Genomic DNA, 54,895 nt, shown 5'->3' with positions numbered 1-54,895 from the left:
GCGTGTTGGCGGTGTTCGTGCTGGGCCTGTTGCTCCGCCGCGCGCCGCGCGTTTGCGGCGTGGTCGGCTTGGTGCTGAACGTGATCGTGTACGGCGGGCTTTGGTGGATCAGCGAGACGACCCAGCTCTTCCAGGGGATCGGCTTCTTGAACAACTTCCTCAACTGGATGGCGATCTCGTTCGCGGTGTGCGTGGCCGTGATCGTCGCGCTGGCGAAGCTCGCGCCGCTGCCCGAGCCGATCGACTTCCACGCCGAAACCAGCCTCGACCTGACCGGCTCGCGCGGCGCGTGGATCGCTGGCCTCGTCGCCATCGGGCTGACGATCGCGCTGTACGCCACGTTCAGCCCGCTCGGCGTGGCGGGCATGTGACACCGCGGCGGCGCCAACACGCTGGGGGTTTCAGCCGAACGCGCTAGCGTCGGGCCAACGGAGCGGAGGGCGTCGCGCTTCGATTGCCCGAGGCTAGCGCCTTCGGCTCAAGAGGGGTACTGGGCCATTGGCGGTGTCTGTCGGCGGGCTACTCACTCGCCTCGTACACGCGGACCCAGTCGAACGCGTTGAGGTCGTCGAACGAGCCGACGCCCACGCGGCCCTCGCCGAAGGTCGTGTCGACAGCTTGCATCAGCAATTCGCCGTCGAAGTACACCGCGATGCGCCCGCTCTGGGTGTCGCGCTCCAGGCGGACGGTGTGCCATTGGTCGTCCCAGGGGGCGCCGTTCTGGTTGTCGGTGATCTTCGCGCGGTCGGCGCCGTCGACGATCTGGATCTGGCCGCTGTGCCGGTCGGGCTTCGCGCCCACGTGCGCGTAGTAGAAGTGGGCCGGGTCTTGCCAGCCGAAGAACACGCAGCAATCGCGGTGGCCGCCGGTGTCTTTGGTGCTCTTCACCCGCAGCTCGATCGCGCCGTCGGCGAGCGTGAGGCCCTGGACGAGCGCGACGTGCTTCGGGCTGCGGTGGGGCGGCTTGTAGTCGCTGTCGCGCGCGGTGATCTCGACGGTGCCGTCGTCGTTGACCCGCCAGGTCTCCGGGTCGAGGACCTCCCAGTGGGCGAAGCCGCGCTCGAACGAGTCGGAGAAGACCGGCTCGCCGTCGGTCTGCGCGGCGGCGGTCAATGGCGTGGCGGCGACGGCGCAAAAGAGAGCGAATCGGAGCGATTGCCGGTTCATGCTGCCACTGGTGTTTCAGAGGAGTAGAAGAGTAAAGAGAGAAGCAATCGGGTCTGGCCCGTAACTCAAAGGGGCCGACGCCGCTGGGCTCCTCTCGGAGTATCCTTGCTAGCAAGTCGCCGCGGCTCAACCCTCAGCGGCTGGCTTCAGGCTTCAGGCTTCAGGCTTCAGGCTTCAGGCTTCAGGCTTCAGGCGTCAGGCGTCAGGCGTCAGGCCTCAGGCCTCACCCCTCACCCCTCACCCCTCACCCCTCACCCCTCACCCCTCACCCCTCACTCCCGCTCCTGCGGGATCGCTTGTCCGTGAGGGTCGGTCGGCGACTCGGAGGTTTCGCTGTCGAGCTGCCGCCGCATAGCCAGGTCGGTCACGTGCTCGAGCCGCTCGGCCTGCGGGTGGATCCGGTCGGGCGTCATGCCGGCGCGCTCGACCAGGTAGTGCTCCCACAACCGGTGGGAGCGGATCAGCTGCGCGGCGAGTGCGACGCCGGTCTCGGTTAACTTCACGCCGCGATCGGTCGGGCGGACAACGCCGCGGCTTTGCAGCCGGAGCAGGACCAGCCGGAGCGGCATTCGGCGGCAGAGCAGGCGCTCGCGGAGCTCTTCGACGGCGAGCGGCGTGTCGTGGCTCTCGTCGGCCCGGTAGAGCGCGCCGAGCACGTCCTCGCCGAGCTCGCGGAGCGACAGGCGCACGCGACGCACCGTGCGGCTGACGACGCCTTGCTCCGGCGCGAAGAGCATCGCCAGCGTGAAGCCCGCGCCGGTCGCCAGGGCCATCATGCCGGCGGTGGTCGTGCTGCGGTAGCCGAACCAGGCGGGCACGCTGACAGCCGCCACGTGGCCGGCCGCGGCGCTCGCCGCGGCGATCGCCACGCTGAGCAGGACCATCACGCCGAGCCGGTGGGTGAGCAGGCGGGCGGTCGCGGGCGGCGCGACGAGCATCGCGACCACGAGGATGTTGCCGACCGCCTCGAAGCTCGCCACGGCGGTCACCGCGACGAGCGTCATCAGCGAGTAGTGCATCCAGCCGGCGCCAAACCCGCTGGCGGTGGCGAGCTGCGGGTCGAACGACGCGATCCGCAGCTCTTTGAACAACAGCGCCACGTACAGCGCGTTGACCAGCAGCACCGCGGCGAGCACCACGACCACGCGCGGCGCTTCCAAGCCGAACACCCGCCAGGTGTCGAGCGGCGTGAGCTCGATCGCGCCGTAGAGCACGCAGCCCGGGTCGAGGTCGACGTGGTCCGCCGCGCGCACGATCATCACCAGGCCGATCGCAAACAGCGACGTGAACACCACGCCCATCGACGCGCCTTCGTCGACCTGTCCCACGCGGTGCACCCACTCGGTGAAGAAGGCCGTGAGCACGCCCACGGCGACCGCGCCGAGGAACATCGGCAGGCTGCTGCGTTGGTCGGTCAGCAGGTACGCGGCGGCCAGGCCGGGCAGGACGGCGTGGCTGATGGCGTCGCCCAGGAGGCTCATCCGCCGCAGCACAAGGAAGTTGCCCAGCAGGGCCGAAGCGACCGCGCACAGCGCGCCCGCGGCGATGATCCAGCCGTCGAGCTCCCAGCTCCAAGCCACGGGGGGCGGCGTCATCGGGGCGCCTCCTCCGGGGCCGGGTCGATCGCGTGCGGGCTCTCGGGGGGCAGGCCCAGGCGGCGTTGGTCGAGCAGCCGTTCGAGCTCGTCGATCGTCTCGGGGTCGAGCACGTGCTCGATCGCGTCGGCGCCGCGGTCCACGCGCGACGGCGCCACGTCGGCGTGGGTGATGAGGTACATCTCCCACAGGCGGTGCTGGCGGGTGAGCCGCTGCGCTTCCAGCAAGCCCCGGCTGGTCAGCCGGACCTCCGCGGCCGGGCCGCGCTGAACGAGCTCCTTGTGGCGGGCTCGGCGGATCAGCTGGCGCAGCTCGGCGGCGCCCCAGCTGCGCATCTCGAGCAGCCGGGCGAACGTCGCGCTGTCGGCCGATTCGGTCGCCTCGTAGACGGCGCGGAGCAGGTGCTCGCGTGCGATCCGTTGGAGGAATCGCCGCCGGCGTCGGTAGCGTACGATCAGCCCACGCCGGCTGCCCAACAGAGCGCTAAACAAGAAAAGCGAGGCCGCGCAGAGGACGATCATCGCCCCGGAGGGGAGCTTCGGCGCGGCCGCGCTGGCCACCGCGCCCGCGAAGGCGCTCGCCGCGCCGATCGCGCCGGCGAGCAGCGTCATCGCGAGGAGGCGGTCGGTCCAGAAGCGCGCGGCCGCGGGGGGGATGACCAGCAGCGCGATCATCAGCACGAGGCCGACGGCTTGCAGCCCGATGATCGTGACCAGCACGACCATGCCCATCAGCAGCGTGTCGAGCCAACCGGCGCTGAATCCCCGGGCGGAGGCGAAGCCGGCGTCGAAACAGAGCAGCATCAGCTCTTTGAAGCAGAGCGCCGACAAAGCCAAGCAAGCGACGGCCGCGCCGGCGATGAGCCACGCGTCGCTCGAGAGCATGGCGGCCGTCTTGCCGTAGATGAACGACTCGAGGCCGGCCGCGTGGCCGGTGGGGGTCTGTTGCACCACGCCGAGCAGCGCCGCGCCCGCGCCGAAGAACACGCTGAGCACGATTCCCAGCGCGGCGTCCTCCTTCAGGCGGGTGAAGCGGCGGATCGCGAGGATCGCGCCCACGCCGAGCACGCCGGTCGCGGCGGCGCCGGCCAGCAGCAGCGGCAGAGACTTGCCGTCGGCCCCAAGGGCCGACGCGGCGAGGAACGCGATCGCGATGCCCGGCAGCGTGGCGTGGGCGAGCGCGTCGCCCAGCAGCGCGCGCTTGCGTAGCAGGGTAAAGCTGCCGACCACGCCCGCGGTGAGCCCCAGGAGCGTCGCGCCGAGCACGACGACGCGTGTGTTGTAGTCGCGCAACAACAGCAGGTCCGCCGCGCCTCGCCAGTCGGACCAATCCCCGAAAGCGGCGGCGATCACAGGGCGCGCTCCCGGCGGCGGATGGCCTCGGTCGCCTCGTCGAGCAGGGTCAGCCGGCCGCCGTAGGTCTTCTGGAGGTTCTCTTGTGTGAACACCTCGTCGACCGCTCCGTGAGCGACGACCCGCATGTTGAGCAGCACCACGCTGTCGAAGTAGTCGGCGACGGTTTGCAAGTCGTGGTGCACGACGAGCGCCGTCTTGCCGGCCTCGCGCATGTCGCGCAGCAGCTCGACGATGGCCGCCTCGGTGGCCGCGTCGACCGCGGCGAACGGCTCGTCCATGAAGTAGAGGTCGGCGTCTTGCACGAGGGCGCGGGCGAGGAAGGTCCGCTGCTGCTGGCCGCCGGAGAGCTGGCTGATCTGCCGCCCCGCGAGGTCCGCGATGCCGACCCGATCGAGCGCCTCCATCGCTCGGCGGCGGTGCGACTTGCCGACCGGGCGGAACCAGCCGATCTCTCGGTAGAGGCCCATCGCGACCACGTCGAGCGCGTCGATCGGGAAGTCCCAGTCGACGCTCTCGCGCTGCGGCACGTAGCCCACGCGGTGGCGGTTCGTGCGGTAGGGCTCGCCGAACACCCGCACGCGGCCGGAGGCCTTCGGCACGAGGTCCATCACGGCCTTCAGCAGCGTGCTCTTGCCCGCGCCGTTCGGCCCGACCACGCCGACGAGCTGGCCCGGGCCGATGTCAAAACCGACGTCCCAGATGACCGGCTTGCGGTGGTACGCGACGGTCAGGTCGTGCACCGACAACGGCAGCAGCGCTTCCTCGGAGGTCGGTGAGATCACCGCGCGGCCTCCTCCTCGGCGCCGGCGAGCGCGCCGCTCATGCCGCCAGGGGGGGCGTCGCCGCCGAGGGCGCGGGCGACGGTCGTGGCGTTGTGGTCGATCATGCCCACGTAGGTCCCCTCGTACGTGCCGGCCGCGCCCATCGCGTCGGAAAACAGCTCGCCGCCGATCTTGACCGCGTGCCCACGCGACGCGGCGCCGTCTACTAGCGCTTGGATGTTCTTCGGCGACACGCTGCTCTCGACGAAAACGGCGGGCGCCTCGCGTGTGACCAGCAGCGAGACCAACTCGTTTACGCGGCGGAGGCCGGCCTCCGACTCGGTCGACAGGCCCTGCACGCCAAGGACCTCGATCTCGTACGCGCGGCCGAAGTAGTTGAACGCGTCGTGCGAGGTGACCAGCACGCGCCGCTCGGCGGGGACCGACGCGACCACGCGCCGCACGTACTGATCGAGCTCCGCCAGCCGCGCCGCGTAGGCGTCCGCTCGCTTCGCGAAGGCCTCTGCGCGGTCGGGGCGGAGTTCGGAGAGGGCTTCGGCGACCGCGTCGACGCACGCCGACCACGCGCCGACGTCCATCCACACGTGGGGGTCGGGGTGACCGGCCGCGTCGTCGGGCTCGAGCAGCTTCGACTCGTCGATCAGTTCGGTCACCGCGTACACCGGCCGCGAGCGGCCCACCTTCACGAGCGTGTCGGCCATCTTCCCTTCGAGCATCAAGCCCGAGTAGAAGACCGCGTCGGCGTCGAGGATGGTCTGAACGTCGTCGCGGGTAGCCTTGTAGAGGTGCGGGTCGACCCCCGCGCCCATGATCTGGGTGACCTCGACCGCGTCGCCGCCGACTTCGCGGACCAAGTCGGCGACCATGCCCGTGGTGGCGACCACCCCGAGCGGCCCGTCGGCCGTCGCGGCGACCGATTCTCCTGGTTGCCTCGCGCACCCGGCGGCGAGCAACGCGGCGGGCAGCATCAGGAGCAGCGAGGCGGCGGGCGTCGGTCGCACAGCGGGTCTTCCTTGGTATCGAACGAGATCGGTCCGGCCATTGTATCCTAGGCTAAATTGCCAAGCCTGACTAGGCGGCGCCGCCCAGCGGCTGGCGGCGGCCAGCGCTATCGGCCATCCTGGATTCTGGCGGCCGGGGCGCCGCCGTGTCCGCACCGATCGATCCCCGTGCGAGCCGATGCCCGACTCGACGCCCGAAACGCAGTCCGCACCGCCCGTCAGCGCGTCCAGGCCGTTCCGCCGCACGCGGAGCGACCACGCGAGCGAAACCGCCGAGGACTACGTCGAGGCGATCTCGCAAGCGATCCAGTCCAACGGCGTGTGCCGCAATGCGGACCTCGCGCGGCTGTTCGCGGTTAGCCACGTAACCGTCAACAAGACGATCGGCCGCTTGCAGAAAGAGGGCCTCGTCGACACCGAGCCGTACGGCCCAGTCAAGCTGACCGAAGCAGGCGAGAAGCTCGCCGAGGAGTCGCGCCGGCGGCACGAGTTGGTGCTGCGATTCTTGCTCTCCCTCGGAATCAGCCGGCCGGTCGCCGAGGTCGATTCCGAGGGGATCGAACACCACGTGAGCGCCGAAACGCTGAGCGCATTCCAGCGTCACATCGAGCGGATGCGCGAGGGAGAGTGAATCCCCTCATGAATCGTCGTGGGGCGAAAGCTCTACCTACGGCGGTTTTTTGTTGATCCGCGTTCGCCGGCAGTTAAAGTCCACCCGCGTTTCGTTGGCCTCGAGCCGACCGACTCCAACACGCCGGGGGGACGGATGCGTTTGGGAATGTTGGCTGCAGTGGCGGCTGCCGCTGCGCTCCCCACCGGGGCGTTTGCTCAGCTATTGGTCACCGAGGTGATGTACGACCCGGCGTCCGACGAGGGCCGCTGGGAGTGGATCGAGGATTCCAAAATCGGCTGAATAGCCGAGAGAAACGGGTTTCCGGCGTTTGCCGGTGCAAAATCCGGGGCAAGTGCTGGTCAGTCGGTCGGTTGCAAGTCGCGGTTGTCTGACTCAGCCTCTCCCGCCCTGCGCCACCTTAGGGCGATCGACGACGCAAGAGCCGCGGCTGCCGCGAGCAGCGTTGCTAGGCCGCCAGGCTCGTACCCTGCTTCGAGCAAATAGAAACCGATTCCGACGAGGGCGAGGATGAACAGCGATGCCAGCAGTTGAGAAGTGAGAGCAGTCCCGGCTTCCCAACGGATGGCAGTCTTCGCAAGGGCGGCCTCGAGACAATCAATTTCGTGGCGGTGGGCCTGTTCCCTCTCAGCCATAGCGAATAGCCGGTCAGGGTAGGCCGGATTTATCGCGGCGAACTCGCGAAGCGACTCGGGCGATGCAACGGGCCCCGTCCATTCCGTGTACTGATACCGCTCCGACGACTCGTAGAAGATGCCGCCGCCCGGCGACTCTGCGACTTCCGCTTGCAGGTGGTCGCCGAGAGAAGACGACTCCGCCGTAACGATCCGCTGGGAAGTCGAGCCGGGGTCACGGTCCGACGGCTGGCGCTGTTCGTCGGTCACTTGCTGCCGGCAAAAAACTGTGAGACCGCCTTCCGCGAGTCGGCTGCCAGGTTCGCCCGATCTTGGACGAAGCCCGCCCCGCCCGTGAGTAAGAACTCGGACACGCGGATCCGCCGGGGGCCAGGATCAGCTACGGCAGCGAGACCGCGGCGAAGCCCACGGGACGTGGCCTTCTTGACGACTAGACGGCGGAATTTCTTGCGATCGTTTTGCATATTTAGATCCTATGCCAAATCCGTCGGCTTTCAACTAGCCCGGCTTGAGCCAGACTGCAGGAGGCAAGCTGGCTTTGCGAAACCGGCCCTCTGTGCGGCCGTCTCGCGGCCTCCGGCGGGTCGGGTCGATGCCTGGGACGCCTCGCCGTGCGACGCGTTAGGGGGCCGCTACGGGGCTCGGCGGCGTTTGGGCGTGATTTTGCCCGACGCAGCGACTACCCTGCGACGCATCAAACCGCCGTGGGGTCCGAGAAGATGAGCGAGCCGATCCGGGTCGTGTGCGACGGCTGCGGAAAGACTATCCGGGCGCCGGCCCATTACCTCGGCCAGACGGCGCCGTGCCCCGGTTGTTCGACCCCCGTGCGGATCGAACGCCAATTCCGAGCGCTCGGCCGGGGCGGTGACATCCTCCCGGAACCCGAGCCGCCTCCCGCCACGTCGCCGCTCGACACCAAACCCTGCCCGTACTGCGCCGAGACAATCAAAACGGCGGCCAAGAAGTGCCGCTTCTGCGGCGAGCTGCTCGACCACGGCCTGCGGCTAGATCGACTTGAGGCCCGCGGAGGCCGCGGGGTCAGTGGCTCCGGTCTCGCCATGGTGCTCAGTTTCGTGGTCCCCGGTCTGGGCCAAGTCTACAACGGCAAGGTGCTCGTCGGCATCCTGTGGCTGCTGCTGGTCGTGATTGGGTATAGTGCTTTCGTCCTGCCCGGCCTGCTGCTGCATATCTGTTGCGTTATCCACGCGGGCGGCGGCAGCGTGGTCTCGGCCGTAAAGAATCTCTGAGAAATGTTCCCGCGGGGAACCATTCTCACGCCGCGTCCGCCAGCTCCCCAATCGCTACGACCGCGATCTCGACCGGCGGCGGCTCGACCACCTGGCGATTCGCCCGCGTCTCGGCGTCCGATCCGGATTCCGTGTCCGCCGGCCCTCGGGTCAGGACTTTGAACGCTCCCCGATCATCTACTGGACACCTCCGAAACCGCAATGGAGCCTCCTTCTAGGCGCTCCAGCTCAGCAGCGAACTGCTGCAGCAAGCGATAGCTCTGCTGCATAGCCGCGAGCCTCTGTTGCTCTCCGGGCAGCGAAGCGCTCAGGCGGTTGACCGCAGTCTTGGCCTGGTTCTTCTGCACGATCGGCTTTGCTCCGTCGGCGGCGAGATAGGCTTGGGCGGCGGCCAACTGTGACTCCATCGACGCCACCGCAGCCTGCTGCCGGCTCCCCTGTCGCTCGAGTTTGCCAAGCAGCGACATCACGATCGGCGTCGACACCGGCGCCGACTTGCCAGGGACGCGTTCCCAGCGACAGCTCAGCTTCAGGAGCAGATCGTCGGCGGACTTCGTCGGCGGGGTAGTGCACTCGATCTCGAGCCACGCCTTCGGCTTGGAAGAAAGTTCGACCTCGAGTTTCTCGCCCTCCCCGATCACGCCATCGGCGGGCGCCATCTTCGTTCCGCTCACCCCCTCGATCGAGAACCGAAGTTTCGCGTCAGCGGGTACTGCTATCGGCAACCCAGTGCTGGGATCGTCGAAGCTGATCGGCACAACGGCCACCTGCGTGGGCTCTTCCTGTTCGGCCAGGTCGACCACGCCAAGTGGGGCCTCCGTCGTGGCGGGCACTTGTTGCGATTCGGTCTGAGCGGGCTCCGGTCTGATCTCGGGAGCAGTGGGCCGCGGCGCCGGCGGGACGGCTACTGGCGTCGCCGTGCTCCGAGTAGTGCTCGGAGGATCGGGCTCGGGCCTCCTGTCGACCGCTGGGGCTTGTCGCTGCGCTGAGTCGCGGACCGCTGCAAGTAGTCCGGGTAGATCGACGGCTTCCGGATTCATCATCGCGTACAGCGCGGCTATCGCGAACGCGAGCAGCGACAGACCGCCAACGAGCCGGACCAGCAGAAGCATCGGCGACGATCGCCGGCGAACTACTCGCCGGGGTGCCGGGTACTGACGGCTCGGCGGAACTTGCTGGGCGGGACGTCGACTGCCCCGGCTCAGATCGCCTGCCGGCACCGGCGAAACGGCCGGGGCTTTCGACGGTGGAGGGCCGCCTTTAGCGATCGCCTGAGGCAGCCTCACGACCTGGCTGAAGTCCCCTAGTCTGGCGCGAAGCCCACAGCGGGGACACTCGGCAAGCTTCCCTGCTGCTTTCTCGTCGACCGAGAGGACTGCCTTGCAATTCCCGCACCTGACTCTGATCGCCATGCCGCGCCGGGCCAATGTTGGCCCGCTCTGTCGGGTGGTAAGACGGTTGGCTTGCCGCATATCGCCTGGCGGCAGTCTAGACCAACTGATTGCTAAAATCTGCCTTACCGCTGCCCCGCTATCTGCACCGTCGCGGCTTCGCTAAGCCCTCACCCGGTGCGCCGCACGTTCCACAGGCCGCGGGTATGGCGCCGGTACAGCTTGGCAACCCTCTCGTCGCTGCTGACGGTCCGCTGGATCGCTTCGCTCTCGTCGACCGCCGTGGCGAGCCAGGGGCCGTAGGTCTCACCGCCCACGGCAAAGGTCAGTTCCCACGGGTAGCGCTTCACCGGCGGCCGCTCGCCCTGGATCTCGCGGGCCTCCGCGTCGGTCGCCGTGCCGAGCACGTCACGCGCGGCGGCGGCCTCGGCCTGGTCCTCGGCGCGGGTCTCTCCGTCGATCGCTAGTAGGGTCTCGCTGCTCATTGCTCGCATCCTTCTCGCTTGAGGTTCAAAACGGCTCGGCCGTAGCGGCCGGCGTGAATTGTACACGGCCGGGCGTGCTGCTCGGGGCGTGAGTTCACACGTTCGGCGAGGATCTCTTGCCCCGAATTGTGCGCCGGTTTTTCGCGTGGCGCGCGTAAGGGCCGGGACGTGTGGCGCAGTTGGGTTCCGGTGGGGATTCGGACCCCGGCCGAGAGCGTGTTCTCCACCGATCGCGAAGGATCGGTTACAATCGCGGCGCCGGCGGGTGGCCACCCGTCAGTTCAACTGGGCCAGCGGATTGATCCCCGCGTCGGCCTGCCGCTGTGACCCTCCCTCCCGGTGGTCCAGCGGCGGGCCGGGCTCTTCAAAAGCCGGGAGGGCGTGAGCGTGACGAACGGACAGCTGACGGCGGCCGAGAACGATCTCGAGCAGTGGGTCGAGTCGTGGCGCGAGCTGCGGGGGCGTTGGGACGATTTCGACTACAAGCACGGCGAGGTGCGCCTAATTCGCGACCGATGGCCGGCGGCCGAAGGCGAGCCGCTTTTCTTGATGCGGCCAGTAGAGTACGGCGAGGTCGACGATCGCCCCATTCGCGTGCATGAGGCGTTCGGCTGCCTCGCGTTCCAGCGGCTACCTGCGGCCGCGATTCGATACTGGGCTCTCGCCCACCGTCGCGTCGCTCGCTTGGCCGGCAATTGGGTTTCTGACTCGTGGGCGAGGGAACTCCACGCCGCACAATCGGCCGAAGATGATGCGGTCACTCTCTGCCTTCAATCGGCTGAGCACATGCTGCGGTCCCCCGTCGACCTATGCGAGGCGGGCTGGCACACTCCCGCCGACGAGGTGGGCCGCGCCGGGTTATGGGCCGCCATCTTGTTCGAACACGCGGCTGCGACCTTTGGCTCTGAGTTCGACCGTATCGGGCCGCCGTGGCCCGGCCTGGAGTGCGACGAGCCTTCCCGCGTGGAACACATCCCAGCGCGAATCGCCCGGGTGAGCCGTGTCGCGATCGATCGCCTAATCGAGATCGCATCGACCGCCTGTGCGGCAGGCTCAGAGCCGTTTGTCGATAGCGAGAAACCGCCGGCCGGCGGAGCGGCCAACGAGGCGCCGTCACCCCCTGAAAAGGGCCGGCCTAACGTTCACCCCGAGGAAGAGTCGACCATCCCGCTAGAGTGGCGAACGGACAAGATGTCGCTCAATGAGCTTGCGAGGATTCATAAGGGCAGAAAGACGAATGCGAGCACCTACTTCGGCGCGCAGTGCCGGCAAGAGAAGTTCGTCTTCTACGGTAGCGGCCGGCTATATCACACCGACGTTCACAACTTCCCTCGCGAGAAGTGGCCCCAGCTCGTCGGCGATGCCCGGGCAGAACAGCTCGCCGCGAGCTTGCGAACGATAGAAGTTCGATAGGAACGATAGAAGTTCGATAGATCCAAACGACTCGCGCCCCGAGCAGGCGCGGTGACCCATTACTCTTCGATCCATGCAGCCGCTTGCCGCGGCAGTCAGTCATGGTCCCGAGGAGACGATCACCGTGCCCGCAACCCTTTCCCGCCCGACGGCGGACGATCTCACCGCCGTCCCCCGCCGCTATCTCTCGTACCGAGAGGCGTCCCTCTACACCGGCTACAGCGTCCGGACTCTGACCCGGGCCATCGGCGATGGCGAACTCGACTGTGTCGAGCATGGCGCCCGCCGGACTATCGATCGGTTCGATATCGACGCGTGGCTTGCGGGCAAGAAAAGCCGCCGGCAGGCCGCGTCGGCCTGAGTGCAACCTCGCGGGCCCCGCCCGCTGCACACGGCCGAGCGGCTCCTCCGCCGTGGAAGTCTTCACCCGAGCCATTAGGAGACCGGGAGACATGGCAATGACCAAACAAGTGGCGGAGGACTACTTCGCCGAAAGCGTTCCTGAGTACGCCCACGCTTTAGGAGTGGCGTGCGACGTGCCCAGCGTGCGGGAGCAGCTGCTCACCGTCGCCGCGGAGATCGAGAGCGGCGAACAAACAGACCGTGAGGTGCGATCTCAGCTCACGTTCTGGCTGCTCGACCTGATCGACGCGATCGAGGAGCACGTCATCGACGACCACGTCCGCGACTTCGGAGTGGCCCTGCTCGAGTCGATCAACGCGTCGGGAGCACCTGACGCGATCGAAGCCCTAGCTCGCCGAACCGCCTGACCCCAAAAACACAGCCACCCCGCGTCCGGAGATCGTCGCAAACGACCGGGCGCAGGGCGGCGTGTTTGGTGGCTCAATTCCCCATGCCTAAGGAACAAGCCTCAGCGAGCAAAAGCATGATACCAAGTTGTCGAGCAACTGAACAACTCCGCTGCCCGTCCTGCCGCCGGCAATCGGCCAAGGTCGATCAGCTAGAGCGGGTCATCGATCGCCTGGCCGTTCGGCTGGTGGAACTCGCCCGCGTTGTCGCCCGTCGTGAGATCGACGACGAGCACGCCCGCTGGGTCTCTGAGACCGGGGGGGCGGGCTGATGGTCATAACCACGGCGAACGGACATGCCGGCGAACGCTTCGAGGTGGGGAGCCACCGAAAGCTATACCCGTCGCACGTCGACCAACTCCTCGAGCGTGGCATCACGCTCGAGACGGCCGAAGGGGCCGGGCTCTACAGCGAGAGCGACCGCAACCGGCTCGCCAAGATCGTCGGCTGGAAAGGCTACCCGGCAAAGTACGGGGCCGCCGTTGTGTTCCCGTACCGCGACGGGGGCCGCGAGATCCTCTCACGCATCAAGCCGGACAACCCGCCGTTTCGCAACGGCAAGCGGCTGAAGTACCTGCAGCCCAAAGGCGTCGGCGGGAGCTGCTACTTTCCGCCAGGTGTTCGCGAACTGGTCAACGCCGGCCGGGCCCGCATCCTCATCACCGAGGGCGAGTTCAAGGCTCTGAAGGCGACGCAGGAAGGGTTCGCCACGATCGGCCTGCCCGGCGTCAGCATGTGGAACCGGCCCAAGAGCGTCTCGCTGTGTAACGACCTGGCGTCGATCGACTGGAAGGGCCGCACGGTCTACATCGCATTCGATAGCGACGCGGTCGAAAAGGCCGAGGTGGCTCTCGAGGAGTCCAAGCTTGCGGCGGCCCTAACCGCCGAGGGCGCCGCGGTTCGCGTTGTCCGGCTGCCGGCCGGGCCGCCCGACGCGGCTGGCGAACCAACGAAGCTGGGGCTCGACGACTTCCTTGTCCACTACGGTCCGGGCGCGCTCGAAAAGCTAATCGAGCAGGCCCAACCGGCCGACGAGATCGACCCGGGATCGCTCAAGTGCGAGGCCAAACAGGCCGACCCGGCCGACACGGCGAAACACTTCCTCGCCGAGACCGCGATCGATGGTGAGTCGCGGATTCGGTTCTACCAAGGGGCGTTCTGGTACTACTCCGGATCGTCCTATCGGGAGCTGGCCGAGGGAGACCTTCGCGCCAAGGCGGTCGAGTTCCTCTCCGATCGCTTTGTCATGGTCAAGGGCGAGCACGCGTCCAACCTGCTCGAGCACGTACGCGCAAAAACGCTGGTCCCCGCTCACCTGTTCCAGCCTATTTGGCTGCCGCCACGCTCCGGCGACGAGCCGCCGGCGGTGGAGTGCGTCTCGTTCCGCAACGGCATCGTGCACCTGCCCGCGGTCGCCAGGGGTGAGGCCAAGCTGCTGCCGTCGACCCCGCGATTCTTCACCACCTGCGGGCCCGACTTCGCGTTCGACCCGAGCCCGCCGAAGCCGGAGCGGTTTCTGCGGTTCCTCGGCGAGACGTTCGGCGACGACTGGCAATCTGTGGAGCTGCTGCAGGACTGGTTCGGCTACTGCCTCACGGCCGACACGCGGCAGCAAAAGTGTTTGCTGATCGTCGGGCCGAAGCGATCGGGCAAGGGGACGATGGCCCGCGTGCTGACCGCGATGCTCGGCAAGGGGAACGTGGCGGCGCCGACGCTCGCGGGGCTCGGCGAGAACTTCGGGCTGCAGTCCCTGCTAGGCAAGCCGCTCGCGATCATCCACGACGCGCGGCTCTCCGGCCGCACCGATCAGGCCAAGGTGGTCGAGAGGCTGCTGTCGATCACCGGCGAGGATCACCAAACGGTCGACCGGAAGTACCGCGACCCGATCACCGTGAAGCTGCCGACCCGCTTCATGGTCATGAGCAACGAACTGCCGAGGCTGTCGGATTCGTCCGGAGCGTTGGTCGGCCGGATGCTGCTGCTCGAGACGCCGAACTCAGTCTACGGCCGCGAGGATCACCACCTGACCGACGCGCTCCTCGAGGAGCTGCCCGGGATCTTCGCATGGGCCGTGGAGGGGTGGGTTCGGCTACAGCAACGCGGCCGGTTCGTCCAACCCGATGCGGCCCTCGAGCGGCTCGAGGATCTTGCCGAACTGTCGTCGCCCGTGAAGGCGTTCCTCGGCGAGCGGTGCGTCGTCGACCCCGGCCAGCAGACCGCGAAGAAGCACGTCTACGCGTCCTGGCGTTCGTGGTGCGAGAGCCACGGGCTCCGACCGACCGGCGAATCGACGTTCGCGAGGGACCTCCTGGCGGCTGCTCCGGCCGTCCGATCGAGCCGCGTGCGGCTGGACGGCTCGCGGGAGCGTGTCTTCAACGGTTTGGGGCTCATGGCCCCCTCTGAGTGGGGGGAATACGCATGAGGTGTCCCGGGGTGTCCCGGGGTCTGTCCCGGGGTCCGATCGACCCTAAGTCCTTACTACCAAAGGCCTGTCCCTACTGTCCCGGGACAAACGCCCACTCAGGTGGGGTGAAATCGTGAGAGAGCAAAAAACACCCTCGCAGGGAAACACAGAAAAGGGTTTCCGTGTTCAACCCCGGGACACCCGGGACACCCCTATTTCTATAGGGGCAAACGGGCCCAATTTGGCCACCCGACCCCGGGACACGTCCCGGGACAGCGACGAGAGCCGCGTGCTCGCGTGCCCGCCCGCGTCCCCGAATCTCCCCGGCGAAAAACCCGCCCACGCCCCCGGCTGCCCGTGCGGCAACCCGGCCCACCTGAGCGTCGACAACCCGTTCGGGGAGGACCTCGCTCGCCACGCGGCCGCCCTCGACAGCTGGCAGCTCCGCGACACGCTCGCCGAGGTCGAAACCCAGCTCGGCGACCTCAGCCAGTTCGGCGGCCAGCACGCGGCGCCCGCGACCGACCGCCAGTCGCCGCGGCAAGAGCAACGCGTCGACCACGCCCGCGAGACCGCCGAGGCCCTCAGCGAGGAGGCCCCGCCGTTCTGAGAGCCCCACCCGTTTTTGACGCAAAAACGGCCGACCGACCTCCGGCTCGCTTGACCACGCCCGACCAACCCCGCCTGCCCCGGACTCTGCACGATTTTCACGGACAGCAGCCGCCAACAGCGGCAAAACCAGACCCGGTGCGAATCCCCAAGCGATTCGGACCCCTCCCCGAAAGGAACCCAGACGATGCCCACTGCCACCCTTAAGCGACCCGCGATCACCAAGCAGCGGCTCAGCGAGCGGACCCTCGCTGCGCCCGGCAGCGTCGACCGGACGGCCAAGGTCATCCGCGGCGTGAAGATCATCGGCACCGTGAGCCGCAACGGCCGGCGGTACACCGAGGAGTGCCTCCGCGACGCGGCCGGCCTGTACGAAGGGGCGAAGGTCTACCTGGACCACCGGAAACCGGGCGGCTCGCAAAGCGTCTCGGCGCACTTCGGCACGCTCCGCAACGTGCGGTGGGTTCCCGAGCGCAAGGCCGTCGTCGGCGACTTGCACTACCTGGCGAGCCACCCCTCGGCGGGCCCGATCCTGGAGGCGGCCGAATCGCAGCCCTCGGCGTTCGGACTGTCGCATGACGCCGATGGCGACGTGCAACGCCAGCGTGGCGAGTCGGTCGTCACCAAGATCCGCAAGGTGTTCAGCGTCGACCTCGTAGCCGACCCGGCGACGACGGCGGGCCTGTTCGAGAGCGCCGATCCGGGCTTGCCGGTTCGCGACGACGACGAGGCGCGGAGCCATTGCTTGCTCGCCCAAACGCCGCTGGCGAAGAAGGCTATCGAGATCCTGAAGAAGCACGGCCGCGGCGGCGCCGGGCTGTTCGACGAACTCCGCGACCTGTTCGAAGGCGTCGTCGCGGGCGAGCCGGTCCGGGAGAGCGCCTACCCCAGCTCGCAGACGGCCTTCCTACGCGAGATCCGGCGGCCGCGTGACCTACGCGACCTGGAGGAGTCGCGACGCAACAGCGGGCGTGTCCGGGGCCGTAGCGCCGCCCTGACGGCCTACCCCGGCTCGCAATCGGACTTCCTCGCAGCCCTCCGCGGCTGACGCGAGAACGCCAGCGATCAACCTGGAATTTTCCAAGTTCACACGAACCACCCGACCCCCCATAGGACAGCATGACCGCAACAGTAGACATTGCCGCCGCTCTCGCCCCCACCGAAGCAACGCAGGACGCGTACCGCGACTGGGTTCTCTGGATCGCCGAGACGGGCCGAGCGTCAGACGATCCAAACGACCTGGACGAACTCCGCGCTCTGCTCGCGGCCCTCGGCTACCCGCCGCAGCGCCTGCAGTACGACGTCGACCGCTGCGGCTACCGCCAACAGTGGGCGGCCGATCTAGAGCGGTGCGACGCGTGGCAGCACGAGATAGACGCTATGCACGAGGCGTGGAACGCCGCGTCGACCGCGTGGTGCGAGGCCCCTATGTCGGAGCGTACGGCCAAGCGCGAGGCGATGGATCGCATCTACGGCGACCGCAAGCAGCTCGTCGACGTGCGGCAAAGCCTGCTCTTGTCGAGCGAGGGCCACCTGTGGGCGACCGCCCGCGTGGACCCCGAAACCAACGTGCCAGTGGGCGACTGGTCCGACTGGCGCAACGTGCGGCTCGCCAGCGAGGAGGAGTGGAACCACCAGCGCGAGTGCCTGGCGAGCGGCGGCCTGCCGCTGTTGTACATCAAGCCGAAGCGCAAGCCATCCAAAGCAAACAGCGAGGCCGCCCATGCCGGTTCAATCCGATAGCGAAAGTGAGGCCCCGATGGTCACCGGTATCGCCCATAGCACGACCGACGCGGAGCACGTGGAAGAGATCGAAGCCAAGCTCGGCGACGACTGGCCCGACCTCACGCCGCTGCAACGGAACTTCCTGGCGGCCTTCGCCCTCGCCGGTTCGGTCCGGCGCGCCGAGAAGGCCGCCCGGGCGTCGCGCCGGTCGCACTCGCGCTGGATGGCGACCGACCCGGACTACGCCGAGGCGTTCGAACAGACCCGCCGCGTCGCGTCGGACATGCTTGAGGAGGAGGCCCGGCGCCGCGCCGTGGAAGGGTGGGAAGAGCCGATCTTCCAGAACGGCAAGCAGGTTGGCGTCAAACGCCGCTACAGCGACACGCTGCTGATCTTCCTGCTGAAGGGCAACAACCCGGCCAAGTTCGGCGACCGGGTCGAGCAAACGCACCGGGGCAACTCGCCGGTGGCCCTGTTCGAACTGCCGAAGAACGGCCGCGAGATCGACGTTCAGCTGGTGGACGATTGGTACGGCCCGCAGCGGCGGCCCGCCGAGATCGACGCCGAAAGCGGCGACGATGCGTCGGATTCTGCCCCGGATTCTGGCGGGGCGGCCCTAAAAGCCTACGGGGCGGGATGAGTTGGGTTCCGGCGAGGATTCCGAGCCTGCCTCTCTGCGATCTTTGACAATTCGGGCGGATATGGCCCCGGGGCGGTTGGCGAGCCGCTCCGGGGCGCCAGTGCAGCGGACTCGCAGTTGTCGAGCGGCAGGGCCGGGTTGATCGGGCTCGGGTAGTTGCTCGGCGTGACGTGGAGGTCGAGGGCCATACCGGCAGCGTGACCGCTACCCGTTGCAGATACCGCACGGCTCGCCCTCTTCAGGCCCACAGTACCGGCCCTGCTTGGTGTTCCCGAAGTTTCGGCAGCTGCGGTTGTGCCGCTTGTTGCTCTTGGTGTTCAGCCAGTGTGTCTGCTGGGCTTCGTCAAATGGGCCGGACGCTGCCGCCGGAGATCCCCGAGCCGGGGCCGGACCGGCGACGATCTCGTCAGCCGGCGCCGGAGCGGTGAACAGCGGCCTCGGCGCCCGCCCATCGGGAAGCCTGCCCGCCAGCATCGCAGCGATTCGGTAGCCGGCCTCAGCCGCGCGGCGGTGCGACACCGCGCCCGCCTGCTTGTAGTAGGCGGTGTCGAGCTGGACCGGATCAAGCAGCACGGCGCCCTCGGCCTGATAGACGGCTTCGCGAACCGACGCGGTGTAGACCGCCGACCCGGCGAGCCGCCAGCTTTCGCGGAGCCAATCCTTCGGGGCGAGTTCGTCGGCCGCCGCTTCGCCCGCCTCGGCGTGCTCCTGAGAGAACTGCACCGCCCGGACCCGGACCCGCGAGAAGTCGGTCCGCCGCGGCAACAGCGCCTGATCCCAAAACGCGTGGAGGTTACCACCCGGCCCGCTGATCGGAATTGCGTTGCCGCCCTTATCGCCCTCGGGGAATCGCCCGGCCGAATAAAGCGCCGACGAGTGGCAGGGCTGGTGCGAGTCGGCCGCCAAGTGGAGGAACCAACAAAGGGCGACGGCCCGGTCGGCACGGGGGGCGCTGTCGTCGCCTAGCACGCGCAGTGCGCTGCCGATCGCCTGCACCACGTTCTGCCCGCTGGCGTCCGGGTCTGCCGGCGGCTCGGTGTCCCGGTTGCCCGGCAGCTGCTTGCCGAGCGCTTCGCGATCGTCCGGCGTCAGGAACACCGGCAGATTGACGTAGTGCCAGGTGGGCCGATTGAACCGCGACACGTCCTCACGGCTGACGGCGCCGCGCGAGCTGCGGACCTGATCGGGCCACGTTCCGGCATGGGCGAAGGCCCACACCCGCTTCTCGCCCTCAGAGCCGCGCCACACGTCGCTAGGGACGCTCTCGGCGAAGTGCTGGGCAAAACGCGGGTGGTCCGCCAGAAGGGCGACGGCCCGCTCCTGATCGGCCTCGCTGAGCTGGCCCCACGCGATCACGTCGATGCACTGGTGGCCGGGGGAGTTCCACGCGAGGGACGCCACGGGGGCGGCGAGGGCGATTGCGAGGATTGCGACGAGTCGAGCGAGCATAGCGGCATGGTAACCAGCCGATTCTGCCAGGTTTAGCGCCGCCCGAGGTGGAAGAGGCCGGGGCCAGCGAACACACTGCCCGGATGGCCGCAACAAACTGGCGATCCATCGCCTTGATCGCCGCTCTCGCTTTTGCTGCTGGCCTCTACGCTGTCCCGGCTGCCCGATTCCTGATTCGGGCGGGCGATGCTCCGGCGGTAGTCGTGGGCGACGACACCCGCGACCGGGGATGGGGTGAAAAGTTCGCCGAGGTCTGGATCTCCAGCTCGCAGGACGCGACAGAGCAGCCAGCCTATGTCTACTGGTCCGCTGCGAGCGACCCGGCGCCGCTGGTAGTCAGCCTGCACTCGTGGTCCGGCGACTACAAGCAGCACGACCCGCTGGCCGAGTTGTGCGCGGCCGCTGAGTGGAACTACATCCACCCGGACTTCCGCAGCGCCAACAACCGCCCGGAGGCCTGCGCCAGCCGGGCGGCTCTAGCGGACATCGACGACGCGATCAGCTACGCGATCGACAACGGCACGGTCGACGAGTCGTTCGTCTATCTCGTCGGCGGCAGCGGGGGCGGGCACGCGTGCTGCGCGGCTTCGCTTACGTCGAAGCACGACATCCGGGCGTCTTACGCGTGGGTACCGATCACCGACATCGCCGCCTGGTATCACCAAACGGCCGACCGCGACTTGAGGTACGCGGCCGACATCGAAGCCGTGCTCGCCGGCGTCGACGACTTCTACGAAGCGGCCCGCGAGCGGTCGCCGCTATACATGCCGCTGCCGCTGCGGACCGGGGCTCTTCACGTGTTCGCCGGGGTCCGGGACGGGTACGACGGCAGCGTGCCGATCAGCCATTCGCTGGGCCTGTTCAACCGGCTGTGCAGAGAGCTGGGCGAGCCCGACGCCGCGGTGGACGAGGGGGAGTTGATCGCCTTGCTGACACGCGACCTGCGCGAGCCGGTCGGGAAGCTCGGCGACCGCGCGGTGTGGCTCCGGCGCGACACCGGCTTCGGCAGCCTCACGATCTTCGACGGCGCGCACGAATTGCTGCACGAGGTCTGCTTCGACCTGATCGTCGACGACTACCGGTCGGGCTCGAATTGAGCTGAGCCCCGTAGCGGCCCCCTAACGCGTCGCACGCGATCACGGCCTAGATATCGGGCCGACCGATTCGGGGCCGCGAGGCGGCCGGTTGTGCCTTCGCTCAAGAAGTCGACCTTCGCGCTCCCGTCGCAGTCTGGGCAGCGATCGTGATCCAGACGATGAGCACCGACGCCGGCTCCGGAACCGTGGCCGCCGTGATCGGCGCGATATCTCCGAAGTACGAATCCCGCCAGAGGGTGTAGTCCGCCGCGTCGACAACCGAGTCGCCGTTAAGGTCGCCCTGAGCCCTGGTGGCATCGAGAGCGCCGTAGTTCGCCCGCCAGAGCATGTGGTCGGACAGACCCACGAAGCCGTCACCATCCGCATCCCCTGGAAGTCTTTCGACAGGATCGGCGTAAATTTGGAAGGCATAGGCTGTCTCGTAGCTAGCCTGATCGACTCCGCTGAGCGTAAGGGCGCCGTCGACAATGGAGCCATTTGCGTAGCCCGGGTACAGCTCACCTCCGACACACGATCCGTGTCGGGGGGTCTTCCAGTTGAACGAATTGCAAGGGGAGGTAGTCGCTCCGAATTCGCCCTCAACTTCGTGACTCATGATGTAGCTGGGGAAGCGGAACGCCGGAGGGGTAATCACGTTCCCTTCAAATGCATAGGTGTGGTCCGAAGCCTGGACAGGCGACACCCCGCGAGGTTTAACCCACACGACGGGGAAGATGTACCCCTCGTTGGCTTCCGAGTAGTGAAGGAAGCCGCTTATGGTGAGGACTTCCTCAGGAGGCGGATCGGACACGTTAGTCCAGCGGTAGACAACGCGGCTCCGGTCAGAATCGATTTTAAAGAATTGTTCGTTCTCCGCTTGAGCCCAGTTCGGCGTCGGGAGCAGGAGGCATCCGAGCAGTGAGAGTCGACGGCAGGTCATCGGGCGTTTCCCGGCGGCAGCGGACGCTGAAAATTCCGGTGCCTAGCCTAGGTGCTGATCCGCCGCGCTGCAAACGTGTCGTCGATCCGCTCGTGGCGCCGCAACTCCACCAGCCGGGTAGGCGCCGCCGTCTGTTCGTAGCGCCCCATGCCGCGTCGGTCCGCCACGCGACCGAGATATCGACCAAGCCCGCCGGAGGCCGCGAGACGGCGGCACAGAAGGCCGCTCTTCGCCAACGCTTGCATCCGACCGCCGAAACCGCGAAGCTAGCTCCGTCAAAGCTACCCGGCCCCTCGGCTGTCACCGGCGGGTCGATCTTCGGGCTTCTGGGCCTGAGCAAATCAGATGTCGAACTTTAATCAGAAAACAGAGCGCGTCGCCGTGGGTATCGGTCCGCCGTAAGGCCTCCGGGGCGGTTCTGATTCCGCCTGACAGTGCCTACGGCGACGCGCTTTCTTTCGGGTCATTCTCGTGACTCACGCGGCCATATGCAGCGGCGCTAGCTGCTGCGCTGATTCTTCCCAGGCGGCGGCCGACCCGGTCGAGCGTCGGGGGCTGCTGTCGCGGCTGTTCAAGGGCTGATCGATCAACGCCCGGCCGCTCCGCGTGGGGCGGCCGGGCTCTTTCTTAACCGGGGGGAACCGATGGCGACGCTTTCTAAAGAGCCCGACGCCAAGAGCAAGCGGACGGGCAAGGTCCTCAGGGGCGGCTACCGCATCCAAGTGATGATCGACGGCCAGCGGCGGAGCATCCGGCTCGGCAAAATGCCGAAGGCGCAGGCCGACAACGCGAGGCGTCACGTAGAGGCCCTGGCGTCCGCCAGGATCGACGGCAGCGCGCCGCCGGAGCCAACGGCCGCGTGGGTTGGCGGGCTCTCTGACACGCTCAGGGGGCGGCTAGAACGGGCCGGGCTGGTTCGGCCGCGGGACGCGCGTAGCGGCATGACCGTTGGGGAGCTGGTCGACAAGTTCCGGGCCAGCAAGTTCCCCAACTACAAGCCGAGGTCAAAGGCGACGGTCGATATGGGGCTCAAGGCCGTGCTCCGCATCATGGGGAGCGAGACACTGGTTCGGGACGTGACCCCGGGCGACTGCGAAGACTACAGCAACCAGCTCAAGAGCGAGGGCCTGTCCAAGGCGACCGTGCACAAGCGGTGCAGCATCGCGACGAGCCTGTTTCGCTACGCCATGAAGCACCGGATCATCGATCGCGAGCCGTTCGCCGATTCGGACGTCAAGCGGTCGACCGTCGCGACGACGCGGCGGGCGATCATCAGCGAGGCCGACGCGAAGCTAGTGCTCGACAAGCTGCCGGACGCCGAGTGGCGGCTGCTGTTCGTGCTGAGCCGGTGGGGTGGTCTCCGCGTGGGGAGCGAACCGAGGACGCTCAAGTGGTCGGACGTCGACTGGCAGCGTATGCGTATCCGCGTCCGCAGCCCTAAGACCGAACACCACGAGGGCCACGCGAGCCGCGAGGTCCCGATCTTCCCGGAGATCGAAGCGGAGCTGCGCGACGTGTGGGAAGCGGCCGAGCCGGGCGAGGAGTGGGTTCTGCCGTTCCTCCGCAGCCGGACCGACTCGGCGCTCCGCAAGCCGCTCAAGGCAGCGATCAAGCGGGCCGGCCTCGAGGTCTGGCCGCGATTGTTCCACAACATGCGGGCCACGCGGCAGACGGAACTAGAACAGAGGTTCCCCTCGCACGTGGTCTGCAAATGGCTGGGCAACAGCGTTCAGATTGCGAACAAGCATTACCTGAGCGTGACCGACGACGACTTCGCGAGGGCGACCGAAAAAACGGTGCAAAATCCGGGGCAGACAGCCGACGACACGGGCGGACAGGCCGCGACAACGCAGAACCCCGACGCGAGCGAGCCGACAGAAAGTCCCGAGGAGTCTAGCCCTGTCACCCCGTGTCCAACCGGCCGGGCAACACCGTCGATAGGATCGAGGTCTTCAACCCGGGGGCGGCCGCGGTCGATCTGGACGGCTGGTTCGTCGACCGCGTGGGTGACTCGGCCCTCGCCGACGACGCCGCGCCGCAGGTCCGATCGCTCGTAGAGGTCGGCCAGTCGCTACGCAGCAACCCCACCACCATCCCCGCCGGCGGCGTGGCCGTGCTCTACGACGGCGCGGGCCTCGGCTACGACCCGACGCGGTTCCGCGCCGCCTGGCCGCAGACGCCCGGCGCCGCGGTGCTGATCGGGGTCGACGGGTGGAGCGACAACGTGCTGAACAACTCGCCCGCGCCGAGCGACTACGCGCCAGCCCTGCCGGGCCGGACGGTCGGGTTCTGGCCGAGCGACTCGGCGTACCGCTCCGACACGCTCCAGACGGCCGAACAGGGTGTGCGGGTGGTGGGCGTGCAGAGCGCCGCCTTGTCGTTCAGCTACGACGACGCCGACGACTGGCCGCGTAGCAACAACGAGGCGTCGGTCTTCTTCACCACCGGTTCGCCGAGCAGCGGCGCGTCGTGGCTGCGGAGCACCGCGGGCGAGGCCGGCGCGTACCAGAGCACCGCTACGGTGCTCGCTGGCGAGCGGCTCAACGGCGCCGACTTCGGCAGCCCGGGCGTCGCGCCGCCCGGTTCGGCGAGTGGGCTGGTGATCTCCGAGATCATGTACAACCCGGCGTCGATCAACGGCCCGACCGAGTGGGAATGGATCGAATTGGTCAACGGCGGTCCGGCGATCGATTTCGCCGCGACGCCGCACTTCCTCGACGACGACGACGGCTCGCCGCTGGCGGAGCCGAACGTCGTCGCGGGCCAGTTGCCCCGCGGCGGCGTGGCCGTGCTGTACAACGCCGACGCGGCCTCGCCCACGGAGTTCGCGGCCGCCTGGTCGGCAGGCGCGGGGTCGGCCTTGTTCTTGCCGATCGACAACTGGCCGGCGCTAGCCAACGGCGGCGACCTCGTGGGGCTCTGGAGTAGCGCCGGCGCGTACGAGGCGGCTGTCGCCGCCGACAGCCTGGCCGGCTCGGTGGCGGGCGTCGTGTACGACGACTCGGGCGACTGGCCCAGCAGCAACAACGCCGATTCGATCAGCCTCGCCGCGCTGGGGCTCGACCCTTCGCAGCCGACGAGCTGGGTCCGCGCGTCGGGCGACCCGGGCGACCCGGCCGCGCGCGAGGCCGCGCCGGTCGTGACGAGCGTTGTGGACAACTCGGGGCTCGACGTCGGAAGCCCGGGCCTGGTCGAAGGCGTCGTCGTCGACCCGCTGGCCGGCGACTACAACGGCGACGGCCTAGTCAACGCGGCCGACTACACCGTGTGGCGCGACGGCGGCCCGCTGCAGAACGAAACGGCGAGCCTCGGCGCGATCGACGGGGCCGACTACACCGCGTGGGTCGCCGCCTACGGCGGCGCGGGAGCGGTGGGCGTGCCGGAACCGGCTGGGGGTGTGACAGCGATCGTGGTAATGATGCTCGCGGGCAGCGGGGTATGTGGGAGGACAACTAGCAGGAACCGGGTTCCAGCGGACCAAGGGCGGTCAGGTTGTCCGGGGTGGGCGGGCTAGGACCAAATCGCGTGAGCGTGAATCGCTCATGTAGCGAGCTTGCCGTCTGCACTCACTCCCAATCGTCCTCGTCGGCGACTCCAGCTGCGTACTGGATCTCCTCGACAAGCGCAAAGTCGTCGTCAGACATTTGAATCGATTCCCGATACTCCAACGCTTCTGGCTCGGCAACGTAGTCGACTTCCCCGTGGTGTTCAACGACGATCTCTCGGATGCTCTCAAGGTTCGTTCGAAAGTATTCCTTCCGGAGGTTAACTCGGTTCACCCTGCTGCCATGCAAGGCGCGGTGAAGGGCGTTCTCAAGCTTGGGCGCGTCATCGCATGAGATCATCATGTGAACATCGAAGGGGAATGGCACCGACGCGTCACCGAGCTCCTTAACCCGGTCAAGTGGCTCAAGACGTCGAGTCATTCCAACTTTGAAGACACTCTCGCCAAACGAGCCTACATTGGAGATCACGTAGATGTGTCCGGCGCGAGTCTGCTGGGCCATTGACAGCGCGCGCTGCGAGCGCGCCTCCGCTTCCGTGAGCTTTGCCTGAAGCGCTTCGACCTCGGCTGTATGCTCGCCAGCAGCTTTCGCGAGCGCTTCGGCGAGGGCCGCCTCGATCGCTTGCCGTTCAGCGGCCACGCGTCGCATCTCACGCTCTAGTTCCCGCTCCGCCTTCTGCTCTTCGCGGATTTTGGCCTTGATCCTCGCTTGCTCCGCTTTCGCGTGCTCCCGCCGTAGCACAGCCTCATACTCCCGCTTTAGATCACTCAATAGTTCCGCTTCGGTGTCGGCGGGCACCTCGTATTCGTTCTTCCGGCAGAATTCAATCGCCTTAATTAGCCGGTCCTTTTGCGTCGAGAAGTTCTGCCCAGTGAGCTTTGAACCGACCCATTTTGTAGTGTCGTTGAGAAAGCGTCTTCCAAGATTGTCGATAGTCTTTTCGCGGTTGTTGGCGAAATCTACCATCCTTTCGGCTTCACTTCGTTTCTCGTGCACCTCCTTCTGGAGTTTAGCGCGTTCATCGGCGATTATGCGATCGAGATCAGAATGAAATTGACGCCACTTCGTGACAGCCTGACCATTCTGCTCGAGGAGTCGTTCGATCAACTCCCTTGCCTCGGCACGCTCCCTCCGAGCCCGCATGTAATCGGCGTGGGTGATCGCGTAAGCGGTGATTGGGAACGTGCCAAGAAACAAAACGAGGAATGCAAGGAAGCTGCCGCTTCCTTCGGCGCCGCTGACAAACGCACCAATCGCTCCGACTGCGGCGAGGATACCGGCGGCGATCGAAACGTAGGCCGCGTAGTCGAAAAGCCCCTTGGTGCTCTCTGGCACAAACGGCTCCGCTGGCTTTGGCGGCGACTCGTGTACGTCAACGAACTTGACCGTCTCGTGGCATCGCGGACACCGTTGTGGCTTCTCGAATGCGGCCGCCGACGCTGACACGCGCGCCTGACACTTTGGGCAGAAGCGAGAGACTTTTTCGCCGTTTTGCACTGCTCGGCCTCAGCCGTTAAAGTCGGACTGGATTGAGCATACTGTGGCCAAATTGACGCAAGCGATCAAGCGAGTTAGAGCGAAGACAAGCGCCAGTAGGCATGCTGAGCGTCTAACGTCATGCGAGCATCCGTGAAGACTGACGCCGCGGCTGCTCTGCCTGTCGTCGGAGAGAGCGCGGCACGCCTGGATGTGAGATTGGCCGAATGGACTTAACGCAACGCTATCGTGTTGCTCGCCGACGCGAGCGGGCCTTTATGCATTATCTGAATCCGAGCCGAGTCTTGAGTGGCGCCATGGGAGAACGCAGTCTGTCAGGAGCGCTTGTCGGTTCGCTCGCAACAGCCGCGTTTGTAGCCACGATCCCGCCGCTCGCCCACGCCGGCGAGGCGATCGTCGACCTCACGCACCCGTTCGACGGCGACACGATCTACTGGCCGACGGAGACCGGCTTCGTCCTCCAGCGGGGCACGGCCGGGTTTACCGAGCGGGGATACTTCTACGCGGCCAACCGCTTTTCCGCGCCGGAGCACGGCGGCACGCACCTCGACGCGCCGTTCCACTTCGCCCAAGAGGGCCAGACCGTCGAACAGACTCCGCTCGAGCGGCTCGTCGGGCCGGGCGCGTGCGTGGACGTGTCGGGCAGGTGCGCGGCGGACCGCGACTACCAAGTGACGGTCGAGGACCTGCTCGCTTGGGAGCGAGAGAACGACGCTTCGCTCGAGGGCAAGATTGTCTTATTGCGAACCGGTTACGCGAGCCATTGGCCCGACCGCGAGAAGTATCTCGGCACAAGCCAGACCGGCCGTGCGGCGGTCGACCTGCTGCGCTTTCCGGGCCTGCACCCGAGCGCCGCCGATTGGCTCGCAACGAAGCGGCAGATCGAGGCCGTGGGCATCGACACCGCAAGCATCGACTACGGCCGGTCGGCCGACTTCCAGAGCCACGTGAACCTGTTCAAGCGGAACGTGCCGGCGCTAGAGAACGTGGCGTCGCTCGCGGGCTTGCCGCCGGCCGGCTTCCGGGTGGTCGCGTTGCCGATGAAGATCGCCGGCGGCTCCGGCGCGCCGTGCCGGATCATCGCGATTCTTGAAGAGTGACGCGGCCGCCGCGCTCGAAAGTCGCCTCCCACCGCCATGGCTGTCGCGCCAGGCGGCGCTTCACGAGCTCGACGCGGCCGGCTTGTGGGCCGACAGCTCGTAGCGGCGGATCTTGCGGTCGAGCGTGGAGCGTTCGATGCCGAGGATGCCGGCCGAGCGGCTCTTGTTCCAGCCGGTGCTCTTGAGCGTCGCGAGGATGTGCCGGCGCTCGATCTCCGCGAGGGGCACCGGCTCGTAGGAGCCGCCGCGGCCGGCGGGGAGCTCGGCCTCCGTGTCGCCGCTGGTCTTCAGCGTGGAGAGGACCAGGTCGTCCACGTCGATCACCTCGCCGCGCGCGAGCACCACGGCGCGCTCCACCACGTTCTTCATCTCCCGCACGTTGCCCGGCCAGCGGTAGCTGAGCATCGCCTCGGTGGCGCGGGGCGTGTAGCCGGTCAGACGGCGGCCGGTCTCGGCGTTGAAGCGCTCGAGGAAGAACCCGGCTAGCACCGGGATGTCCTCGGGCCGCTTGCGGAGCGGCGGCACGACGATCTCTAGCACGTGCAGCCGGAAGTAGAGGTCGCGCCGGAACTGGCCCTCGGCGACCTGCTGCTCGAGGTCGCGGTTCGTGGCCGCGATCACACGCACGTCGACCTTGATCGCCTTGTTGCCGCCGACCCGTTCGAACGCGTGGCCCTCGAGCACGCGGAGGAACTTGGCCTGGATCGACGGGCTCATCTCGCCGATCTCGTCGAGCATCAGCGTGCCGGTGTGGGCGGCCTCGAACTTGCCGACCTTGCGGTCGGTTGCGCCGGTGAACGCGCCCTTCTCGTGGCCGAACAGCTCGCTCTCGAGCAGCGACTCGGACAACGCCGCACAGTTGAGGCACACGAACGGCCCCTTACGGCGCGGGCTGCTGAAGTGGACCGCCCGCGCGACCAGCTCCTTGCCCACGCCCGACTCGCCGCGGATCAGCACGGTGGCGCGGCTCGGTGCGGCGCGGGCGATCTCGCCGGTGACGCGTTCGATGGCCTCGCTGCGGCCGACGATCTCGCTCTCGACGCCGAGCCGCTCGCGGAGCTGGCTGTTCTCGTGCTTGATCTTGTCGAGGTTCTCGGCCAGCGCGTCGCGACGCGCCAGGTTCCGCAGCGCGACGGCGACCGTGTCGGCCACCGCGAGTGTGAACTCCAGGTCGTCCGGGTCGAGCGCGCGGCCCGAGTCGGTCGAGTACAGGTGCACCAGGCCGAGCGGCCCGGACTCTTGCCGGATCGGTGCGCACAGCACGCTGGTCGCGAGGATGTCGCCGCTAGAGTCGCGAGCGCCGAGCTGCGAGTCGTCCATGATGTTGCGGGCGAGCACGCCCTGGCCGTCGCGCAAGACGGTGCCGGCGAGGAAGTCAGACACCTTGTGGTAGCGGTGCGGCGAGTCGCTCCGCGCGGCGGTCTGGCGGAGGGCCTCGGGGCCGGGGGCGCCGGGCTCGCGGCTGTCGAGTAGGAGGACCGCGCCGGCGTCCGCCTGGGTCGCGTCGAGTAGGCCGTCGAGCGCGCGCTTGGCCAGCGACGGCACGTCGGGCTCTTTCGCGAGTTCGAACGCCAGTCGGCAGAGCATCGTGGCCGCGCGGCCGACTTTGGGTTGCGCGTCGGCGACCGAGAGGATCTCGGGGTCGGTGCCCGGGTCGAAGTCGGGCTCCAGGTAGCGGCTCTGCAGCCGCCGGTGCGTGATGTGGGTCGGTTCGAGCGCGAGCGGCTCGAGGACGCTCTCGGCGTCCTCCAAGCGGTCGGGCTCGAACTCGGCCGAAGACCCGCCGTCGCCGTTGGCGTCGCCCGTGGCCGGCTCGAGGTCGCCGAGGCTCGTGGAGCCGGCCAGCGGCTTGCTCGCGCGGAGCACGCTCCCCGAGTCGGGGAACGCCTGCGACAGGTTATCGACGAAGGCGAGCCAGGTCGAACCGATCTGGATGATGTCGCCGGGCGAGAGCGTGTGGTCGCTGGTGATCCGCGCGCCGTTGACGGTCGTGCCGTTGCGGCTCTCCAAGTCCCGCAACACCCACTCGCCCGCCGAGGGGAACACCTCGGCGTGGCTGCGGCTGCAGCGTTCGTCCTTGACGACGATGCGATTGGTCGGCGCGCGGCCGATCGTGACGTTCTCGCCTGGCAACAGGCGGAAAACGTCGGTCCACTTGGACCCCTCGCGGATCACCAGGTAGTCGGTCGTTTCTGTCGTGTGCGACATCGACGGCGGGTGGACAGACCGCAGGGAGCTGGGGAATCGGCAACGAGGGTTGGAGCGAACCGCTGGCGCCGGGCAAATCGTGGCCGGTTTCCGCCAAGCGGGGGCAGCCCGGCCGAAAGCCAAGAGAGCCAACGGTTTACAGCTGCACTGTACGATATTGCAACAATGCCGTTTTGAACAGCGAAACCCGGCCGAGTCGCGGGCAATTACGGCCCGCCGGCTTCGCTGGTTCGACCCGCCGAAACCGTTTGCTGCGACACGACTTACCAACTATTCTCAAACCGGTGCGCCTGATGCCTGCTCGCTAGTTGTTGGCCGACCTGGCTCGGTTAGGACGGCTCGTTGTCCCGCCGCGAGAGAAGGCCAGGCAAGCGGCGCGGTTTGGGCGAATTGGTCGCTTCGGCGCGTCGGAGAATTCGGTAACAGAGACCAACACGGCCCGTCGCGTCGGCGGCGCGAACCCTCAGTGTGCGGAGACCCCCTGCGATGCGACGACCGTATGCCCACCACGTGACGACCCCCGCCGTAGCCGCCGCGGTGGCGGCCGTGCTTGCGGCGTCCTCGGCGTTGGCTGGCGGGTTGATCCGCGCCCCGGCCGTGGGCGGCGTGTATATCGACGCGGAGGGCGTCGTGACGGCGCCGCCAGCGGAAGGGAGCGAACAGCTCCGCGCCGCGTGGCAAGCGGGCCTCGAGCCCGCGCCGGCCGACTTGCAGCCGCTAGTGGATCAGCGGTTCGTTTCGCTCCGCGGGCTGAACGAAAAGCTGGCCGAGGTCCGCAAAGCGGGCCTGCCCGTGCCGGACGAAGTCCGATACCTGGCCGGCTTGCTGCGTGTTAAGCACGTGCTGGTCTACCCGCCCACGGAAGAGCGGCCCGGCGACATCGTGCTCGCCGGACCGGCCGAGGGTTGGCGGGTCGACCGGCTGGGCAACACGGTCGGCGTGACGACCGGCCGCCCCGTGCTGATGCTCGACGACCTGGTCGTCGCGCTGCGCGCCGCCGAGGGCGCCAACGGGCCTGGGATCAGCTGCTCGATCGACCCCACCCCCGAGGGCCTCGCCCGCGCTCAGCAGGTGACCCGCCGGCTCAACCCGGGAGAGGGACCGCTGATGGCCGCGCGGCGGCTCGAGCAGGCGTACGGCCGGCAGGTGGTGTCGGTGGCCGGCGTGCCGGCATCGAGCCACTTCGCCCGCTCGCTGGTGGCGGCCGACTTCCGCATGAAGCAGATCGCGATGGGCTTCGAGCCCGCCCCGGTTGGCGGCCTGCCGAGCTACCTGGAGATGGTCAATGTCGGCGCGGTGAAGGGGAACTTGCTGCCACGTTGGTGGCTGGCGAGCAACTACCAGCCGCTGGGCCGCGACAAGGACGGCCTCGCATGGGAGCTACGCGGCCAGGGTGTGAAGTGCCTGTCGGAGGAAGACTTCGTCGACGCGCAAGGCGAGCTGACGCGGGGCGGGGGGCGAGACAACACCGACGCCGACCGCTGGGCCGGGCTGTTCACCCAGCGGTTCGACGAACTTGCCGATCACGACTCGTCGTTCGGCCACGTGCGGAACGCGTTCGACCTGGCGGTCGTGGCTTCGCTGCTGACGCTCGAGGACCTGTGGACGGTGGCCGAGTTGGCCACGCCGCAGCTCGCCGTGGAATTCGAGCCCGAGGAGTACGCCACGCCGAAGTACGTGGCCACGCAGGCCAGCTTCTTGAAGCGCGGCGCCAAGTGGGTCATCACCGCCTCGGGCGGTGTGCAGGTCTTCCCGTGGCAGGTGGCCGACAAGAGCGAAGAGTCGCCGCAGCTGGCCGAGCTGCGCGAGAGCCAGGGCGCAGCGAACGCGGACGCTTGGTGGTGGCAGTGAGGCCGCGTTGCTCGTGGAGACGCTCTACGTCGAAACGACGGTGATCGGCAATATCGCCGGGCGTGACCATCCTGATCCAGCGATTGCCGCTCGGCAACGGCTGACTCGCACGTGGTGGCGGTCGCTCGGTACGAGGTACAAGCCGTATGTGTCAGAGTTGACAATCAGTGAGTGCAGTGATGGAGACCCCTCGGCGGCTTCGGAACGTTTAGGCATTATCCGCCGTGTTGAGGTTCTCACGGAGACGAGCGACGCCGAGATCTTGGCGACGCTGCTGCTAGATCACCGGGCTTTGCCGGCCTCCGAGCCTCGTGACGCGCTCCACATCGCACTGGCGGCGGTGAACGGTATAGACTTCCTGGTGTCGTGGATTTTCAAGCACATCTTGAATCCCCATTTGCAGCAGAAAATCGCCAGCACGTGTCGCGGAGCGGGCTTTCCCCCGCCGGTCATTTGCACTCCCCAGCAACTAGCGGAGTCCGATGACACCACTTGACCCGACGGAAGAGATCCGTGCGATCAAGCGCAAACTCGCCGCCGAGTTCGGCTTCGACGTGCACCGCATCGCCGAGGACATTCGGCGGCGTCAGGCGGAGTCGGGGCGCACCATGTCTCGCTTCCGCCAAAGCGATTCGAGCAATCGCACGCTACCGATGCGGGCGCCGGTGACTGACGCGTGACGCCGTGTTGGCGCCGCGGTCGTTTCAGGCCGCGCGCTTGAACGGGTTCCAACGCTTCACCATCGCCGACACGCCGTGCCGCCTTTCGCTGCGGCGGACGGCCGCTTCGTCGGTCACGTAGTTCAGCTGCAACGCGCGACGCACCCCCTCGAACGGCGCGTGGCCGTGCCAAGCGGTCGGGCCGTTCTTGAATGCCAGCAGCGTGCCGAAATGGGGCGGCGCTTCGACGGCGTAGTCGCTGAGGTCTTCGCTGCGTAGCAGACGCAGGCGGCCTCCGTCGGCGGCCCACGGCTCGTTCAGGTAAAGCAGCACCGTCACGAGCTTCGACTTGCTGTCCGTGTGGATCTGGCCGTCCTTCAGCCGGCAGCGGCCGCGAACGGTGAGCGTGGTCGGGCGGTTCGACAGGTCCATTCCGAACTTCTCGGCAAAGACCGTGCGGACCTCGGGCCCGCGCAGCGCGCGGCAGAGCTTCTCGAAGAGCGGCCCGCCGGGCACGGCGTCTTGCGGGAAGCTGCCCCCCTTCTGGATTGTCGGGTAGTCGGCCAAAACGTGGCCCATCTCCGACTGGGGCACAAAGCCCCGTGCGATCAGGTGCTCGAACGGGTCGGACGAGACCGGGGCGACGCGGAGGGCGTCGAGGTTCAGTAGGTCCATGGCGGTCGACGTGACAGGGGATAGGGGCGGGGGCCGGGGAGCGTTCAGCTCGCCATGGCGATCGGGGCGTTCGGGTATCGGGCGGCGGTGCGGTCGAGGACGCGCTGACAAGCGCGGAACGCGTCGTCGACGGTGATCTCGCGCATCGCCGAGTTGTCGGCCTTGCGGCGGGCGCGGCGGCCGCCGGATTGGAATCGCTTCTGCACGGCCAGGTGCGGCGCGCCGTAGGGGCCGCAGTCCTCGGGACGCGTCGAGCCGAACAGGCCGACCGTCGGCGCGCCGACGGCCACCGCCAAGTGCATCGGCCCCGTGTCCGCGCTGAGCATCAGCCGCGCCTGACGCAGCAACGCCGCCAGTTCATCGAGCGAGGTGGCCGGCGCGACCTCGGCCCAGCCGCCGCTGTGGCGGGAGATCAGCCGGGCCCAGGCGTGTTCGCGGTCGCCGGCCCAAACCACGAAAGACCGGAGGCCGCGTTCGCGGCCCAAGCGCTCGGCGACCCGGCCGAAACGTTCCATCTCCCAGAGCTTGGAGTCCCACGTGGCGCCGGGGTTGATCACGGCGAACGGCTCGTCGGCCGGGGCCCACCTAGCAACCGCTTTCTCGGCGCCGGGAGAGGCCGGCAAGTCCCAGCGGACCGATTCGTACGGCTCACCTGCCGCGCCGACGCCCAGGGGGGCCAGCATCTCGAGGGAGCGGTCGGTCAGGTGCGGCCGGCGCGGCTCGATCAGGCGGTTGTTGAGCCACGGGCTGAGCTCGCCGCCGTATTGCCCGCGGAGGCCAATGCGGAGTTTGGCGCCGGAGAGCCAGCACGCGAGGGCGCTCTTGGTCACGCTCTGGCAGTCGACGGCTACGTCGAAGCAGAAGCCGCTGAGGCGTCGCTTGGTTGCCTCGATCTTGGTGGGGGTGACCCACCAGCCGCGGTCCAGCACGATCGTTTCGTCGACGGCCGGGTGTCCAACGATGAACCGCGACGATTTGCGTTCAACGACCCAGCCGATCAGCGCGTCGGGGAACGCGTCGCGTAAGCGGCACGCGACCGGCGTGGTGAGGATCGTGTCGCCGATGGCGCTCATCCGCGAGATCAAGATCCGCGGACGATCCGGATCACGCGCCCAACGAGCCGGGGAAGAGGGGCCTTCGCAGCGCGTCATCCGTGACGCTCCAGGCGGATCGGGGGGGACGCTAGCGGCCGTCCTGGCCGGGGGGCGTCGGGTGGTTTGACGGCGGGATGCTACCGCGTGAGGGCGGTCGGGGGCAATGGAGGTTGGTGGAGGGACGGGGGACGACGCATGAGAGGCGCGACGTGGGAAGCGGGAGCCGGCCGCTGCGCGAGCGCGGTGGGCTAGTGCCTTCCGCGCTCCGCGTTCTCACCGCCTGCGGATCAGGCCTTCGCTCCAGGTTTCCAGCCGCTCTCGCCAGGTCGATTCGTCTTCGGTCAGCAGCACGTCGATCCGGGATTTTCGGCCGTCCTCGCGCGAGAGACCCAGCAGCACGGCGGCGCGGCGGTCGTGGGGGTTGTCGGTGTGGAGCGTCGTTTCTACGGCGAACCGGTAGACCTGCACCCAGCCCGGCCGCTCGATCGCCACGAGGCGCACGTCGCGGATCTGGGCCGAGTGAACGGCCCAGCCGCCGCGACGCAGTTCGGCGCGGATGGCGTCGGTCAGCCGGCGGTCGCCTGTCCAGTCGCGCCACCGCTCGGACCATTGCTTGAACAAGTTGCGGCTCCTCTACAACCGGGCGGGTGTCACGGCCGGCGGGTCGCGTTAGATTTGGTCGAGACCGGTCCGTCCTGCTCCCACTCAACCGCAGTCCTGTGACGATGATCTCGCCCGACCACCTTTTGTTTTCCTACCGCTGGGGGATCGAGAGCTTCCAGCGGCTAACTGCCGACGTGCCCGACGAGCGGATGGCGGAGCAGCCGATCGAAGGGATCAACCACCCGGCGTGGCTGATCGGCCATGTTTCGCCGTACAACGATGTGATCGTCGCCCTGCTGCGGGGCGTGCCGTTCGACAACCCGTGGCGGACACGCTACGGCAAGGAGAGCAGCCCGACCTCCGATCGGGGGGAGTACCCGAGCAAGGACCAACTGATCGCGGAGCTCACCGCCGGTTACGAGCGGGCCGCCGCCGCGATGGCCGAAGCGCCCCGCGACGCGTGGACCGCCACCTTCGACCACCCCGAATGGGGCAAGCAGTTCGACTCGGTCGCCCCGGCGGTCACCTTCCTCGCGACAACTCACCTCGCGCTGCACCTGGGGCAGCTCAGCGGTTGGCGACGCGCGGCGGGCTTCCCGAGGGTTTGAGGCGAGAGCCCACGACAAGGCCGACGCGCGTCAGGGAGTGCGGACGCAGTAAAGCTTGTCTTGGCTGCGGAACAAGAGGGCGCCGTCGGCGACCGCCGGCGTGCTCCAGAAGCGGCCGGGCAAGGCGGACGTCTGCAGGATCTCTCGTTCGGGGCCCGGCGCAAGTACGAAGGTCTTGCCGCGTTCGTCGGTCACGTAGACGCGGTCGCCGATAGCGATCGGCGAGGCCCAGAACACGCCGCCCCCCGGCAGGCGCGTTCGGAAGGTCTCTTCGCCCGTTTGCGCGTCGTGAGCGCGGAGCACGCCGCCGCGACGCTCGGGGACGTAGATCTGCCCGTGGTACACGAGCGGCGATGCGATGCCCACCGCGCCGCTCGTGTTGGCCCACACGAGTCCCTGGGCGGCCGCGTCCGGGTCGGTCACGTCGATCTCGCCGCTCGCGCCGGCGCCGACGGCGAACAAGCCGCCGGGGGTGCCGCCGCGTTGGGTGCGGTTTTCGCTGCCCACGTACAGCACATCGCCCACAGCCGAGGGGCTGGCCGAGCTGCGTCCGCCGATCTCCATGCTCCAAATCTCGCGGCCGGAAGCCGCATCGTAGGAGCGGACCGTCTTGCCGCCGGCCACCACCTCTGTGCCTCGGGAGTTCTTCCAGACGATCGGAGAGCTCCAGTTGGATCGCTCGTTCGGGCGCTGGGCCCGCCACAGCTCGTCGCCGGTGGCCGCGTCGAGCGCGACGAGGAACGATTCTTGCTCGTTGTCGATTTGCAGGAACAGCCGCCCGTCGGCCAGCGCGGGGCTGCTCGACGTGCCCCAGTCGTTGTCCATCGGGTACGCGCCGAGGTCTTTCTTCCAAACGAGGTCGCCGCCGAGCGTGTAGCAAACCAGCCCGTTCATGCCGAAGTAGGCGAAGACTCGCTCGTCGTCGGCGGCCGGCGTTTCGCTGGCGAACGTGTTGTCGCCGTGCTTCGGTTCGCGCGGCGTTTGCTCAAAAGCGACACGCCGCCAACGCTCCGCGCCGTCCTGCAGGGCGTAGCAAATGACCTCGAAACGGTAGGCATCGGCCTCGGTGGGCACGGCCGCCGTGAGCAGCACGTTGTCGCCGGCCACGACCGGCGCGCTCCAGCCCTCGCCCGGCACGTCGGCCGTCCAGTCGACGGCGCCCGACTCGCTCCAAGACTCGGGGGGCGGCTCGACGCCGTCGGCAACCCCGTTCCCCGCGGGGCCGCGGAACTGCGGCCAGTCGCCGACGGCAGCGCCGGCTGGCGCCAGCAGCAAAACGAATGGCAGTAGGCGAAGGGCGTTCATGAAGGTAACCGGCCAAGGGCGAGCGGGCGCGAGCGTGGGCCTAGCGTACCGCCGAGGGCCGGCGCCGTCGAACCGGCGTCGCCCGGCCGGGTCGCGCGGACGGGCCCGGTCGGTGGGCAGCGAAAGTTGTTCAAGCCGAGGATCGGACCGCGTATACTTCGGCCGGATAGCCGAGTCGCCGCCGAGGGAGAAGCCGTTATGCCGGTCGCTATGGAGTTGTCGCGGATCATCATCAGCGAGATCAACGACCAGCAGGTCGTTTACCTCAGAGAAGTCGACGGTGAGCGGAGCTTCCCCATCCTCATCGGCTGGTTCGAAGCCACGAGCATCGACCGGCACGTGAAGCACATCGAGACCGCGCGCCCCCTCACGCACGACCTGCTTGTGGCCACGATCGAGGGCCTCGGCGGCGAGCTGCAGGATGTGGTCATCACCGAGCTGAAGGAGCACGTGTACTACGCGCGGCTCCGTGTGCGGCACGACGGCGAGCTAGTCGAGATCGACGCCCGCCCCAGCGACGCGATCGCCGTCGCCGTGACGTGCGACCCGCCGCTGCCGATCTTCGTTTCCGAAGACGTGCTCAACGACGTGATGCGCGAACAGCAAGAGGGGTAAATCCTCTAACCCACGGCGGCGCCGACGCCCGCCCCCGCCGTAGGGGTCTGGGCCCGGTGGGCCTTCGCTCCCGCGATCTACGCTGCTTCGTTGCAATTTGAAAGCTGAAGTTGCCTCCGCCAAAGGGAAAGTCCATGCGCACCGTGCCGTTGACCGTTGCTTGGGTCGGAATGCTCTTGACTCCCGGATCTGCGCAGCCGACGGCGCCGGAAGGCCTTCAGCGGCTGCGCTACACGACCGCCGTGGCGTGCGACAGCGAGCCTTGCGGGCGCCGCCCGCCGCTGCTCGTGCACTTCCACGGCGCGCCGCCGACTGTCGAGCCGGCTTTCCGCGAGGCGGGGCTCGCCGGCGTGCTGCTGACGATCAACTGCAACGGCCTTTCGGGCGCCTACCGCGAGCCGTTCGAGAACGCCGAGCTGTTCCCCTACCTGCTCGATAAGGTGCGCGACGACTTGGTCGCCGAAGGGCGGCTGTCGGAGGGCGCCGAGTGGGGCCGGGTCGACTTGTCGTTCTTTAGCGCCGGCTACGGGGCCGCACGCGAATTGCTAAAGCAGCCGGCCGTGCGAGACCGGCTGGACGCGCTCGTGTCCGCCGATTCGATCTACGCGAGCATCCACTCCGAAGAGGGCAAACGCCGCGTCGACGCCGAGCAGATGGCGCCGTTTGTCGCCTTCGCCCGCCGCGCGGCCGACGGCGACGCGGCTTTCTTGTGGACGCACTCGCAGCTGTCGGTTGAACCGTACGCGAGCACCGTCGAGACGTCCGATTACCTCATCGACCAGTTGCAGCTGACGCGGCGGGAACTGACCGCCGGAGCCGACGCATTCTCGCCGATCAGCGAGGCTGCGGGCGGCGGTTTGGTCGTACGCGGTTACCCCGGCGCGGACGGCGAGGCCCACATGCTCCACCTGCGGCGGATCGCCGACGCGTGGGCTTGGTTGGCCAGCATCCGTGACGCAAAAGACCGCCCCTGATCCGCTGGCCGATAGGAGACGGTTCTAGTCGGGTTGTTCTGCGGGGGCGCCGTCTTCTGCCACAGGCTCGTTTCCCTGCCTTCGTGTATCGAGTCGCTCCTTGAGCGCGTCGTCGGCGACCCGCTCGACGGTCTGCGATCGCGACTCAACGCCGGGGCTCCTAATTCGTGCCCCCACCCACACGCCCGCTCCCACCAGCAAGAGCACGCCGATGGCCCAGAACAGGTACGGCAGAGCCGCCGCCCATCGCTGGTAGGCCTCGCCGCGCGCCGCCGCGCGAGCTGTTGCTAGGCGGGCGAGGCCCTCGGCTGCGCGTGCGTCGGCAGCGCGGTGGTGATCGGAACGGGGTTCGGGGCCTGCGACGGGCGGCTCCGGGGCCGCAGCTGCTGGCTTGCCTTTGGCGGCGACTCGGTCGGTGGACTTCTCCGCCGACTTCTCGAACTGTCTCCATCGCGTAGGGTCTTTGGCGAACGGCAGCTTCTCTTCGATTTCAGCGCCCCGCGCGCGCCAGTGCATCAGGAGTTCCTCGAACGCCGGGTCGAGCCCCCGCAGCCGGTCGAAGGGCTCGGCCTCGCACGCGATCGTGAGGGCCGCGTCTCGTTTGCGGACGCCGTACGCGATGTGGTTGTTCAGCAGCTCGGCGTAGCCGCGGAAGCGACGCAGCTCGTCGACCGCTGGCGCCGAGCCGCTGGGAAAGGCGACATACCGGTAGGCGCTCATGAGCAGGACGTCCTCGGGAACGCCTGGAGATTACCACAAGCCGAAGAGCGCTGGCGACTACTCGGCCGCCGACCACTTGATCTGGAACTCGATCTCCTCGTCGGCGCCCTCGCATTCGTGCTCGATGTTGTACCCGGCGCGGACGGGCACGTAGATCCGCTCGCCGGCGATTTGGATCTCGAACTGCTCCCCTTTCTCCAGGTCGTCCGCCAAGCGACGGAGTTTGGCGATGAACTGATCGAGGGGTACGACTTCTCGAGACCGCGGTCGGGCTCGTCGGCCATAGCGGGCGTCCGGGGGCTGGGGCGGGAGGGGCGAGTGTCCTCATCTCACCGCCATACGCTGCCGCCCGGGCGCCACCGGCGAGAATCCCGATGGGCGGCTGGAGTCGCACTTGGAGGCCGCCAAGAAAAAAGCCGCCGGGGCTCCCTTTCGGGGGAGCTCCGGCGGCTGTGGCTGATAACGTAGTGGAGGAGGCGACCCTCAGCACTTCCGGCGGCGTAAGAGGGCCGGCGCCGAGATTACCGTGGCCATCGCCAGTGCGGCCGGCTCGGGGACGACTTGCCCGCGGAGCTCGCCAGACCCATTGGCCGCCGTGTGGATGTTGAGATACCACAGCCCGCTAAGCACGTCCGACAGTTGATCGCTGGTCAGCGGCGACATGCCGCTCAGGTTGCCCGACGCGGGCTCAGCGGGATCGCCGTCCGACAAGAAGATCTGCACACCGGCGTTCGACCCGATCTCGGCAGGGCCGTGGAAGTGCGCGCCGGGAGCGACGATGGGGCCGGTAAGGTCCTGGTAATCGACGTCCCACGAGATGGTCATTGCGTCGGAGTCGACCAGGACGCTCGCCATCCCGCTGGGGAGCGTCGCGCCGTCCGGGAAGGTGGCCGGCGGGTTGGTCTGCTCCACTGACAGCGGGAAGTCGAACTGCGTAAGGTGGGCCGCGCCGGCAAAAAGGGGCGTGACGAATAGGGCGACTAGGGGCAAACTGTAGCGCATCACTAGGTTCCTCCGGAGGTGAGTTGTACCGCGCGGAGTGTACGAGCGATGCCTAGAAGCGGATGGGAGAAAACAGAAAAAACCTGCAGAACCGGCTCCTTCGGGGGGCGCCGGTGCGCGGGTAGCAGCCTCGCTTCTCCTCCGGCCTACCGCCCGATCGCCCGCTTCAGCGCCGCGCCCATGTCGGCCGGGCTCTCGGCGACCTCGATGCCCGCGTCCTGCAGCGCGGCGATCTTGTCCTCGGCCGTTCCCTTGCCGCCGGAGATGATCGCGCCGGCGTGTCCCATCCGCTTGCCCGGGGGCGCGGTGCGGCCGGCGATGAAGGCGGCCACCGGCTTCGTCACGTGCTGCTTGATGTAAGCGGCGGCTTCTTCTTCGGCCGTTCCGCCGATCTCGCCCATCATGAGGATCGCCTCGGTGGCGCCGTCCGCCTGGAACAGCTCGAGGCAGTCGATGAAGTTGGTGCCGTTGACCGGGTCGCCGCCGATGCCGACGCAGGTCGACTGGCCGAGTCCCAGGTTCGTCAGCTGCCACACGCCCTCGTAGGTGAGGGTGCCGCTGCGGCTGATCAGGCCGACCGGCCCCTTCTTATGGATGTAGCCGGGCATGATGCCGATCTTGCATTCCTCGGGCGTGATCACGCCGGGGCAGTTGGGGCCGACCAAGCGGACGTGCTGCCCGGCCGCGCGGCGGGCGTCGAGCTCGCGCTTCACGCGGACCATGTCGAGGACCGGCACGCCTTCGGTGATCGCGCAGATGACCTCGATGCCGGCGTCGGCCGCTTCGAGGATCGCGTCGGCCGTAAACGGCGGCGGCACGAAGATCATCGTGGCCGTGGCGCCCTCCTTCTCCACCGCCTCGGCGACGGTGTCGAACACCGGCACGCCGAGCACGGCCTGCCCGCCCTTGCCGGGCGTCACGCCGCCGACGAGCTTGGTGCCGTACTCCTGGCAGTTCTTGGAGTGGAACTCGCCCGCCTTGCCGGTGATGCCTTGGCAGATGAGGCGGGTTTCTTTGTTGACCAGGATGGCCATCGTCTTCTCTTGTTCGGTTTGAACCACGAAGGGCACAAATGACACGAAGAGAGACAGAAGCGATGGTGACGCCGTCGTGTCCTTCGTGTCTTTGTGGTTAATTCACTTTCACGCCGCCGTCGCGGCGGCGACGACTTTCTTAGCGGCGTCGGTCAGGCCATCGGCCGTGATGATGTCGACGCCCGACTCGGCGAGGATCTTGCGGCCCTCTTCGACTTCGGTGCCTTCCAGGCGAACCACGAGCGGCACGTTGAAGCCGACTTCCTTGTACGCGGCCAGCACGGCGTTGGCGATCGTCGTGCACTGCATGATGCCGCCGAAGATGTTCACCAGCACCGCCTTGACGTTCTTGTCGCCCAGCAGGATGCGGAAGGCCTCGGTGACCTGGTCCTTGTTGGCGCCGCCGCCGACGTCGAGGAAGTTGGCGGGCTGGCCGCCGTGGAGTTTGACGATGTCCATGGTGCTCATCGCCAGCCCGGCGCCGTTGACGAGGCAGCCGATGTTGCCCTCGAGCTGCACGTAGGAGAGGCCGGCCTCGCCGGCGCGGAGCTCGTTGGCGTCTTCCTCAGACTTGTCGCGGAGTTCGGCCAGGTTCGGGTGGCGGAACAGGGCGTTGTCGTCGAAGTTGATCTTTGCGTCGAGCGCCATGAGCTGCACGTCGCCGGTGACGACCAGCGGGTTGATCTCCGCCAGCGAGCAGTCGCAATCGACGAAGAGCTTGCAGATCGCCCGCATGAATTTGTCGGCCGAGCGGACGGCGGCGCCCTCCAGGCCCAAGCGCCAGGCCAGCTTGCGCGACTGGTACGCCTGGAGCCCCGCGTCGGGGTCGAAGGCCGCGGTGTGGATAAGGTGCGGCGTTTCTTCGGCCACCTTCTCGATGTCCATGCCCCCTTCGGTGCTTACCATCAGCACCGGCTTACCCGCAGCCCGGTCGACGACAATGCCTAGGTACAGCTCCCTGGCGATGTCGCAGCCGGCCTCGACAAGCACCTGATTGACCGTCTGGCCGTCGGGGCCGGTCTGGATCGTCACGAGGTCACCCCCGAGCAAGGCGGCGGCGACCCGCCGTGCGTCGTCGGCCGATTTGACGAGCTCGACGCCACGCTGCTCGGTCCCCTTGATTTTTCCCTTGCCGCGACCGCCGGCGTGCACCTGCGCCTTGACGACCGCAACCGGGCCGCCGAGCTTGGCGAACGCGTCGGCGGCCTCGTCGGGCGTCCGCGCGACCACGCCATTGGGCACGGCGATGCCGGCGTCGCGGAACAGTTGCTTGGCTTGGTGCTCGTGGATCTTCATGCGCTTAAGGTGTTGTGGCCGTGCGGTTTGCGTCGTCGGCGGTGGGCCGTTTCGGGGAGGCAAGTCGGGGCCAGATCGAGCCGCGAAGGGCGGAGTATAGGTCTGGGGGGACGGGGCAACAACGGCCCGGCTGCCGCCGGCCGGAGCACGCATCGACGGATTGGGCAGGCACGAGTTGGAGCGATTGGGAGGATTTGCTGGCATTCCCTCCGAGTCGTCTTGACGGCGGGCCGATCTCGTGAAAGATTTCACAAACCCACCAGCGGCCTCTCGCCGCGCTGATGCGTCTACCCCGCTGAAGGAAGCTCTCGAGCCGCGCCCGACGCCTGCTGCAGGCGTCGTCCAACAACCGGCCGGCCCAGTCCACGCCCGACCTCCGATTACGGCATGCCCGCCACGATCGCGCGACGCTACCAGTTCTCCAAGGGATTTGATCTTCCCATCGCCGGCGCGCCGAAGCAGTCGATCGTGCGTGGCCCGTCGATTGGCAGCGTCGGCTTGCTTGGCGACGACTACCACGGCATGAAGCCGACGATGCTGGTCGGCGAGGGCGACACGGTCCGCGTCGGCCAGTGGCTGTTCGAAGACAAGAAGACGCCCGGCGTGAAGTACGCCTCGCCGGGAGCGGGTCGCGTGGTCGCGATCCATCGCGGCGCGAAGCGCAAGTTCGAGTCGATCGTCATCGAACTCGAGGGGGACGAGCGTTACTCGTTCCAGGGCTACGCCGACTCGAACCTCGGCCGGCTGGACCGCGACGCCGTCGAGCAAAACCTGATCGACTCGGGCCTCTGGACAACCTTCCGCACACGGCCCTTCAGCAAGGTCCCCGCCCCGGGCTCATCGCCCTACGCGGTTTTCGTAACGGCGATCGACACCAACCCACTCGCTGCCGATCCCAGGGTCGTCATCGATGAAAAGCCGGCCGAGTTCACGGCCGGCCTGCAGGTTTTGACGACGCTGACCTCCGGCGCCGTGTGGCTCTGCAAAGGGATCGGCGTGGAGCTGCCGGGCGAGGACGTGTCGGGCGTCGAAGTGGCCGAGTTCGGGGGGCCGCACCCGGCCGGGCTCGCGGGCACCCACATGCACTTCCTGGCGCCGGTGAACATGGAGCGCCAGAACTGGGATATCGGCTATCAGGACGTGATCGCGATCGGCCACCTGTTCCTGACCGGCGAGCTGATGACCGAGCGGGTGGTTTCGGTCGCGGGGCCGTGCGTGAAAGAGCCTTGCCTGTACCGCACGCGGATCGGCGCCAGCCTGCGCGACCTGACCTCCGAGACCGACGCCGGTGAAGGGGTGCGTACGATCAGCGGTTCCCTCTTCGCGGGCCGCACGCTGACCGAGATGCGGGCCCACCTGGGCCGGCGCCACGTGCAGGTCGTGCAACTCGCCGAGGGAACCGAGCGCGATTTCCTCGGCTGGATGGGGCCCGGTATCGGCAAGTGGTCGATCACGAACGTGTTCGCGCAGCGGTGGATCGGCGTGCCCGAGGGCGGGTTCAAATTCACGACCAGCACCGAGGGGAGCCACCGGGCGATCGTTCCTATCGGCAACTACGAGAAGGTCTCGCCGTTGGACCTGGAGCCGACGCCGCTGCTGAAGTCGTTGGTCGTTCACGACACCGACGAGATCCAGCGGCTGGGCGGGCTGCAACTCGACGAAGAAGATGTCGGCCTTTACAGCTACGCGTGCGCCAGCAAGAACGACTACGGTCCGCTGCTTCGAGAATCGCTCACGACGATCGAGCGAGAAGGGTGACATCGGGAGGCGCCAGGCGCTCGGCGCTCGGCGCTGGTGACGGTCGGCGAACCGTTCAACCAGCGTCAAGCGACCAGCGCCTTGGGCCTCGAGCAAGCAAGGTTTCCGGCGCCAGACAAGCCCCTCTATGAAATTCATTCGCAAACAACTCGACATGGTCGAGCCGCTCTTCAAGAAGGGCGGCAAGCTCGAGAGGCTCTACCCGCTCTACGAGGCGCAGGACACGTTCCTGTTCACGCCGGGCGAGACCACCAAGGGCGACTCGCACGTCCGCGACGCGATCGACATGAAGCGGATGATGTCGACCGTGATCCTCGCGCTGGCCGGCGCCATCTTCATGGCGATGTGGAACACCGGTTACCAGGCGAACCTCGTGATCGCCGAGGGATCGGCCGTCCCGCTGGAACAGCCGCTGATGGGCTTCGGCTTCATCGACCGCACCGACGTGATGCAGGCGCTGGGCCTGGAGTACGACCCCGACAGCTTCATCGCGAACCTGGTGCACGGCGCGCTGTGGTTCTTGCCGGTTTACCTCGTGACCATGGTCGTCGGCGGCCTGTGCGAGGTGGTCTTCGCGATCATCCGAGGTCACGAGATCAACGAGGGCTTCCTCGTGACCGGCATGCTGTTCCCGCTCACTCTGCCGCCGACCATCCCGCTGTGGCAGGTCGCCACCGGCATCGCGTTCGGCGTGGTGATCGGCAAGGAGATCTTCGGCGGGACCGGCAAGAACTTCCTCAACCCGGCGCTGACCGCGCGGGCCTACTTGTACTTCGCCCACGCGCCGTTCATGTCGGGCGACAAGGTGTGGACCGCCGCCGGCTCGGCCGATGGCGCCGGCATCGACGGTTACACGAACGCGACGATCCTCACCGGGATGGCGAGCGAGCAAGCCGGCACGTACCCAGCCGAATCGGCCACGCAGGCGCTGTCGTTCTTCGACTGTTTCATGGGCTGGATCCCCGGCTCGATGGGCGAGACCTCGGTCCTGGCTTGCCTGTTCGGCGCGCTGGTGCTGATCATGACGGGGATCGGCTCGTGGCGGATCATGAGCGGCGTGGTCCTTGGCGCGCTGGGCATGAGCACGCTGCTCTACGCGTTTCGCGAGTACTCGGACAACCCGATGTTCTACATGAACCCGTTCTGGCACCTGGTCGTCGGAGGGTTCGCGTTCGGCACGGTCTTCATGGCGACCGACCCGGTCTCCGCCGCGATGACCGAGACCGGCAAGTGGTGGTACGGCGGGCTGATCGGCGTGATGACGATCCTGATCCGCGTGATCAACCCGGCGTTCGCCGAGGGGATCATGCTGGCCATCCTGTTCGGCAACGTGATGGCGCCGCTGATCGATTACATGGTTGTCGAAGCGAACGTCAAACGGAGGGCCGCCCGCTATGCCGCCACGTAACAGCGCCGCGTACACAGCGATCGTCGCCCTGGTGCTCTGCCTCGTCTGCTCGGCCGTGGTGTCGGTGTTCGCCGTCGGTCTGCAGCCTTGGCAGGCGAAGAACAAAGAGCTCGACAAGAAGAAGAACGTGCTGCGTGCGGCCGGCAAGAGCCTGCTGGTGGACGTGGGCGTGGTCGACGAGGACGCCTCGAACGACGCGGTCTCGGCCGCCTTCAACGGGCTCAGCGCCCAGCGCGTCGACGAGATATTCGAGGAGCGCTTCAAGGTCCACCTGGTCGACATCAGCGAGGGCGAGGTCGTCGACACCGAGTCCGAGTCGGCCCCCGTCGACCCGGACGCGTACGACGCCCGCAAGGCGGCTAACGACCCCGAGCTGAGCGTGCCCGTGGAGCCCGACGCGTTGCCGGGCATCGCCACCCGCGAGCCCTACGCCGAGGTGTACGAGATCCTCAAGGGCGGGGAGACCGACGGGTACGTGTTCCCGATCTACGGCAAGGGCCTCTGGTCGACGCTGTACGGTTTTCTGGCGGTCGAGGCCGACGGCCAAACCGTCCGCGGCATCACCTTCTACCAGCACGCCGAAACGCCCGGCCTCGGCGGCGAGGTCGACAACTACGGTTGGAAGGCGCTCTGGCCTGGGAAGAAGCTTTACGAGAAGCAGGGCGAGGTCACCCTGAGCGTCATCAAGGGGGCCGCCTCGCCGGACAACGAGTACGCGATCGACGGCCTGTCCGGCGCGACGATCACCAGCAAGGGCGTCGACAACATGATCAAGTACTGGCTCGGCCCGAAGGCCTTCGGCCAGTTCCTCGCCAAGCAAACCGGCGACGGGGAAGAGCCCGTCGCCAAGCTGCCTGCCGCAAGGCGGCTCGCCGCCAAGTAGCGGGCCAGCCAGCAAGCACTCTGCCCCCAGCCTCAAGCCTGCAGCCTCCCTCCATGGCCGCGCCGAAATACAAAGAAGTCCTGCTCAACCCGCTGCTGAACAACAACCCGATCGCGCTGCAGGTGCTCGGGATTTGTTCGGCGCTGGCGGTGACCACCAAGATGGAGACCTCGCTCATCATGGCGGTCGCCGTGGTGGCGGTGACCGGCTGCTCCAACGCGGCGGTCGCTTCGATCCGCAAGTTCATCCCCAGCAGCATCCGGATCATCGTGCAGATGACGGTGATCGCGTCGCTGGTGATCGTGGTCGACCAGGTGCTGAAGGCCTTCGCGTACGAGGCCTCGAAGACGATGAGCGTGTTCGTCGGGCTGATCGTCACGAACTGCATCGTGATGGGCCGCGCCGAGGCGTTCGCCATGAAGAACCCGCCGGCGATCTCGTTCGTCGACGGGGTTGGCCAAGCGATGGGCTACGGCTTGATTCTGTTGATTGTCGGCTTCTTCCGCGAGCTGCTCGGCTCGGGCAAGCTGTTCGGCTACGAGATCTTGCAAAAGACCACCGAGGGGGGGTGGTACGAGCCCAACGGCCTGATGCTGCTGCCCCCCAGCGCGTTCTTCTTGATCGGCGCCTTTATCTGGATCCTCCGGACCCTCAGGCCCGAGCAGGTCGAGCACGACTGACGAGGGCTGCCGGCCGTCGGCTATCGGCTGTCGGCAGCACCTGGATTCTTCCCGCTTCCTACGGCCGAGAGCCGAACGCTAACAGCCGGTAGCCAATTGATATGGAACACCACCTCGACATCTTCATGAAGGCCGTGTTCGTCGAGAATCTGGCGCTCGCGTTTTTTCTCGGCATGTGCACGTTCCTCGCTGTGTCGAAGAACGTGAAGACCGCCATCGGCCTCGGCGTGGCGGTGATCGCCGTTATGACGATCACGATCCCGCTGAACAACCTGATCTACCAGTACTTGCTGAAGGAAGGCGCCCTCACGTGGATCAGCAGCCGGTTTGGCGACATCAACCTCGAATTCCTTGGTCTGATCTCGTACATCGGCACGATTGCCGCAGCGGTGCAGATCCTGGAGATGTTCCTCGATCGCTCTGTGCCGGCCCTCTACAACACGCTGGGCATCTTCTTGCCGTTGATCACGGTTAACTGCGCGATCCTCGGCGGTTCGTTGTTTATGGTCGAGCGGAACTACAACTTCCTCGAGAGCTGCACGTTCGGCTTCGGGTCCGGCGTGGGGTGGGCGTTGGCGATCGCCGCGCTGGCGGGCATCCGCGAGAAGATGAAGTACTCCGACGTTCCCGACGGCCTCAAGGGCCTCGGGATCACGTTCATGACGGTCGGGCTGATGGCCCTCGCGTTCATGTCGTTCGGCGGGATGTGATTGAAGAGATTGATGACGGTTGTCTGCCGTCGGCTCTCGGCCGTCGGCTGACGCTGGTGGGACAACACTGGCTGCAAGCCCCGGGGCTGCAGCCGACAGCCAACCCGGCTAGGGGCTCAGAAGATGGAAGCCGCGTTCACGATCTTTCTCGGCGTCGCGATGTTCACAATCGTGGTGCTCGCCCTCGTGGCGGTCATCCTCGCGGCGAAGCAAAAGCTTGTGCCCTCCGGGCCGGTGTCGATTCTCGTTAACGGCGAGAAGGAGCTGAAGGTCTCGGCCGGCGGCAAGCTGCTGGGCGCACTGGCCGACGAGGGCATCTTTGTCTCTAGCGCGTGCGGCGGCGGCGGCACCTGCGCGCAGTGCGAGGTGAAGATCCTCGAGGGGGGCGGCGACATCCTGCCCACCGAGCGGTCGCACATCTCGAACAAGGAGGCCAAGGAGGGTTGCCGCCTGTCGTGCCAGGTGGCCGTCAAGCAAGACATGAAGATCGAGGTCCCGCCGGAGGCCCTCGAAACGAAGAAGTGGGAGTGCGAGGTCGTCTCGAACAAGAACGTCGCGACGTTCATCAAGGAGCTCGTCCTCAAGCTCCCCGAGGGAGAGGACGTGAACTTCAAGGCGGGCGGCTACATCCAGATCGAAGCCCCGCCGCACGTCGTCGAGTATAAGAACTTTGACATCGAAGAGCGTTTCCACGAGGACTGGGACAAGTACGACGTTTGGCGCTACGTGTCCCGCGTCGACGAGGAGGTCATCCGCGCCTACTCGATGGCCAACTACCCGGGCGAGAAGGGCATCATCATGCTCAACGTCCGGGTGGCCAGCCCGCCCCCCCGAGCGCCCGAGGGCACGCCGCCGGGCAAGATGTCGAGCTACATCTTCAACCTGAAGCCGGGCGACGAGGTCACGATCAGCGGCCCGTACGGCGAGTTCTTCATCAAGGAGACCGACTCGGAGATGATCTACATCGGCGGCGGCGCCGGCATGGCGCCGCTGCGGAGCCACATCTTCGAGCTGTTCAAGAACCTCAAGACGGGCCGCAAGGTCACCTACTGGTACGGCGGCCGGAGCAAGCGAGAGCTCTTCTACGTCGACCACTTCCGGAAGATCGAGGAGGAGTTCCCCAACTTCAAGTTCAACATCGCCCTTTCCGAGCCGCTCCCCGAGGACAACTGGGACGGCTACGTCGGCTTCATCCACCAGGTGCTCTACGACAACTACCTGAAGGACCACCCGGCGCCGGAGGACGTGGAGTACTACATCTGCGGACCGCCGATGATGAACGCCGCCGTGTTCAAGCTGCTCGACGACCTCGGCGTCGAGAAAGAGAACATCGCGTACGACGATTTCGGTGGGTGATCGCTTGGCTGTGGGGGTTCGGCTGTGGGCGGTTTGCCCGGCGTGCGTCGGCGTAGCCGCGCTGCTGTTGGCCGGGTGCGCCAAGCCCGCGAGCGAGCCGGCGGAAGCCGACATGTGGTCGCTCGTCGGCCCCACGATGGGAACCCGCTACAGTTTGTCGGTTGTCGGCGGCGACCAACAGGCCGCGGATCGGCTGCGGCGACTCGTCGACGAGCGCCTCGCCGTGGTGAACAAGCGGATGTCGACCTACGACCCCGGGTCGGAGCTGTCGCGCTTCAACGCCAGCGACTCAATCGATTGGTTCGGGGTCTCAGCCGAAACCGCGTTGGTCGTCCGGTCGGCGCTCGAGCTGGCCGAGGCCACGGGCGGCGCGTACGACCCGACCGTGGGGCCGCTGGTCAATCTCTGGGGCTTTGGCCCCGACGGCCGACGCGACACACGGCCGACCGACGACGAGATCGCCCGGGCCGCGGAAAGGGTTGGCTACGGCTTCGTCGAAGCACGGCTCGACCCGCCCGCCCTCCGCAAGCAACGCCCCGGCGTGTACGTCGATCTCTCGAGCATCGCCAAAGGCCACGGCGTCGACGTGGTGGCCGAACTACTCGAGCGAGAGGGCGTCGCCGCGTTCATGGTGGAGATCGGCGGAGAGGTCCGCACCCGCGGCGAGAAGCCGGGTGGCCGGCCGTGGCGGATTGGCGTGGAGAAGGTCGCTGGCGACGCCACAACCGACAGCGCCGACCGGCCGCTTCAGCTTATCGTCGAACTGCGGGGGGAGTCGCTCGCCACGTCGGGCGACTACCGGAACTTCTTCGAGCTCGGCGGCCGGCGGTACTCCCACACGATCGACCCGAAGTCAGGCGAGCCGGTCGAGCACGACCTGGCCACGGTCACGGTGCAAGCCGAAACGTGCCGCGAGGCGGACGGCCTCGCGACGGCGTTGTTGGTCCTCGGGCCGCGAGCCGGGTACGATTGGGCAGTCGAGCGCGGAGTCGCCGCGCTGCTGGTTTCGCGGAGCGAGTCGGACGAGCACCTCGAACAGACCACACCCGGTTGGGACGAGCGAGTCGCCGTCGCTCCAACGCAACCGACCGGTCCAACGGGAGCAGACGAGCCATGATGACCTTCCTGATCGCGCTGGGCGTGTTCCTCGTTGCGCTAGCGGGTATGGCCGTCGGCGTGATTGTCTCCAACCGCCGCATCAAGGGCTCGTGCGGCGGCTTGGCGGGGTTCAAGGACTCCGGGGGCAACTCGATCTGCGACGCGTGCAGCGACCCCTCGCCCGATTGCCGCGGCGAGAACGCGCGCCGCGCGGCTGCCGCCGCCGATTGAGCGAGCCCAAGGGCTGGAACGGCGGCAACGCTCTACTCGCCGCGCCAGATAACCACTCCCGCGAACGACGTGGCCCGCGTGAGGCGATTGGTCGACGCGAGGGCGTCGTGGACGAGCCGCCTGGGATCGCCGTGGAAGGTGCGGCACTCAATCAGCCAAAACGGCCTCGGCGCGTTGGCGACCACGGCGGCGGCCTGCTCGGCGTCCGCCCGATCATCGGCGACCGTATCGACCGCGCCGGGCGCAGGGAGTTCGACGACCTTCGGCAAGCGGAGCCCAGCGATCTGGGCGTGCAGGCGGAGCGTTGGGGCAAGGTAATCCGACAAGATGAAGACGGTCTGGCCCTGCTCGGCGTGCTCGGCCAGCCAAGCGGCCGCGCCGCCGAGGTCTTCGTTCTGGTACCGCGAAACCGCGTGACGGTTGTAAAGCGCGAACAACGCAACCGCGACAAGCACCGCCGTCGACGCAAGAGTGACCGGCCGCTTCCACCGCCCCGCGGCAACCCCAGCCACGACTCCCGCGCCGAGCCAAACCGACAGCGGCGTCACGCACCACGCGACGAACCGCGGGTTGTAGGTGATCCCCGATGCGGCGCCGAGGAGCCCGAGCAGCGGCGCCGGCGCGAGGACTAGCAAGGCGATTACCCGAGCCGAGCGTGTCGCCGCCAACCGCCGCGCGCCGAAGACGAGCAGCGGCGTCGCAGCGATCGCTACGGCCGCGAGCCACGGCGCGGCCGCCGCGGCCGCCGCGGCGCCGCCGATCTGGTGCAGCTCCGGCTTAGACGGCCCGAGCGTGTAACCGCTGAACCAACTGAGCGCCGTGTACGCGGCGGCCCCGGCGTCGAACGGGCGGGGGTCGCGCAGGTCGCGTTGGTACTGGAAGTCGGCTTGCAGGAACGGCGCGAGGGGCAGGCACCCCACGACGATCGCAACGGCCGCTACGTACGGACTAGCGGTCCTCCGTGCCGGGGCTCGCAGCAAGAGGTCGACGAACAGCAAGAGCAGCACGATCGCGAAGTAGTAGTGCACCCACATGCCGGCTATGCCGCACAGGGATACGAGAGCCCAGTCGCGTCGCCCGCCTGAGTCCACGGCGCGCAGATAAGCGGCGATCACCATCGCGGCGGCGAGCGTCGTGAGCGCGTAGCCGCGGACGAGCTGCGCGTAGAACAGTTGCATCGGCAATGCCGCGAAGGCCGCAGCGGCGGCGACTCCGATGGCTGCCGCCCCCCCAGCGCGACGGCCGATCCGCCACACAACCGGGATCGTGGCCAGGCTGGCCAGCACCGACAGCCAACGGGCGTGGGCGCCCTCGCCGGCGGCGGTGACCCAGCCGCGCAGCATGAGCAAGTAGGTCGGCGGCATCGAGTCACGCCGCAGCGCGACTTCGTGCAGCGTCCCCCGCGCCTGAAGCAATTGCGAAGCCTCGTCGACGAAGAGGCTCTGCCGTGTCAGCGTGGCGGCGTGCAGCGCGAGGCTCGCCGCGACGATCGCGGCGAGGCACAGCCATTCTCGGGAGCGCGGCATAGGGGGCGCCTACTCGCCCCGGTCCGCCGCGTCTGGCTCGGCGCTGCGGCGATCGCTGCCCGACCGGCGGTCCTCGGCGACCGGCGCCTGGGCCTGGCGTCGTTCGTCCGCTTCGCGTTTCTCAACCAAGGACAAAAGCTCGGCGGGCAATTCAAGGCGGTCCGACATGGTGGGGCTCGCTGTGAGAAGGGGGCTCACGGGGTCGTGCTAACGGATCGTCGGGTTCGCTTCTTGGGCGACCCTGGTCTGGCGGGCGGCGGTCGCCCCGTCGGCGACCGGGGGCAACCGAAGGGGATAATCGTCCGCCGGACCGTCCGTGCAGTCAGCAGCGGAGCCCGGGACGGGACACTCCGGGTCGCGGCGGTCGAACAGGTGCAACCGAGGCTCATCGACGTACGGGTCCGCCAGCCGAGGCTCGTAAGGGCGCGGGTATCGGCAGAGCGGGCCGTAGACGAGCGGGTCGGTCACACGTGCGAACTCTTCCTCGTTGCGGCACTGCATCGCGGGATCGTACGGCAGCACGTGCGGCACCAGCGCCACGATCAACTCCGAGCGACTCTTGACGACCTCGCGCCGCTGAAAGAGCGGGTTGACGTACGGCAGCGAGCCCAAGAACGGGATCCGGCTGATCCGCGTGTCGTCGCGCTCTTGGATCAGCCCGCCGATCACCATCCCTTGCCCGCTGTTGAGCAGCGCGTCGGTCTGCAACTCGGTGGTCTCCTCGTCGGGCACGCCCGTGTCGGCGTTGATCGCGCCGCTCGAAACCTTCGGCGCCACCCGCAGCAGCACGCGGCCGTCGCGGGTGATGCGTGGGGTAAGCCTGAGCACGACGCCGACTTCGAGGAAGTTGACGCTCTCGGTGGACGCCGTCTGCGTGGTCGTGGTGAGGCGGTAGCCGAGCTTCTCGCCGATCTGCAGGTGGGCCTCTTGGCCGTTCACCGCGAGCAGCCGCGGCGACGCGATCGCCTTGGCGTCGGTCGTCGCGATGAGCGCCTCGATGAGGCCTTCGAGGTCGCCCCCGGTGGACTCGACGAAGAACCCGGGCGACGCGGCCGCGTTTGCCAGGCCGACCGACTGCAGCCGCAACTCGGCGCCTGACACGCGGGAGAGCGCGTCGAGGTTGACGCCGCAGCGCTGCTCGTCGTCGAGGTTGACCTGCAGCAGGTGAGCCTCGATCAGCACCTGGCGCGGCGGCTGGTCCGCTTCCGCCACGTACCGCTCGACGCGCTGCACGTAGGGGGCCAAGTCCTCGACGATCAGCAGCTCTTTCGTGCGGCGGTTGTCGGTCGGGTCCGACTCCACGTAGTACGACTGCCCGACCGGTGAGAGCAGCCCCTCGACAGCCGGCTGGAGATCGGCCGACGACGCGAAGTCGAGCTCGATCACCGCCACGCGGCGGCCCTGCGCGTCGAACGACAGGGCGCCCCCCTCGGCGAGGCTCGTCACGACGATGACCCCGTCGCGCATCGTCCAGGAGTGGCCCGTCGAATGCAGCAACGCCGCGAGGACCTCCTCCACCGGCTTGCGGTTGAATTCGGCCGTGACCGGCACGTCGGCCGGCGCGGCGACGATCAGGTCGCGCCCCTGGGTTTCCGCGATCGCGGTCAGCACCTGCCGCAACGACGCGTCGCGGACCGAGAGCGAAACAAGCCCGCGGTCGGACGTCACGTCGACGTCGCCGTCGACGGCTCGGATCGGCAGGTGGAACCGCTCCTCCGCGGGCGTCGGGTTGGCCGGCGCGGGCAAGGGCTCTGGCTCAGCCTGGCTCTCGAGCAACCGCTTGGCCCCGTCCAACAAGGCCTCCAGCGTCGGCGGCGGCGCCTGCGCACACGCCGGCCCTGCGGCCAGCCAGGCGAGAATCGCCAGGCTAGCGGCGAGCGTCGAGTTGCGGCGGCTACTCGGCACGCGGTGGGTCTCCGGAGCTAGCCGGGGCAGGGCGGACGACAACGCCGGTGTCGTCGATCGCAACGATCTGGAAGCCGTCCACCGAGTCACCCACGCGTAGGGTGGCGCCGCCGATCTGGGCCGCGTGCCCCTCGCTCGAGGTCAGCACCATCGCCACCCCGCGGCGGCGGAGCGTGTCGACGCGTTCGGCCAGCGGATCGGGCCACTCCGCCGGCGACTCGCCGGCGCCACGCGGCGGCGCGGGCGCCCACGCGGGGCGGCTGAGCGGGTCGTGGCGACCGGCCGCCACGCTAGCGCGCTCCGCCGGCGGTGCGGGCGGGTCGGCGAGCGGATTCTTGTAGACAGCCTCGCGCGTTCTCGTGGCTTGGCTGCCGGCCGTCGCACGGGGCTTCGCGGCTCGCTCGACGGCCGCAACGGCAGACCGCTTCGGCCCCTTCTGGCCGCCGAGTTGCGGCGCCCAGATCACGCCGAGCACGACCAGCAGCAGGCCCATCAGGGCCGCCTTGGCGGGCGTGAGTCTGATCTTTTGAAGCGAAGTCATCATGGCAGCTCGCTGTCCGGCGGGGCCGGCGCGTCGAGCGCGTAGTACAAGGCGTAGGTCAGTCGGAAGCGGTGGTCGTCACGCGCGCGGCCGGGTGTCGCCTTTAGTGACACGACCTCCGTGAGCCGCGGCAGGCCGGCGACCTCTTCCACCAGCGAGCACAGCCCGGCGTAGGTCCCCCTGGCCGTGGCGGCGACCGTCACCACCGAGTGGGTGGGTGTATCGGTCGCGCCCCCGCGGCGGAAGTCGTCGATTGACACGCCGTGGCTGGCGCCGATCCGGCTCAGGTCCGACAAGAATTCTCCTTCTCTGGGGCTGTCCGGAACCCGCCGGCTGACCGCTTCGACTCGGCCCCGCAGGTCGCTTAGTTCTCGTCGCATCGCGTCGTGCTGAAGCCGCAGCTCGGGAGCCTCGTCGAGCTTCATCCGGATCAGCTCCGATCGCCGCGTCAGATCCGCACGCCAAGAAGCCAACGGCCGCTCCACCAGGGCATACCCCCCCGCAGCCGCCGCGCCGGCGCACGCCAGCACGAGGGCGTGCACAGCGCCTGAGGGTAGTGTCGGTAATCCGGATTGCTTGGGTTGCATAAATCCTGCCGGCCGGAGCGGTCGGCCGGCGCCGGGTTCACATTTGGCAAACGATCTGGAATCGGCGGTGGCTCGGGTCGCTCCCCGGCAGCGGTGCGGTGGACTCGACCG

Annotated in this window: 56 protein-coding genes and 1 pseudogene (2 of these 57 running past the window's edge); 30 read left to right on the top strand and 27 right to left on the bottom strand. The window is 67.8% G+C overall.

Annotated features, from left to right (window positions below; all coding sequences use genetic code 11):
- Positions 1-371, top strand: the final stretch of a protein-coding gene (locus RIC11_RS07585) for a sodium:solute symporter family transporter (protein ID WP_350209936.1). It extends 1,702 nt beyond the left edge of the window; 371 of the gene's 2,073 nt are visible here — the last part of the coding sequence; its start codon lies beyond the left edge, outside the window; it ends in the stop codon at positions 369-371.
- Positions 372-519: 148 nt separating this feature from the next.
- On the opposite strand, the gene RIC11_RS07580 is transcribed toward RIC11_RS07585, so the two are convergent.
- The 5 genes from RIC11_RS07580 to RIC11_RS07560 all read right to left on the bottom strand — a co-directional run bounded on the left by RIC11_RS07580 (position 520) and on the right by RIC11_RS07560 (position 5,900).
- Complete coding sequence (locus tag RIC11_RS07580; protein WP_350209934.1) at positions 520-1,167, bottom strand: LamG domain-containing protein; 648 nt, start codon at positions 1,165-1,167, stop codon at positions 520-522.
- Positions 1,168-1,439: 272 nt separating this feature from the next.
- Positions 1,440-2,762, bottom strand: a complete 1,323-nt coding sequence (locus RIC11_RS07575; RefSeq protein ID WP_350209932.1) for a metal ABC transporter permease — start codon at positions 2,760-2,762, stop codon at positions 1,440-1,442.
- Positions 2,759-4,114 carry a metal ABC transporter permease gene (locus RIC11_RS07570; protein WP_350209930.1) on the bottom strand — a complete coding sequence of 452 codons (1,356 nt, stop codon included), beginning with the start codon at positions 4,112-4,114 and terminating at the stop codon, positions 2,759-2,761. The genes RIC11_RS07575 and RIC11_RS07570 overlap by 4 nt, the downstream gene beginning before the upstream one ends.
- Positions 4,111-4,899: a metal ABC transporter ATP-binding protein gene (locus RIC11_RS07565; protein WP_350209928.1), complete on the bottom strand. Its 789-nt coding sequence runs from the start codon at positions 4,897-4,899 to the stop codon at positions 4,111-4,113. The genes RIC11_RS07570 and RIC11_RS07565 overlap by 4 nt, the downstream gene beginning before the upstream one ends.
- Entirely contained in the window at positions 4,896-5,900 is a 1,005-nt protein-coding gene (locus RIC11_RS07560) for a metal ABC transporter solute-binding protein, Zn/Mn family (protein ID WP_350209926.1), read from the bottom strand. The genes RIC11_RS07565 and RIC11_RS07560 overlap by 4 nt, the downstream gene beginning before the upstream one ends.
- Positions 5,901-6,078: 178 nt before the next feature.
- Here RIC11_RS07560 and mntR point away from each other — a divergent pair, with 178 nt between their 5' ends.
- A complete protein-coding gene (gene mntR, locus RIC11_RS07555; protein WP_350209924.1) occupies positions 6,079-6,531 on the top strand; it encodes a manganese-binding transcriptional regulator MntR in 453 nt (150 codons plus the stop codon).
- Between the two features lie 135 nt (positions 6,532-6,666).
- Positions 6,667-6,813 carry a hypothetical protein gene (locus RIC11_RS07550; protein WP_350209922.1) on the top strand — a complete coding sequence of 49 codons (147 nt, stop codon included), beginning with the start codon at positions 6,667-6,669 and terminating at the stop codon, positions 6,811-6,813.
- 59 nt (positions 6,814-6,872) lie between these two features.
- Here the strand turns inward: RIC11_RS07550 and RIC11_RS07545 are convergent, their stop codons facing one another.
- Positions 6,873-7,415 (bottom strand): DUF2335 domain-containing protein, encoded by a 543-nt coding sequence (locus RIC11_RS07545; RefSeq protein WP_350209920.1) that lies wholly within the window; start codon positions 7,413-7,415, stop codon positions 6,873-6,875.
- Positions 7,416-7,885: 470 nt separating this feature from the next.
- On the opposite strand from RIC11_RS07545, the gene RIC11_RS07540 reads away from it, so the two are divergent.
- The gene (locus RIC11_RS07540; RefSeq protein ID WP_350209918.1) at positions 7,886-8,413 is read left to right on the top strand and encodes a hypothetical protein; all 528 of its coding nucleotides are present in this window, start codon (positions 7,886-7,888) and stop codon (positions 8,411-8,413) included.
- Positions 8,414-8,586: 173 nt separating this feature from the next.
- Here RIC11_RS07540 and RIC11_RS07535 read toward each other — a convergent pair whose 3' ends face one another.
- Both RIC11_RS07535 and RIC11_RS07530 read right to left on the bottom strand, forming a co-directional pair.
- Positions 8,587-9,525 (bottom strand): hypothetical protein, encoded by a 939-nt coding sequence (locus RIC11_RS07535; RefSeq protein ID WP_350209916.1) that lies wholly within the window; start codon positions 9,523-9,525, stop codon positions 8,587-8,589.
- A gap of 449 nt (positions 9,526-9,974) precedes the next feature.
- Positions 9,975-10,289, bottom strand: coding sequence for a hypothetical protein (locus RIC11_RS07530; RefSeq protein WP_350209914.1), 315 nt, complete (start codon positions 10,287-10,289; stop codon positions 9,975-9,977).
- Between the two features lie 381 nt (positions 10,290-10,670).
- Here RIC11_RS07530 and RIC11_RS07525 point away from each other — a divergent pair, with 381 nt between their 5' ends.
- The 9 genes from RIC11_RS07525 to RIC11_RS07485 all read left to right on the top strand — a co-directional run bounded on the left by RIC11_RS07525 (position 10,671) and on the right by RIC11_RS07485 (position 17,889).
- Positions 10,671-11,702: a hypothetical protein gene (locus RIC11_RS07525; protein WP_350209912.1), complete on the top strand. Its 1,032-nt coding sequence runs from the start codon at positions 10,671-10,673 to the stop codon at positions 11,700-11,702.
- Between the two features lie 73 nt (positions 11,703-11,775).
- A complete protein-coding gene (locus RIC11_RS07520; RefSeq protein WP_350209910.1) occupies positions 11,776-12,063 on the top strand; it encodes a helix-turn-helix domain-containing protein in 288 nt (95 codons plus the stop codon).
- A 97-nt stretch (positions 12,064-12,160) separates the two neighbouring features.
- On the top strand, positions 12,161-12,472 hold the full coding sequence (locus RIC11_RS07515; RefSeq protein ID WP_350209908.1) for a hypothetical protein: 312 nt from the start codon (positions 12,161-12,163) through the stop codon (positions 12,470-12,472).
- Between the two features lie 116 nt (positions 12,473-12,588).
- Complete coding sequence (locus RIC11_RS07510) at positions 12,589-12,783, top strand: hypothetical protein (protein ID WP_350209906.1); 195 nt, start codon at positions 12,589-12,591, stop codon at positions 12,781-12,783.
- A gap of 44 nt (positions 12,784-12,827) precedes the next feature.
- On the top strand, positions 12,828-14,933 hold the full coding sequence (locus RIC11_RS07505; protein ID WP_350209904.1) for a phage/plasmid primase, P4 family: 2,106 nt from the start codon (positions 12,828-12,830) through the stop codon (positions 14,931-14,933).
- A 223-nt stretch (positions 14,934-15,156) separates the two neighbouring features.
- Positions 15,157-15,525: a hypothetical protein gene (locus RIC11_RS07500; protein ID WP_350209903.1), complete on the top strand. Its 369-nt coding sequence runs from the start codon at positions 15,157-15,159 to the stop codon at positions 15,523-15,525.
- A 186-nt stretch (positions 15,526-15,711) separates the two neighbouring features.
- Positions 15,712-16,572, top strand: a complete 861-nt coding sequence (locus tag RIC11_RS07495; RefSeq protein WP_350209901.1) for a hypothetical protein — start codon at positions 15,712-15,714, stop codon at positions 16,570-16,572.
- A gap of 71 nt (positions 16,573-16,643) precedes the next feature.
- Complete coding sequence (locus tag RIC11_RS07490) at positions 16,644-17,267, top strand: hypothetical protein (RefSeq protein WP_350209899.1); 624 nt, start codon at positions 16,644-16,646, stop codon at positions 17,265-17,267.
- A 16-nt stretch (positions 17,268-17,283) separates the two neighbouring features.
- On the top strand, positions 17,284-17,889 hold the full coding sequence (locus RIC11_RS07485; protein WP_350209897.1) for a selenoprotein S family protein: 606 nt from the start codon (positions 17,284-17,286) through the stop codon (positions 17,887-17,889).
- 204 nt (positions 17,890-18,093) lie between these two features.
- Here RIC11_RS07485 and RIC11_RS07480 read toward each other — a convergent pair whose 3' ends face one another.
- A complete protein-coding gene (locus tag RIC11_RS07480; protein WP_350209895.1) occupies positions 18,094-19,338 on the bottom strand; it encodes a S1/P1 nuclease in 1,245 nt (414 codons plus the stop codon).
- A gap of 203 nt (positions 19,339-19,541) precedes the next feature.
- Between RIC11_RS07480 and RIC11_RS07475 the strand changes: the two genes are divergently transcribed.
- A complete protein-coding gene (locus RIC11_RS07475; protein WP_350209893.1) occupies positions 19,542-20,435 on the top strand; it encodes an alpha/beta hydrolase family protein in 894 nt (297 codons plus the stop codon).
- A gap of 100 nt (positions 20,436-20,535) precedes the next feature.
- On the opposite strand, the gene RIC11_RS07470 is transcribed toward RIC11_RS07475, so the two are convergent.
- Positions 20,536-21,354, bottom strand: coding sequence for a hypothetical protein (locus RIC11_RS07470; protein ID WP_350209891.1), 819 nt, complete (start codon positions 21,352-21,354; stop codon positions 20,536-20,538).
- Positions 21,355-21,998: 644 nt separating this feature from the next.
- Here RIC11_RS07470 and RIC11_RS07465 point away from each other — a divergent pair.
- Positions 21,999-23,411 carry a tyrosine-type recombinase/integrase gene (locus tag RIC11_RS07465; protein ID WP_350209889.1) on the top strand — a complete coding sequence of 471 codons (1,413 nt, stop codon included), beginning with the start codon at positions 21,999-22,001 and terminating at the stop codon, positions 23,409-23,411.
- 1,509 nt (positions 23,412-24,920) lie between these two features.
- On the opposite strand, the gene RIC11_RS07460 is transcribed toward RIC11_RS07465, so the two are convergent.
- Positions 24,921-26,195 carry a GIY-YIG nuclease family protein gene (locus RIC11_RS07460; RefSeq protein ID WP_350209887.1) on the bottom strand — a complete coding sequence of 425 codons (1,275 nt, stop codon included), beginning with the start codon at positions 26,193-26,195 and terminating at the stop codon, positions 24,921-24,923.
- Between the two features lie 458 nt (positions 26,196-26,653).
- Here RIC11_RS07460 and RIC11_RS07455 point away from each other — a divergent pair, with 458 nt between their 5' ends.
- Complete coding sequence (locus RIC11_RS07455) at positions 26,654-27,457, top strand: cyclase family protein (protein WP_350209885.1); 804 nt, start codon at positions 26,654-26,656, stop codon at positions 27,455-27,457.
- Positions 27,458-27,517: 60 nt separating this feature from the next.
- Here RIC11_RS07455 and RIC11_RS07450 read toward each other — a convergent pair whose 3' ends face one another.
- A complete protein-coding gene (locus RIC11_RS07450) occupies positions 27,518-29,665 on the bottom strand; it encodes a sigma 54-interacting transcriptional regulator (RefSeq protein ID WP_350209883.1) in 2,148 nt (715 codons plus the stop codon).
- 486 nt (positions 29,666-30,151) lie between these two features.
- Between RIC11_RS07450 and RIC11_RS07445 the strand changes: the two genes are divergently transcribed.
- Genes RIC11_RS07445 through RIC11_RS07435 form a run of 3 tightly spaced genes read left to right on the top strand, consistent with a single transcriptional unit; the run spans position 30,152 to position 32,196 of the window.
- A complete protein-coding gene (locus RIC11_RS07445; RefSeq protein ID WP_350209881.1) occupies positions 30,152-31,516 on the top strand; it encodes a DUF1598 domain-containing protein in 1,365 nt (454 codons plus the stop codon).
- Positions 31,517-31,529: 13 nt separating this feature from the next.
- The gene (locus RIC11_RS07440; RefSeq protein ID WP_350209879.1) at positions 31,530-32,012 is read left to right on the top strand and encodes a type II toxin-antitoxin system VapC family toxin; all 483 of its coding nucleotides are present in this window, start codon (positions 31,530-31,532) and stop codon (positions 32,010-32,012) included.
- Positions 31,999-32,196 carry a hypothetical protein gene (locus RIC11_RS07435; RefSeq protein ID WP_350209877.1) on the top strand — a complete coding sequence of 66 codons (198 nt, stop codon included), beginning with the start codon at positions 31,999-32,001 and terminating at the stop codon, positions 32,194-32,196. Before RIC11_RS07440 ends, RIC11_RS07435 begins: the two co-directional genes overlap by 14 nt.
- A 24-nt stretch (positions 32,197-32,220) precedes the next feature.
- On the opposite strand, the gene RIC11_RS07430 is transcribed toward RIC11_RS07435, so the two are convergent.
- The 3 genes from RIC11_RS07430 to RIC11_RS07420 all read right to left on the bottom strand — a co-directional run bounded on the left by RIC11_RS07430 (position 32,221) and on the right by RIC11_RS07420 (position 34,565).
- On the bottom strand, positions 32,221-32,850 hold the full coding sequence (locus tag RIC11_RS07430; protein ID WP_350209875.1) for a 2OG-Fe(II) oxygenase: 630 nt from the start codon (positions 32,848-32,850) through the stop codon (positions 32,221-32,223).
- A 44-nt stretch (positions 32,851-32,894) separates the two neighbouring features.
- Positions 32,895-33,923, bottom strand: coding sequence for a glycosyltransferase family 9 protein (locus RIC11_RS07425; RefSeq protein ID WP_350209873.1), 1,029 nt, complete (start codon positions 33,921-33,923; stop codon positions 32,895-32,897).
- A gap of 294 nt (positions 33,924-34,217) precedes the next feature.
- Positions 34,218-34,565, bottom strand: a complete 348-nt coding sequence (locus RIC11_RS07420; protein ID WP_350209871.1) for a hypothetical protein — start codon at positions 34,563-34,565, stop codon at positions 34,218-34,220.
- A gap of 104 nt (positions 34,566-34,669) precedes the next feature.
- Between RIC11_RS07420 and RIC11_RS07415 the strand changes: the two genes are divergently transcribed.
- Positions 34,670-35,155: a DinB family protein gene (locus RIC11_RS07415; RefSeq protein WP_350209869.1), complete on the top strand. Its 486-nt coding sequence runs from the start codon at positions 34,670-34,672 to the stop codon at positions 35,153-35,155.
- Positions 35,156-35,185: 30 nt separating this feature from the next.
- On the opposite strand, the gene RIC11_RS07410 is transcribed toward RIC11_RS07415, so the two are convergent.
- A complete protein-coding gene (locus tag RIC11_RS07410; protein WP_350209868.1) occupies positions 35,186-36,460 on the bottom strand; it encodes an outer membrane protein assembly factor BamB family protein in 1,275 nt (424 codons plus the stop codon).
- Between the two features lie 198 nt (positions 36,461-36,658).
- Here RIC11_RS07410 and RIC11_RS07405 point away from each other — a divergent pair, with 198 nt between their 5' ends.
- Positions 36,659-37,075 carry a bifunctional nuclease family protein gene (locus RIC11_RS07405; RefSeq protein WP_350209866.1) on the top strand — a complete coding sequence of 139 codons (417 nt, stop codon included), beginning with the start codon at positions 36,659-36,661 and terminating at the stop codon, positions 37,073-37,075.
- 134 nt (positions 37,076-37,209) lie between these two features.
- Entirely contained in the window at positions 37,210-38,049 is an 840-nt protein-coding gene (locus tag RIC11_RS07400) for a hypothetical protein (protein ID WP_350209864.1), read from the top strand.
- Positions 38,050-38,073: 24 nt separating this feature from the next.
- Here the strand turns inward: RIC11_RS07400 and RIC11_RS07395 are convergent, their stop codons facing one another.
- From RIC11_RS07395 to sucC, 5 genes and pseudogenes are all read right to left on the bottom strand, one after another.
- The gene (locus RIC11_RS07395; protein WP_350209862.1) at positions 38,074-38,769 is read right to left on the bottom strand and encodes a hypothetical protein; all 696 of its coding nucleotides are present in this window, start codon (positions 38,767-38,769) and stop codon (positions 38,074-38,076) included.
- Between the two features lie 57 nt (positions 38,770-38,826).
- A pseudogene (locus RIC11_RS07390) lies at positions 38,827-39,009 on the bottom strand (amphi-Trp domain-containing protein); the annotation flags it as partial.
- Between the two features lie 243 nt (positions 39,010-39,252).
- Positions 39,253-39,771: a CHRD domain-containing protein gene (locus tag RIC11_RS07385; RefSeq protein ID WP_350209860.1), complete on the bottom strand. Its 519-nt coding sequence runs from the start codon at positions 39,769-39,771 to the stop codon at positions 39,253-39,255.
- A gap of 146 nt (positions 39,772-39,917) precedes the next feature.
- Positions 39,918-40,805, bottom strand: coding sequence for a succinate--CoA ligase subunit alpha (sucD, locus tag RIC11_RS07380; RefSeq protein WP_350209858.1), 888 nt, complete (start codon positions 40,803-40,805; stop codon positions 39,918-39,920).
- A gap of 108 nt (positions 40,806-40,913) precedes the next feature.
- On the bottom strand, positions 40,914-42,101 hold the full coding sequence (sucC, locus tag RIC11_RS07375; RefSeq protein ID WP_350209856.1) for an ADP-forming succinate--CoA ligase subunit beta: 1,188 nt from the start codon (positions 42,099-42,101) through the stop codon (positions 40,914-40,916).
- Positions 42,102-42,488: 387 nt separating this feature from the next.
- Between sucC and RIC11_RS07370 the strand changes: the two genes are divergently transcribed.
- The 8 genes from RIC11_RS07370 (at position 42,489) to nqrM (ending at position 50,225) form a co-directional block, all read left to right on the top strand.
- A complete protein-coding gene (locus tag RIC11_RS07370) occupies positions 42,489-43,859 on the top strand; it encodes a Na(+)-translocating NADH-quinone reductase subunit A (protein ID WP_350209854.1) in 1,371 nt (456 codons plus the stop codon).
- A gap of 127 nt (positions 43,860-43,986) precedes the next feature.
- Positions 43,987-45,267, top strand: a complete 1,281-nt coding sequence (locus tag RIC11_RS07365) for an NADH:ubiquinone reductase (Na(+)-transporting) subunit B (RefSeq protein ID WP_350209852.1) — start codon at positions 43,987-43,989, stop codon at positions 45,265-45,267.
- On the top strand, positions 45,254-46,150 hold the full coding sequence (locus RIC11_RS07360; protein WP_350209850.1) for a Na(+)-translocating NADH-quinone reductase subunit C: 897 nt from the start codon (positions 45,254-45,256) through the stop codon (positions 46,148-46,150). The genes RIC11_RS07365 and RIC11_RS07360 overlap by 14 nt, the downstream gene beginning before the upstream one ends.
- Positions 46,151-46,203: 53 nt before the next feature.
- Entirely contained in the window at positions 46,204-46,830 is a 627-nt protein-coding gene (locus tag RIC11_RS07355) for an NADH:ubiquinone reductase (Na(+)-transporting) subunit D (protein WP_350209848.1), read from the top strand.
- Positions 46,831-46,931: 101 nt separating this feature from the next.
- Positions 46,932-47,540, top strand: coding sequence for an NADH:ubiquinone reductase (Na(+)-transporting) subunit E (nqrE, locus tag RIC11_RS07350; protein WP_350209846.1), 609 nt, complete (start codon positions 46,932-46,934; stop codon positions 47,538-47,540).
- Positions 47,541-47,663: 123 nt separating this feature from the next.
- On the top strand, positions 47,664-48,896 hold the full coding sequence (nqrF, locus tag RIC11_RS07345; RefSeq protein WP_350209844.1) for an NADH:ubiquinone reductase (Na(+)-transporting) subunit F: 1,233 nt from the start codon (positions 47,664-47,666) through the stop codon (positions 48,894-48,896).
- Positions 48,889-50,013, top strand: a complete 1,125-nt coding sequence (locus RIC11_RS07340; protein ID WP_350209842.1) for an FAD:protein FMN transferase — start codon at positions 48,889-48,891, stop codon at positions 50,011-50,013. The genes nqrF and RIC11_RS07340 overlap by 8 nt, the downstream gene beginning before the upstream one ends.
- Positions 50,010-50,225 (top strand): (Na+)-NQR maturation NqrM, encoded by a 216-nt coding sequence (nqrM, locus tag RIC11_RS07335; protein WP_350209840.1) that lies wholly within the window; start codon positions 50,010-50,012, stop codon positions 50,223-50,225. The genes RIC11_RS07340 and nqrM overlap by 4 nt, the downstream gene beginning before the upstream one ends.
- A 32-nt stretch (positions 50,226-50,257) precedes the next feature.
- Here the strand turns inward: nqrM and RIC11_RS07330 are convergent, their stop codons facing one another.
- From RIC11_RS07330 to RIC11_RS07305, 6 genes are all read right to left on the bottom strand, one after another.
- Positions 50,258-51,751: a glycosyltransferase family 39 protein gene (locus tag RIC11_RS07330; protein ID WP_350209839.1), complete on the bottom strand. Its 1,494-nt coding sequence runs from the start codon at positions 51,749-51,751 to the stop codon at positions 50,258-50,260.
- Positions 51,752-51,760: 9 nt separating this feature from the next.
- Positions 51,761-51,919 (bottom strand): hypothetical protein, encoded by a 159-nt coding sequence (locus tag RIC11_RS07325; RefSeq protein WP_350209837.1) that lies wholly within the window; start codon positions 51,917-51,919, stop codon positions 51,761-51,763.
- 39 nt (positions 51,920-51,958) lie between these two features.
- Positions 51,959-53,656, bottom strand: a complete 1,698-nt coding sequence (locus tag RIC11_RS07320) for a secretin GspD/PilQ domain-containing protein (protein ID WP_350209836.1) — start codon at positions 53,654-53,656, stop codon at positions 51,959-51,961.
- Complete coding sequence (locus RIC11_RS07315; protein WP_350209834.1) at positions 53,646-54,197, bottom strand: hypothetical protein; 552 nt, start codon at positions 54,195-54,197, stop codon at positions 53,646-53,648. The genes RIC11_RS07320 and RIC11_RS07315 overlap by 11 nt, the downstream gene beginning before the upstream one ends.
- Positions 54,197-54,622, bottom strand: a complete 426-nt coding sequence (gene pilO, locus RIC11_RS07310; protein WP_350209832.1) for a type 4a pilus biogenesis protein PilO — start codon at positions 54,620-54,622, stop codon at positions 54,197-54,199. Before pilO ends, RIC11_RS07315 begins: the two co-directional genes overlap by 1 nt.
- A gap of 199 nt (positions 54,623-54,821) precedes the next feature.
- On the bottom strand, positions 54,822-54,895 hold the 3' end of the coding sequence (locus RIC11_RS07305; protein WP_350209830.1) for a PilN family protein. The gene runs 502 nt beyond the window's last position; only the last 74 of its 576 coding nucleotides appear in the window; the start codon falls outside the window, past its right edge; it ends in the stop codon at positions 54,822-54,824.

The sequence above is a fragment of the Botrimarina sp. genome, from assembly GCF_040219535.1.
Taxonomy (GTDB): domain Bacteria; phylum Planctomycetota; class Planctomycetia; order Pirellulales; family Lacipirellulaceae; genus Botrimarina.
This window is presented reverse-complemented; position numbering and strand designations above follow the sequence as displayed.

What these genes read in the sequence shown, in the direction of transcription:
- RIC11_RS07580 (WP_350209934.1), bottom strand. Translation starts at nt 1,167, where the DNA reads ATGAACCGGCAATCGCTCCGATTCGCTCTCTTTTGCGCCGTCGCCGCC.
- RIC11_RS07575 (WP_350209932.1), bottom strand. Translation starts at nt 2,762, where the DNA reads ATGACGCCGCCCCCCGTGGCTTGGAGCTGGGAGCTCGACGGCTGGATC.
- mntR (WP_350209924.1), top strand. Translation starts at nt 6,079, where the DNA reads ATGCCCGACTCGACGCCCGAAACGCAGTCCGCACCGCCCGTCAGCGCG.
- RIC11_RS07550 (WP_350209922.1), top strand. Translation starts at nt 6,667, where the DNA reads ATGCGTTTGGGAATGTTGGCTGCAGTGGCGGCTGCCGCTGCGCTCCCC.
- RIC11_RS07540 (WP_350209918.1), top strand. Translation starts at nt 7,886, where the DNA reads ATGAGCGAGCCGATCCGGGTCGTGTGCGACGGCTGCGGAAAGACTATC.
- RIC11_RS07535 (WP_350209916.1), bottom strand. Translation starts at nt 9,525, where the DNA reads ATGCTTCTGCTGGTCCGGCTCGTTGGCGGTCTGTCGCTGCTCGCGTTC.
- RIC11_RS07530 (WP_350209914.1), bottom strand. Translation starts at nt 10,289, where the DNA reads ATGAGCAGCGAGACCCTACTAGCGATCGACGGAGAGACCCGCGCCGAG.
- RIC11_RS07520 (WP_350209910.1), top strand. Translation starts at nt 11,776, where the DNA reads ATGCAGCCGCTTGCCGCGGCAGTCAGTCATGGTCCCGAGGAGACGATC.
- RIC11_RS07515 (WP_350209908.1), top strand. Translation starts at nt 12,161, where the DNA reads ATGACCAAACAAGTGGCGGAGGACTACTTCGCCGAAAGCGTTCCTGAG.
- RIC11_RS07510 (WP_350209906.1), top strand. Translation starts at nt 12,589, where the DNA reads ATGATACCAAGTTGTCGAGCAACTGAACAACTCCGCTGCCCGTCCTGC.
- RIC11_RS07495 (WP_350209901.1), top strand. Translation starts at nt 15,712, where the DNA reads ATGCCCACTGCCACCCTTAAGCGACCCGCGATCACCAAGCAGCGGCTC.
- RIC11_RS07490 (WP_350209899.1), top strand. Translation starts at nt 16,644, where the DNA reads ATGACCGCAACAGTAGACATTGCCGCCGCTCTCGCCCCCACCGAAGCA.
- RIC11_RS07485 (WP_350209897.1), top strand. Translation starts at nt 17,284, where the DNA reads ATGGTCACCGGTATCGCCCATAGCACGACCGACGCGGAGCACGTGGAA.
- RIC11_RS07480 (WP_350209895.1), bottom strand. Translation starts at nt 19,338, where the DNA reads ATGCTCGCTCGACTCGTCGCAATCCTCGCAATCGCCCTCGCCGCCCCC.
- RIC11_RS07470 (WP_350209891.1), bottom strand. Translation starts at nt 21,354, where the DNA reads ATGACCTGCCGTCGACTCTCACTGCTCGGATGCCTCCTGCTCCCGACG.
- RIC11_RS07465 (WP_350209889.1), top strand. Translation starts at nt 21,999, where the DNA reads ATGGCGACGCTTTCTAAAGAGCCCGACGCCAAGAGCAAGCGGACGGGC.
- RIC11_RS07455 (WP_350209885.1), top strand. Translation starts at nt 26,654, where the DNA reads ATGGGAGAACGCAGTCTGTCAGGAGCGCTTGTCGGTTCGCTCGCAACA.
- RIC11_RS07450 (WP_350209883.1), bottom strand. Translation starts at nt 29,665, where the DNA reads ATGTCGCACACGACAGAAACGACCGACTACCTGGTGATCCGCGAGGGG.
- RIC11_RS07445 (WP_350209881.1), top strand. Translation starts at nt 30,152, where the DNA reads ATGCGACGACCGTATGCCCACCACGTGACGACCCCCGCCGTAGCCGCC.
- RIC11_RS07435 (WP_350209877.1), top strand. Translation starts at nt 31,999, where the DNA reads ATGACACCACTTGACCCGACGGAAGAGATCCGTGCGATCAAGCGCAAA.
- RIC11_RS07430 (WP_350209875.1), bottom strand. Translation starts at nt 32,850, where the DNA reads ATGGACCTACTGAACCTCGACGCCCTCCGCGTCGCCCCGGTCTCGTCC.
- RIC11_RS07425 (WP_350209873.1), bottom strand. Translation starts at nt 33,923, where the DNA reads ATGAGCGCCATCGGCGACACGATCCTCACCACGCCGGTCGCGTGCCGC.
- RIC11_RS07415 (WP_350209869.1), top strand. Translation starts at nt 34,670, where the DNA reads ATGATCTCGCCCGACCACCTTTTGTTTTCCTACCGCTGGGGGATCGAG.
- RIC11_RS07410 (WP_350209868.1), bottom strand. Translation starts at nt 36,460, where the DNA reads ATGAACGCCCTTCGCCTACTGCCATTCGTTTTGCTGCTGGCGCCAGCC.
- RIC11_RS07405 (WP_350209866.1), top strand. Translation starts at nt 36,659, where the DNA reads ATGCCGGTCGCTATGGAGTTGTCGCGGATCATCATCAGCGAGATCAAC.
- RIC11_RS07400 (WP_350209864.1), top strand. Translation starts at nt 37,210, where the DNA reads ATGCGCACCGTGCCGTTGACCGTTGCTTGGGTCGGAATGCTCTTGACT.
- RIC11_RS07395 (WP_350209862.1), bottom strand. Translation starts at nt 38,769, where the DNA reads ATGAGCGCCTACCGGTATGTCGCCTTTCCCAGCGGCTCGGCGCCAGCG.
- RIC11_RS07385 (WP_350209860.1), bottom strand. Translation starts at nt 39,771, where the DNA reads ATGCGCTACAGTTTGCCCCTAGTCGCCCTATTCGTCACGCCCCTTTTT.
- sucD (WP_350209858.1), bottom strand. Translation starts at nt 40,805, where the DNA reads ATGGCCATCCTGGTCAACAAAGAAACCCGCCTCATCTGCCAAGGCATC.
- sucC (WP_350209856.1), bottom strand. Translation starts at nt 42,101, where the DNA reads ATGAAGATCCACGAGCACCAAGCCAAGCAACTGTTCCGCGACGCCGGC.
- RIC11_RS07370 (WP_350209854.1), top strand. Translation starts at nt 42,489, where the DNA reads ATGCCCGCCACGATCGCGCGACGCTACCAGTTCTCCAAGGGATTTGAT.
- RIC11_RS07365 (WP_350209852.1), top strand. Translation starts at nt 43,987, where the DNA reads ATGAAATTCATTCGCAAACAACTCGACATGGTCGAGCCGCTCTTCAAG.
- RIC11_RS07360 (WP_350209850.1), top strand. Translation starts at nt 45,254, where the DNA reads ATGCCGCCACGTAACAGCGCCGCGTACACAGCGATCGTCGCCCTGGTG.
- RIC11_RS07355 (WP_350209848.1), top strand. Translation starts at nt 46,204, where the DNA reads ATGGCCGCGCCGAAATACAAAGAAGTCCTGCTCAACCCGCTGCTGAAC.
- nqrE (WP_350209846.1), top strand. Translation starts at nt 46,932, where the DNA reads ATGGAACACCACCTCGACATCTTCATGAAGGCCGTGTTCGTCGAGAAT.
- nqrF (WP_350209844.1), top strand. Translation starts at nt 47,664, where the DNA reads ATGGAAGCCGCGTTCACGATCTTTCTCGGCGTCGCGATGTTCACAATC.
- nqrM (WP_350209840.1), top strand. Translation starts at nt 50,010, where the DNA reads ATGATGACCTTCCTGATCGCGCTGGGCGTGTTCCTCGTTGCGCTAGCG.
- RIC11_RS07330 (WP_350209839.1), bottom strand. Translation starts at nt 51,751, where the DNA reads ATGCCGCGCTCCCGAGAATGGCTGTGCCTCGCCGCGATCGTCGCGGCG.
- RIC11_RS07325 (WP_350209837.1), bottom strand. Translation starts at nt 51,919, where the DNA reads ATGTCGGACCGCCTTGAATTGCCCGCCGAGCTTTTGTCCTTGGTTGAG.
- RIC11_RS07315 (WP_350209834.1), bottom strand. Translation starts at nt 54,197, where the DNA reads ATGACTTCGCTTCAAAAGATCAGACTCACGCCCGCCAAGGCGGCCCTG.
- pilO (WP_350209832.1), bottom strand. Translation starts at nt 54,622, where the DNA reads ATGAAGCTCGACGAGGCTCCCGAGCTGCGGCTTCAGCACGACGCGATG.